Source organism: Streptomyces sp. NPDC046862 (assembly GCF_040704615.1).
Lineage (GTDB): Bacteria > Actinomycetota > Actinomycetes > Streptomycetales > Streptomycetaceae > Streptomyces.
On record NZ_JBEYXP010000019.1, the window covers coordinates 57,672 to 114,562 of the forward strand.

The window sequence follows — 56,891 nt, forward strand, 5'->3', positions numbered from 1 at the left end:
TGGCTGGCCGGACGCCCCTCGCCCGAACTGGACGACGCGGCCGCACACCTGCGCGCACTGGGCGCCGACGTGCACACCCTCGCCTTCGACGCGCTCGACCCCGCCTCCCACGACACGGCCCTCGGCAAGGTGTTCGCCGAGGGCGACGTGGACATGGTGCTGCTGGCCTTCGGGGTGCTGGGCGACCAGGCGAACGACGAGCGGGACCCGCTGGCCGCGGTGCGCGTCGCCCAGACCAACTACACGGGCGCGGTCTCCGCCGGGCTCGTGTGCGCACGGGCGCTCCAGGACCAGGGGCACGGCTCGCTCGTGGTGCTGTCGTCGGTCGCGGGCGAGCGGGCCCGCCGCTCCCACTTCATCTACGGCTCCAGCAAGGCCGGCCTCGACGCCTTCACCCAGGGCCTCGGCGACGCCCTGCACGGCACGGGTGTCCACGTCATGGTCGTCCGCCCCGGCTTCGTACGGTCCCGCATGACCGCCGGCCTCCCGGAGGCCCCCCTGGCGACGACCCCGGAGGCGGTCGCCACCGCGATCGAGCTGGGCCTGCGCCGCCGGTCGGAGACGGTGTGGGTGCCCGGGGCACTGCGCTGGGTGATGTCGGCGCTCCGGCACGTACCGCGGTCGCTGTTCAGGAGGCTGCCGCTGTAGCGCCCCAAAGGGGCGCGGGGCTGTGTTGGATATGCGGCTCCGCCGCGATGGGGGTCCCCCCGGGTTCGAGCGAAGCCGAGAACTTGGGGGAGCGACCAGCCACTACGGACCCGCAGCCGCGAAAAACGTCAGCCGCCCCACCCGAGGCGCTCCCCGCCCACCCCGCGGAGCGTCGGCGGCGCCGCCTGTGGCGGGACGACAACCCCGCCGAACACGAACTCCCTGAGCTTGCGCCACACCCCGTCCGCGCCCTGTTCGTACAGCGCGAACCCGGTGCAGGGCCACTCCGCCTCGTACTCCGACAGTTCCTCGTACGCCCGGTCCATCGCCTCGTCGGGGATGCCGTGCGCCACCGTGACGTGCGGGTGGTACGGGAAGGCCAGCTCGCGCGCCACCGGACCCGAGGCGTCCCGGACCTGCTTCTGCAGCCAAGTGCAGGCCTCGGCCCCCTCGGCGACCTGCACGAACACGACGGGCGACAGCGGCCGGAACGTCCCCGTGCCCGACAGCCTCATCAGGAAGGGGCGCCCGGCGGCCGCGACCTCCGTCAGATGGTCCTCGATCGCGGGCAGCGCGGAGTCGTCGACCTCGGTCGGCGGCAGCAGGGTGACGTGGGTGGGAATGCCGGAAGCCGCGGGGTCGCCGAAGCCCGCGCGCTGCTCCTGGAGCAGGCTGCCGTGAGGCTCCGGGACCGCGATCGAGACACCGATCGTTACGGTCCCCACGTCGTCTCCTGTCGTCTGGTGTCGTCTGATGTCGTGCGTGCGGTCGGTTGTGGTCTGTCTCCGTGCCCGTGCCGTGTCCCTGCCGTCAGCGGGCAGGGGTGACTGCCGCTCGTGTTATCGACTGTACGGTGGCGCGGCTCGGTGCGGGGAGGGCGGCCGGGCGGCTCAGTGCTTGGCGGGCAGGAAGCCGACCCTGTCGTACGTCTGCGCGAGTGTCTCCGCCGCGACACCGCGCGCCTTCTCTGCGCCCTTGGCCAGGATCGAGTCGAGCGTCTCGGGGTCGTCCAGGTACTGCTGGGTGCGCTCCCGGAACGGGGTCACGAACTCGGTCATGACCTCGGCGAGGTCCGTCTTGAGCGCACCGTAGCCCTTGCCGGCGTACTTCTCCTCCAGTTCCGGGATTCCGGCCCCGGTGAGGGTCGAGTAGATGGTCAGCAGGTTGCTGACACCCGGCTTGTTCTCGGCGTCGTAGCGGATGACCGTGTCGGTGTCGGTGACCGCGCTCTTCACCTTCTTGGCCGTCATCTTGGGCTCGTCGAGCAGGTTGATCAGCCCCTTCGGGGTCGATGCCGACTTGCTCATCTTGATCGACGGGTCCTGAAGGTCGTAGATCTTCGCCGTCTCCTTCAGGATGTACGGCTTCGGCAGGGTGAAGGTCTGCCCGAAGCGGCCGTTGAAGCGCTCGGCGAGGTCGCGGGTCAGCTCGATGTGCTGGCGCTGGTCCTCACCGACGGGGACCTCGTTGGCCTGGTAGAGCAGGATGTCCGCGACCTGGAGGATCGGGTACGTGAAGAGGCCGACGCTCGCCCGTTCGGCACCCTGCTTGGCGGACTTGTCCTTGAACTGGGTCATGCGGCTCGCCTCGCCGAAGCCGGTGAGGCAGTTCATGATCCAGGCGAGCTGCGCGTGCTCGGGGACGTGGCTCTGGACGAAGAGGGTGCACCGCTCGGGGTCGAGCCCCGCGGCGAGCAGCTGGGCGGCGGCGAGCCGGGTGTTGGCGCGCAGCTCCGCCGGGTCCTGCGGAATGGTGATGGCGTGCAGGTCGACGACCATGTAGAACGCGTCGTGGGACTCCTGCAGGGCCACCCACTGGCGCACGGCACCGAGGTAGTTGCCGAGGTGGAACGAGCCTGCGGTGGGCTGGATTCCGGAGAGGACCCGGGGTCGATCAGAGGCCATGCTCACCATTCTCTCAGGTGTGGGGGCCCGCTCCGGAACTGGTCTGAAACAGATGTGCCACAGGCGGGGACGGATACTCCTCGATCAGGCCGGTGCGAGCTGGTACGGGCTCACCGCCGTGAGACGAGGAACACACCGCACCGCCACCTCCTGAGGCGCGCCTCCGACACGCCGCGCGGCGGCCCCGGCCGGAGCCGGGACCGCCGCGGGAGTCACGCCAGGAGCCGAGGGGGCCGCTCGGGCTTGCCTCAGCCGAGGTCGATCTCCGGGTAGAGCGGGAAGCCGGCCACGAGGTCGGTGGCGCGGTGGGAGATCTCGTCCGCGACCTTGGCGTCGAGGATGTGCTGGGCCTTGGAGGGGGCGCCCGACTTGGTGGTGCCGGGCTCCGTGGTGGTCAGGACGCGGTCGATGAGACCGGCGACCTCGTCCATCTCGGCGGTGCCCAGGCCACGGGTGGTCAGCGCGGGGGTGCCGATGCGGATGCCGGAGGTGTACCAGGCGCCGTTCGGGTCGGCGGGGATGGCGTTGCGGTTGGTGACGATGCCCGAGTCGAGCAGCGCGGACTCGGCCTGGCGGCCGGTGAGGCCGTAGGACGTGGCGACGTCGATCAGGTTGAGGTGGTTGTCGGTGCCGCCGGTGACCAGGGTGGCGCCGCGGCGCGTCAGGCCCTCGGCGAGGGCGCGGGCGTTGTCGACGATGCGCTGGGCGTAGTCCTGGAAGGCGGGCTGCCGTGCCTCGGCCAGGGCGACGGCCTTCGCGGCCATGACGTGCGGGAGCGGGCCGCCGAGGACCATCGGGCAGCCGCGGTCGACCTGGTCCTTGAGGGAGTCGTCGCACAGGACCATGCCGCCGCGCGGGCCGCGCAGCGACTTGTGGGTGGTCGTGGTGACGATCTGGGCGTGCGGGACCGGGTCGAAGTCGCCCGTGAGGACCTTGCCCGCGACCAGGCCGGCGAAGTGCGCCATGTCCACCATCAGCGTGGCGCCGACCTCGTCGGCGATCTCGCGCATGATCCGGAAGTTCACCAGACGGGGGTACGCCGAGTAGCCGGCGACGATGATCAGCGGCTTGAACTCACGGGCGCTGGCGCGCAGGGCCTCGTAGTCGATCAGACCCGTGGCCGGGTCGGTGCCGTAGGAGCGCTGGTCGAACATCTTGCCGGAGATGTTCGGGCGGAAGCCGTGGGTGAGGTGGCCGCCGGCGTCCAGGGACATGCCGAGCATGCGCTGGTTGCCGAAGGCCTGGCGCAGCTCGGCCCAGTCGGCCTCGGAGAGGTCGTTGACCTGGCGGGCGCCGGTCTTCTCCAGGAAGGGGGCCTCGACGCGGTCGGCGAGGACGGCCCAGAAGGCGACGAGGTTGGCGTCGATGCCGGAGTGCGGCTGGACGTAGGCGTGGCGGGCGCCGAAGAGCTCGCGGGCGTGCTCGGCGGCGAGGCCCTCGACGGTGTCGACGTTGCGGCAGCCGGCGTAGAAGCGGCGGCCGATGGTGCCCTCGGCGTACTTGTCGCTGAACCAGTTGCCCATGGCCAGGAGGGTGGCCGGGGAGGCGTAGTTCTCGGAGGCGATCAGCTTGAGCATCTCGCGCTGGTCGGCGACCTCCTGCCCGATGGCGTCGGCGACGCGGGGCTCCACGGCCCTGATGACGTCGAGGGCGCTGCGGAAGGCGGTGGACTCGGTGGAGAGAGGCGCAGAGTTGTCGGACATTGAGGACCTCCGGACGTGGCGTTCGGCGTTCACGGTACGGCCCAGGCGCACGGCACTCGGTTCTCGGGCCGCTTCCCGATGGTCGGTCCCATCCTCGGACCCTGCGTAAGGGTCCAGCGCGCCAGTCACGGCCCGCCGCTCACCCTACCGGGCGCTCCGGATCAGCGGGTTCGCGCGTCCATCATGCGAGCGTCGCGGGGAGCGACGATAGGAAGGGGCAGGAAGGGGAGCGAAGGGAGGCGCCGTGGCTGCCTCGGAGAGCGCCACGGAGCGGTTGATCGCCGCGGCCGAGGCGCACAGCGCGCACACCTACCACCCGTTGCCGGTGGTGGTGGCGTCGGCGGACGGGGCGTGGATGACGGACGTGGAGGGGCGCCGGTACCTGGACCTGCTGGCGGGGTACTCGGCGCTGAACTTCGGCCACGGCAACCGGCGACTGGTTCAGGCGGCGCGGGCCCAGCTGGAGCGGGTGACGCTGACGTCGAGGGCGTTCCACCACGACCGGTTCGCGGAGTTCTGCGAGCGGCTCGCCCAGCTGTGCGGCATGGAGATGGTGCTGCCGATGAACACGGGCGTGGAGGCGGTGGAGACCGCCGTGAAGACGGCCCGGAAGTGGGGGTACCGGGTCAAGGGCGTGCCCGACGGGCGGGCGAGGATCGTGGTCGCGGACGGCAACTTCCACGGCCGTACGACGACGGTCGTCGGCTTCTCCACCGATCCTGAGGCCCGCGCGGACTTCGGCCCGTACACACCGGGCTTCGACGTCGTGCCGTACGGGGACTCGGCCGCGCTGCGCGCCGCGGTCACCGAGGACACGGTCGCCGTGCTGCTGGAGCCCGTCCAGGGCGAGGCGGGGGTGCGGGTGCCGCCGCCCGGCTATCTGGCGGACGTACGGGAGGTGACGCGGGAGCGGAACGTGCTGTTCGTCGCCGACGAGATCCAGTCGGGGCTCGGCCGGACCGGGCGGACCTTCGCCTGCGAGCACGAGGGCGTCGTACCGGACGTGTACGTGCTGGGGAAGGCGCTCGGCGGCGGGATCGTGCCCGTGTCGGCGGTGGTGTCGTCGCGGGCGGTGCTCGGGGTGTTCCGGCCCGGTGAGCACGGGTCGACGTTCGGCGGGAACCCACTGGCCTGTGCGGTGGCGCTGGAGGTGATCGCGATGCTGCGGTCGGGCGAGTTCCAGCGGCGGGCGGCCCGGCTGGGCGAGCATCTGCACCAGGAGCTCGGCCGGTTGGCGGACACGGGACAGCTGACCGAGGTGCGGGGACGCGGGCTGTGGGCGGGGGTCGACGTCGCCCCGGAGTACGGCACCGGCCGTGAGGTCTCCGAGAGGCTGATGGACCGGGGCGTCCTGGTGAAGGACACCCACGGTGCCACCCTGCGCATCGCCCCTCCCCTGGTCATCGGCGAGGAGGACCTGGACTGGGGGCTCGCCCAACTCCGTGCGGTGCTGGGCGGGTAGTTCCCGGCCCTCGGCGAGCCTTCCTCAGAGGATCACGTGCGGCAGGAACCGCGCGTACTCGTCCGTGACGAGCCCCGACGACTCGCGGATGCCGAGCCCCGCCGACTCGTTCTCCACGACCCACGCGCCCAGGACCACACGGTTGCCGTCGAAGGACGGCAGAGGCGCCAACTCCTGGTAGCAGCACGGTTCGTCGCGGACGACGGGGTCGGCGCCCGGCTCGTGCACCGTCACTCCCGCGCCCTCCCGGCCGAGCAGCGGCTTGGCCACGTACCCGTTGCCGGAGGCCAGCTCGCGGGGCCCGTCCAGGTGGGCGGGGAGCAGGTTCGGGTGGCCCGGGTACAGCTCCCACAGCACCGCCAGGAGGGCCTTGTTGCTGAGGAGCATCTTCCAGGCGGGCTCGATCCACAGCGTGGTGCCCGTGCCGCCGCCGTTGTCGAGGGTGGCGAGGACGTGCGGGGCGAAGCGGTCGGTGGTGAGCCACTCCCAGGGGTACAGCTTGAAGACGCTGCGGATGAAGCGGAGCTTCTTGTCGACGAAGCGGCCGGAGAGGCGGTCCCAGCCGATGTCCTCCACGGAGATCCAGTCGGTGTCGAGGCCGGCCTGTTCGGCGGTCTCCTTCAGGTAGGCGACCGTCATCAGGTCCTCGCCGAGCTCGTCGCCCGCCGAGTGGGCGAAGTAGAGCGGGCCGCCCGGCGGGAGCAGGGCGGACTGCTTCCTCCAGGCGTCGACGAGGCGTTCGTGGAGGGAGTTCCACTGGTCGGCGCCCGGGAAGCGTTCCTCCATCCAGAACCACTGGGGGCTCGCGGCCTCGACGAGCGAGGTCGGGGTGTCGGCGTTGTACTCCAGCAGCTTCGCCGGGCCGGTGCCGTCGTAGCGCAGGTCGAACCGGCCGTAGACGGAGGGGAGTTCGGCCCGGCGGTGCCAGGCCTCGGCGACCAGTTCCACCAGCCGGGGATCGGTGATGCCGAGGTCGGCGAACCGGTCGTGCTCGACGATGTGCGCGGCCGCCGCCAGGCACATGCCGTGCAGTTCCTCGACGACCTCCTCCAGTGCCTCCACCTCGGGCAGCGAGAAGACGTAGTGGGCGCTCTCGTCCCAGTAGGGGCGCAGGGAGTCATCGGGGTAGCGGGTCAGCGGGTAGATGAGCCCCTGTTCCTCGACGGTCTGCTGCCAGCCGGGGCGGGGTTCGATCGTGCGGCGTTCCATGGGCTTGTCGGGTCCGTCCGCGCGTCCGGTCAGCCGCCGCCCGAGCCGGAGCAGCCGAAGCCGTCGCGGTCGACGGCATCGCTGCGGCTGAAGGTGCCGTAGTCGGCGTAGCGGCCGCTGACGTCGGCGTCGTAGTACCAGGCGGCGTCGGTGGTGCTCGTCTTGCCGCCGCTGGTCTTACCGCCGGCTGTCTTGCGCTTCTTGGCGGACGACGTGGAACTCGACCCGGACGACTTGCAGTTCTTGTCGGAGACGACCTTGTAGCCGTTGGCGAAGTCGTAGCTGTCGCGGTCCACGCAGCGGCGGTCCGGTTCGGAGCCGCAGGACGTGAGGGCCGCGGCTATGACGCCCATGCCGCCGAGTACGACCGTGCTGGACCGCAGGCGCCTGCGCTGCTCTGCCATGTTCTCTCCCCCGTCGGGTGTACGTGTGCGGGCCGGAGCGCGGCACGTGACCGGCGTCCGACCGGCGCTCAGACTAGTGATCGAAACCAGCGATTGCCCAACCGGCTCCTCGTACCCGCGTACACGGATCTGGATGCCCGTCCTACGGCAGCACCCTGCACAGGGCGTCCAGCGCCCCCGCCCACGCGTGGTCCGGCGGGGTCCCGTAGCCGACGACCAGGGCGTCCAGCGGGTCGACGGTCGCCCGGTCGTGGCGGTAGCGGGCCAGGCCGTGCACCTCCAGGCCCTGCCAGGCCGCCGCCCGGACGACCGACGCCTCGGTACCGGGCGGGAGCCGGAGCACCGCGTGCAGTCCGGCCGCGATCCCGGTGACGCGGACGTCGGGGGCGTGCTCGCGCAGGGCGTCCACCAGGGCGTCCCGGCGGCGCCGGTAGCGCAGCCGTACGGAGCGCACGTGCCGGTCGTACGCCCCCGATGTGATGAACTCGGCGAGGGTCAGCTGGTCCAGCGCACCGCACGACCAGTCCGTCCCGCCCTTCGCGGTGAGGACCTCGGGGGTGAGGGACGGCGGCAGGACCATCCAGCCCAGGCGCAGTCCGGGCGCCAGGGACTTGCTGGCCGTGCCCAGGTAGACCACGTGGTCGGGGTCGAGGCCCTGCAGCGCGCCGACCGGCTGGCGGTCGTAGCGGAACTCGCCGTCGTAGTCGTCCTCGAAGACCAGGCCGCCGGTGCGGCGGGCCCAGTCGAGCACGGCGGCCCGCCGGTCGGGGTGGAGCGGAACGCCCATGGGGAACTGGTGGGCGGGAGTGAGCAGCACCGCCCGTACGCCGCTGAGGCCGCCCGTCAGGTCGCCGGTCAGTGCCTCGGTCCGGGTGCCGAGTTCGTCGCACGGCAGCGGGACCGTCCCGAGGCCGGCCCGTGCCAGCAGCTTCCAGTGGGCGTCGAGGCCGTACGACTCCACCGCCGGCGCCTGGGCGCCCCGGCGCCGCAGCACCGTGCCGAGCAGCATCAGGGCGTGGGAGATGCCCGAGGCGATCACGATGTGCTCGGGGTCGGCGCGGACCCCGCGGGCCCGGGCCAGGTAGACGGCGAGGGCGGTGCGCAGTTCCACGCGGCCGCGCGGGTCGCCGTAGCCGAGGGCCTCGTGCGGGGCGGAGGTCAGGGCGCGGCGGGCCGCCTTCAGCCACTCCGTGCGCGGGAAGGAGGCCAGGTCGGGGCTGCCGGGGATGAGGTCGTACACCGGGCGGCCCGGCTCCGGGTGGGGCGGGGGCCGGCGGCGCCGCGCGCTCTGCGGGACCGCGCCGTCCGCGACGCGGGTGCCCGAGCCCTGGCGGGCGGTGAGCCAGCCCTCGGCGACGAGGTCGCTGTACGCCTCGGCCACCGTGTTGCGGGCGATCCCGAGGTCGGTGGCGAGAGAACGGGAGGAGGGCAGCCGGGTGCCGGGAGCGAGGCGGCCACTGCGCACCGCCTCCCGGAGCGCGTCCGTCAGCCCCTTGCGCACACCGGATCCGGAGGGCTCGACATGCAGGTCGACGCCATAAGTGGCCCACGGTTTCACCATGGAAATGGACCATACCCCTGGGCTGCCTCGCTCCTAGGGTCGAGGGCATGACGACGACGACCGAGACGACCGACGAGACGAAGACGGAGTACGCCCCCGAGACCGCCCCACGTCTGCCGTGGGCCAAGCTCGCCCCCGACGTCTACAAGGCGATGGTCCGGCTCGACGCGGCCGCCCGGCAGGGCCTCGACGCGACGCTGTACGAGCTGGTGAAGATCCGCGCCTCCCAGATCAACCACTGCGCCTTGTGCCTCGACATGCACACCAAGGACGCGCTGGCAGCGGGCGAGAGGGTCGAACGGATCATCCAGCTCGGTGCCTGGGAGGAGTCACGGCACTTCTACACCGAGAAGGAGCTCGCGGCGCTGGAGCTGACGGAGGCCGTGACGGTCCTGACGGACGGGTTCGTGCCCGACGAGGTGTACGAGAAGGCCGCCCGGCACTTCGAGGAGGCCGAGCTGGCCCAGCTGATCTCCGCGATCGCGGTGATCAACGCGTGGAACCGCTTCGGCGTCACCGCCCGCATGACGCCGGGCCACTACCAGGCGGGACAGCACAAATGACGGTCACCGTCCGGACCCGGCTCCTCGACCCGGCGGTCGCCCAGGCCATGTCGGCGCTGAGCGCGACCGCGAAGAAGGGCCTCGGCGATCCCGCCCTGGCCGAGCTCGTCGTGATCCGGGCCTCGCAGATCAACCACTGCGCCTTCTGCCTCGACATGCACCTCGCCATCGCCCGCAAGCACGGCGTCAGCGAGAAGCAGCTCGACCTCCTGGCCGCCTGGGAGGAGGCCGAGGGCATCTTCGACGAGCGGGAGCGGGCCGCGCTCGCGCTGACGGAGGCCGTGACGGTCCTGACGGAAGGTTTCGTGCCGGACGAGGTGTACGACAGGGCGGCCAAGCACTTCGACGGCACCCAACTCACCCACCTCATCGGGCTGATCGTCGCCATCAACAACTGGAACCGGGTGATGGTCGGCCGCCGGATCCCGCCGGGGGGATACACGCCGTGAGTGCTGTGAACAACGGGAACGACATGAGCGGAGTCGATCTCTTCCGCGCCCTGCATCACGGCCGGACCCCGGAGGACCCGCTGGTCCTGCCGGGCCCGTGGGACGCGGCCAGCGCGCGTGTCCTCGTCGAGGCCGGGTTCCCGGCGCTCGCCACGCCCAGCGCCGGGGTCGCGGCCTCGCTCGGGTACGAGGACGAGGACGTGCCCGCCGACGAGATGTTCGCCGCGGTCGCGCGGATCGTACGGGCCGTGGACGTGCCGGTGTCCGCCGACGTCCGGGACGGGTTCGGGCTGCCGCCGAAGGAACTGGTGGAACGGCTCCTGGAGACCGGTGCCGTGGGCTGCAACCTGGAGGACTCCTGCGGGGACGAACTCAAGGACCCGCGGGAGCACGCCGACTGGCTCGCCGAGGTGCGGGCCGCCGCGGGCGGGGCGCTGTTCGTGAACGCGCGCGTCGACACGTTCGCCCTCGGTGTCTCCGATCCCGGGCGGGCCATCGAGCGGGCCGCGCTGTACGTCGCCGCGGGCGCCGACTGCGTGTACCCGATCGAGGCGCCGCCGGAGGTGCTGCCGCTGCTGCGGTCCGGGATCCAGGGGCCGGTCAACATGGTCGCCCGGCTGGACGGCAAGGGCCCCTCGCCCACCGAACTCGGTGAACTCGGGGCCACTCGCGTCACGTTCGGGCCGGGGCTGCAGCGCTGGGCGGCACTGGCGCTGCGGGGGATGGCCGACCATCTCAGGCGGTAGAGACGCGGGGGTGTTCAGCCCTCAGGGGTTCAGGGGCCCCGGGTTTCGCCGCTCCCCTACAGTCGCTTCGTGCTCTTTGGAATGGTGTGCGCTCTTGGTGCGGCGGTCTGCTTCGGCACGGCGACGGTGTGGCAGGCGATGGCCACGCGGGAGGTGAGCGCCGACGGGGGCTCGGACGCCACGCTGCTGCTGCGGGCGGTGCGGCAGTGGCGGTACGTGGCCGGGCTGGCGCTGGACGGGCTCGGCTTCCTGCTGCAGATCGCGGCGCTGCGGTCGATACCCATCTACGCGGTCGGCGCGGCGCTCGCGTCAAGCCTCGCGGTGACGGCGGTGGTCGCGGCGCGGTTGCTGCGGGTGCGGCTGAGCGGGGTGGAGTGGGGCGCGGTGGCGGTGGTGTGCGTCGGGCTGGCGATGCTCGGGCTGGCGTCCGGGACGGAGGGGAACCGGGGCGGGTCGACGGAGCTGAAGTACGCGATGCTGGGGACGGCCGTGGGGGTCTCGCTGCTGGGAGCGGTCGGCGGGCGGTTGGCGGGGCGCGGGCGGGCGTTGCTTCTCGGGCTGGGGGCGGGCTTCGGTTTCGGTGTGGTGGAGGTGGCGGTCCGGCTGATCGACGGCCTGACGCCGAAGGCCCTGCTCACCAATCCGGCGACCTACGCGCTGCTGATCGGCGCAGGCGCCGCCTTCGTGCTGCTGACCTCCGCCCTCCAACGCGGCTCGGTGACGACGGCCACCGCCGGGATGGTGATCGGCGAGACGATCGGCCCGGCGACGGTGGGCGTGGTGTGGCTGGGGGACCGTACGCGCGAGGGGCTGACGTGGCTGGCGGTGCTGGGGTTCGCCGTCGCGGTGGCGGGGACCTTGCTGCTGGCTCGGTTCGGGGAGACACCGGTCGCCGAGCCGGCCGGCTCCGAGAACACCCACGGCAACGAACCCGCCCGCTGACCGTCCGCCTGCCACGGTCATCACCTCGGCCCCGAAGAAGGCCGGGGCAGCGGCAGGTTGTTGAGGGTCTGCGGAATGCCACTCGCCCGCCCGCATGGTGATCCTCCGCGAGCCCTCAGTCGCGAACGCCGCTCCGCCACTCCTCGAAGTCCTCGAACCATTCGAGCGCGTCCCGCAGCCGGTGGTCAGGACCGACGGCGAACAGGGAGCGGATCTGGGCGGCCGGATCCACGTACGGCCGCGGATCCTCGCCGAGCTCCGCCTCGTCCTCCAGCGCCTCCAACTCCTCGTCCGTCATCGCCTCCAGGGGAATGATCAGGATCGGCTGTCCGCCCGCCGGGAGATCCGGGGGCGGCGTCGTGGGGACGCACCGCCACTGGGCACCAGAGCGGGCGATCAGTGTCTCCCCCAAGTACCAGGCCGCGACCGACAGGAGCGGTCCGTCGGCGGCGGCGTTCGCCTCCTCCCAGGTGGCGAACCGGTCGCGGAGCAGCGCTTCGAGCCGGTCGAGCGAATCGATCGCGAAGTCCCAGCCGCCGCCGTACTCCTCGGCCCACGCCGGAAACGCCTCCCGCTGTGTGGCGAGCCAGGTGTTCAGCCGGGGGTTGTCGGCCCACTCGGGTGTGTCGATCGGGTTCATGGGGGCGAGCGTAAGGGGTGCGTTGCAGAAGACAGTAAGGATTGCGTGTGTAAAGGGATTTGGCGTGCGATAAGCCAAGAAACGACGAGACGCAGTCCCTACTGTGTGGCACCTGGCTGCGCCACTCTTGTCACGGGGGCCCCACGGCGCCGCCAACCACCCACTGGCGGGGCTCCGTTGGAGAACCCACGTGACAACCAGAACCGAACCGGCACCGATACCGGAATCGATACCGATACCGATACCGCACCGCATACAGCGGTGGCGGAACACCGCCCTGGCGCTCGCCTGCACCGGCGCCCTGACCATCACGGGGCTCGCGTCCCTCCAGGGCACCGCGTACGCGGCGAAGGGCAAGACCTGCGCCGCCACGTACAAGCTGAAGGGTGATGCGTCCACCTCCCTGCCCTGGGACGAGGGCATCACCCAACGCGGCGCGGACGACTGGGACAGCTACGGCTACGACGCTCCCCGGCAGGCCCTGGACGGGCTCACCCTGCCTGACGACCCGGTCAAGCAGAAGGAGATCCTCGACACGATCACCAAGCCGTACGGGAGGTATCCCGCGAACAGCCGGGAGCGGGTCCTCGCCCAGTACCGGGACTACCTGAACAAGAACGCCGACAACCCGAAACCCCTGTTCCACACCTTCGCGGACTGGCTGCGCGGCGGCTGGATCCGGCCGAACAACAACAACAGGCGCGGCAACGCCTTCGAGAAGAAGGCGGTCGAGGATCTGGGACTGCTAGGGCCCGACTGGCTCTGCCAGGAGGACGTCCCCATCCTGGACGAGAACGGCAACCCGGTGATGGTGAAGGGAAAACCGCTGGTCCGCAGGTTCGACGCCGTCAACTACAAGACCAAGGAATTCGTCGAGTTCAAGGCGGGCCCCGACCGCGACTCCACCCAGGACTTCGCCAACGAGAAGTTCCTCGAAGACCCGCAGCGCAGCGACGCCCGCATGATCTACGTCAACGGGGAACAGAAGTCCCGCGCCACCACGAGATACCTCGACAGGCTCGCCGCCAAGCCGGGCAACGCCGACCGCGTCCTCAGCTACGAGCACATCTCCGAGGGCGAGCCGCTGTACGAGCCCGGCCCGTACACCGCGGCCGACCCGAACCTGAACACCGGTGAGGTGCCCGGGGGCGCGGCCTCTCAGGTCATCGAGGGGTCCGAGGAGACCCCGCAGGAGATGGCCCACCAGGAGCAGCTCATCAGCGAGGAGGACCCCGAGGGCATGGGCGTCCGCGGACCCGGCGGCGTCGACTTCTCCACCCTCCAACTCTCGTACGTGGGCAAGCCCGTTCGCGGCCGGGCCCTGAACTACGCGTACTCCGCGAACATGGTCGACGAGTCCGCCGGCCTGGGCTACGGCGGTAAGGAGAAGGCGCGGCTCATCTCCGACTCCTTCTTCACCTGGCTGGCGCTGACGCCGGACAAGTTCTGGGTGAACCTCAACCCCGACCAGCCCGACAAGGTCATGGACCACACGTTCGGGAAGACCGACGCGGGCCGCGTCCTGCTCCAGGCCGACCTGCAGATGAAGCACGACTTCGCCAAGGACCTGGACCCGCGCCAGGGCATCGGCCTGCAACTCGTGGACGCGATTCGGCGCGCCGGCCTGCCCTGCGGATCCGTCGAGCGGAACTGGATCGTGCCCAAGCCGGCGCAGGTCCGCGCCGACAGCAACGGCCTCTACATCCTGGCCGCCCCGCTGCAGGTCAACTCCGTCGCGGCCACGGTGAAGACCCCGACCCCGAACAGCTGCGCCCTGTCGGCCGCCCAGCGCCTCACGTACCAGACGCTGGTACGGACGCTCGTCGTCCCGGACATCGAGAAGAAGATCAACACCGCCCCCCAGTACGCGGATCTGCGCCGCGTCTACAGCGCCCGGGTAGCCGCCGAGTACGTCCGTGAGCAGGACCAGCAGCAGGCCACCCAGTACCGGTCGATCATCAACAGCGACAACGTGGCCAAGTGGCCCCTGCGGGGCGCCAACAGCACCTGGACCCCGCGCCAGACGTGGAAGGAGTACTACAAGTCGTTCACTCAGGGCGACTTCAGCTTCGCGTGCGGGCAGAAGGTCTGCGTGCTGGGCGGCGTCGACTTCTCCAAGGCCCCGAAGCGCAACGTCTCCAGCACCCAGTTCAAGGTGGAGCACAAGAACCTGCCGCGCTCCACGAAGACGTCCGCGAGGACGATGACCTCGAGCGCGGACAACCACCAGCTGCTTCTCCTGGGCGGCGGAGTCAAGCCGTCCGGCGGGGGCGGTAGCGGGGGCGGTGGCGGCGGAGGCAGCACGCCGACGCCCACGCCGACCTCCACCGGCAAACCGACCGCCCCGGCAAGCCACACGCCGAGCCCCGGGCACAGCAGCCCGGCACCCGGCAAGTCCGTGCCGTCCACCCCGCCCGAGAAGAGCGGTGGCGGGGGCGGTGGCCTGGCCTCCACCGGCACCGAGGCGCTCGCCCTCGCCGGTATCGCCGCCGCACTCCTCGCAGCCGGCGCCGCCCTCGTCCGGTGGCGACGCCGCAGGACGAGCGGCTGACCTCGGGCCGCCCGTGTCCTACCGCTCCGCCCCGCCGGCTCCCGACCGGCGGGGCGGAGCCCCGTGCGGGGCCTCGCAGCTCAACCACGGCGTGTTCCGCCTCGACCTACACCTCGCCTAGCGGGGCAGCCACGCCCTCCACGTGGACTCGTGGCTGTCCACCCACTTCTTCGCCGCCTCCTCCGGCGTGAGCTTCTGGTCGGCGATCATCAGGGAGACCTGGTCCTGGTCCTCGGTGGTCCACTTGAAGTTCTTCAGCAGGGCCGCCGCCTTGCCGCCGGACCGCGCGAAGTCGGCGTTCAGGTACTTCTGGAGGGGCGTGTGCGGGTAGGCGCACGCGACCTTGTCGGGGTCGGCGTCGCAGCCCTCCTTGTACGGCGGGAGCTTCACCTCGGTCATCGGCACCTTCTTGAAGAGCCACTGGGGTGAGTACCAGTAGGTCAGGAAGGGCTTCTTCTCCTTGGCGAACTGCCGCATCTGGGTGATCTGCGCGGCCTCCGAGCCGGCGAACACCACCTGGAAGTCCAGGTCGAGGTTCTTCACCAGCGCCTTGTCGTTGGTGACGTAGGACGGGGAGCCGTCCAAAAGCTGGCCCTTGCTGCCGCTCTCGGCGGTGCGGAAGTCCTCGGCGTACTTGTTGAGGTTCTTCCAGTTCGTGACGTCCGGGTGCTGCTTGGCGAAGTACGTCGGCACGAACCAGCCGATGTGCCCGGTCACCCCGAGCTCACCGCCAGGGGCGATCGTCTTCTTGTCCTTGACGTACAGCTGCTCCTGCTCGGGGTGGCCCCAGTCCTCCATGATCGCGTCGACGCGGCCCTGGCTGAGCGCGTCCCACGCGGGGACCTCGTCGACCTGGACGGTGTCCACGCGGTAGCCCAGCTTGTGTTCGAGCAGGTACTGGGCGACGGCCACGTTCGCCTGCGCGCCCACCCAGGACTGCACGGACAGGGTCACCGTCTTCGAGCCCTGGGCGTTCGCGAAGGGCGAGGCCTGCTTGGTCATGTCGGCGGCGCCGCAGCCGGTGAGCAGCAGAAGGGCCGCCACGCCGGCCACGGCAGATGTCGTACGCGTACGGCGGAAAGCAGAGGTCCGCATGTCAGGCTCCCTTCCCCACGCGGCGGCGTTCCGTCGGCTGCGTCACCCGGTCCAGCACGAGGCCGAGGCAGACGATCGCGACGCCGGCCACGAGACCGGTCGCCAGGTCGCCCTGGGCGAGGCCGAAGACGACGTCGTAGCCGAGCGCGCCGCCGCCGACCAGACCGCCGATGATGACGACGGCGAGGACGAGGACGACTCCCTGGTTGAGGGCGAGCAGCAGCGCCGGGCGGGCGAGCGGGAGCTGGACCTGGCGGAGCTGCTGTCCGCTGCTCGCGCCGAGCGAGCGCGCCGACTCCAGCGCGGCCGGGTCGACCTGACGCAGCCCCTGCGTGGTGATGCGGACGACGGCGGGCAGGGCGTAGACCACGGCGGCGGCGACGGCGGGCGCGCGGCCCACACCGAACAGGGCCACCACCGGGATCAGGTACACGAACTGCGGCATCGTCTGGAACACGTCCAGGACCGGGCGCAGCAGCCGCTCCACCCGGTCACTGCGGGCGGCCGCGATGCCGGTGGCGAAGCCCAGGACGAGGGTGACCGCGACGGCGGCCAGCACCTGCGCCAGCGTGTCCAGCGACGGCTCCCACACGCCGAGCACACCGATCGCGGCCATGGCGAGGACGGCGGTGAGCGCGGTCTGCCAGGTGCCGATCAGCCAGGCCAGGGTGGCCACGATGAGCAGCACGGACCACCAGGGCAGCCCCTGCAGGCCCGAGCGCAGCGGGTCGAGCACCCAGGTGGTGAAGTGGCCCGCCCAGTCGGCGGTGCCGCCGATGTAGGGGACGCCCGAGTAGAGGTGGGCGGTCATCCAGTCGACGGCCCGGTTCACGGGCTCGGCGATGTTCACCTCCCAGGCCTCGGGCCAGTCGAGACGCCCGGCGAGGCGCGCGGCGACCGCGACGGCCACGGCGACGACGGCCGCGCCGCCCCAGCGCAGGTAGCGCGACGACGTGGACTCCTCGGACTCCCCGTGTCCGTCGCCCGCCGCGGCGGTGACCCGGTCGAGGACGACCGCGAGCAGCACGATCGGGATGCCGGCGGCCAGTGCGGCGCCGACGTCGACCGACGCGAGCGCCTGGTAGACGCGGTCACCGAGGCCGCCCGCGCCGATGACGGACGCGATGACGGCCATGGACAGCGCCATCATGATCGTCTGGTTGAGGCCGAGGAGCAGTTCCTTGCGGGCCAGCGGCAGCCGGGCGGTCACCAGGCGCTGGCGCGCGGTGGTGCCCATGGACTCGACGGCCTCCAGCACGCCCTGGTCGGCGCCGCGCAGCCCGAGCGCGGTGAGCCGGGCCATGGGCGGCGCCGCGTAGACGACGGTGGCGAGCACGGCCGCGGGCACGCCGATGCCGAACACCAGCACGACCGGCAGCAGGTACGCGAACGCCGGGAGCACCTGCATGGTGTCCAGGACGGGCCGCAGGGCGCGGTACGTGCGGTCCGACAGCCCGGCCGCGAGACCCAGCAGCGCGCCGAGGAGGACCGACGCGAGGACGGCGACCACCATGAGCGCCAGTGTCTGCATGGTGGGCACCCACATGCCGAGCAGCCCGCAGGCGAGGAACGCCACGCCCGTGCCGAGCGCCAGCTTCAGGCCCGCCACGCGCCAGGCGATCAGCGCGGCCGCCGCGGTCACGCCCGCCCAGCCGGCCGCGAGCAGCACCAGGTAGACGGCGCGCACGGAGAGCACGACGGCGTTGCTGATGTGCCCGAAGAAGTAGAGGAACAGCGGGTGGCTGTCCCGGTTGTTGATGACCCAGTCGCTGGCCTTGCCGAGCGGTTCGGACAGGTCGACGGTCAGCGCGTGGGGCCAGCTGCCGCTGGCCCAGCGGGCGTTGACGACGGGCACGAGGACGGCCGCCGCCAGCGCGATCAGGATGAGCTTGGCCAGGGCGCGGTGCTTGAGGAGCCCGGGCAGGCCGGTGCGGACGGTGGGTGCGGTGACGGTGGCCATCACACCACCTCCTCGCCGGCGTCGGCCTTGGCATCGGCCTTGGCGTCGGCCTTGGCATCGGGTTCGGAGTCGGCCTTGCCGCGGGTGGCCTGGGCGGGGACGCCGGACGCCGGCTTCGGGGCGGTACCCCCGGTCGTGCCCGCGACCACCCCGAGGAGCGTGTCGGAGTCGACCACGCCGAGGCAGCGGCCGTCGTCCACGACCCGCGCGGGGGTGCCGGTGCGGGCCACCGCCTCGATGGCCTCCGAGACGGTCACGTCGGGTGAGACGGCCGGACCCCGCCCCGCCTCCTCGGCGGACGCGGGCGGCCGCATCGCGGTGCGTACGGTCATGACCTGCTGGCGGGGCACCTCGCGCACGAAGTCCCGGACGTAGTCGTCGGCGGGCGAGCCGACGATCTCCTCGGGGGTGCCGAGCTGCACGACCTGCCCGTCGCGCATGAGGGCGATGCGGTCGCCCAGCTTGAGCGCCTCGTTCAGGTCGTGGGTGATGAAGACCATCGTGCGGCCCTCCTCACGGTGCAGCCGCACGACCTCCTCCTGCATGTCGCGCCGGATCAGCGGGTCGAGCGCGCTGAACGGCTCGTCGAACAGCAGCACCTCGGGGTCGACGGCGAGCGCCCGGGCGAGCCCCACGCGCTGCTGCTGGCCGCCGGAGAGCTGGCTGGGCCTGCGCTGTTCCATGCCCTCCAGGCCGACCTTGGCGACGACCTCGCGGGCCCGGGAGCGGCGCTCGGACTTGCCGACGCCCTGGATCTCCAGGCCGTACGCCACGTTGTCGAGGACGGAGCGGTGCGGCAGCAGCCCGAAGTGCTGGAAGACCATCGACGCGCGGTGGCGCCGCAGCTCGCGCAGCCGTGTCTTGTCCATGCCGAGGACGTCCTCGCCGTCGATGGCGATGCTGCCGGAGGTCGGCTCGATCAGCCGGGTGAGGCAGCGCACCAGCGTGGACTTGCCCGAGCCCGACAGCCCCATGACGACGAAGACCTCGCCCTTGCGCACATCGAAGCTCACGTCCCGGACGGCGGCCGTGCAGCCGGTGCGGGAGCGCAGTTCGGCGGGCGGGAGCTCGGTGAGCTCGGGGTCGGCGGGCACGCGGTCGGCCTTCGGCCCGAAGACCTTCCACAGGTTCTCGACCGAGAAGACGGGGGTGTCGACGGCGGTGTCCGTGGCGGTGGGAGTGGTGAGCGTGCTCATCAGGCGGCACCTCCGGTCGTACCGGTGGCACCGACGAGGTCGGCGCACTTCTCCCCGACCATCAGCACCCCGATCATCGGGTTCACGGCGGTCATCGTCGGGAAGACGGACGCGTCGGCTATGCGGATGCCGTCGAGCCCGCGGATCCTGAGTTCCGGATCGACGACGGCGAGTGGATCGTCGGGTGCGCCCATCCGGCACGTGCCCGCCGGGTGGTACACGGTGTGTGCGACCTTCCGGGCGTACTCGCTGAGCTCCTCGTCACCGGTGACGTCCGGCCCCGGGCACACCTCGCGCCCGAGCCAGCCGGCCAGCGGCTCGGTCTTGGCTATCTCGCGGGCGATGCGGATGCCGTCGACGAGGGTGCGGCCGTCGTAGTCCTCCTCGTCGGTGAAGTACCGGAAGTCGAGGGCGGGCTTCTCGGCCGGGTCGGCGCTGGTCAGGTACAGCCGGCCGCGGCTCTTCGGCTTGGGGATGTTGGGGGTCATCGAGACGCCGTGCTCGGGCCGTTCGTAGCCGAGGCGCTCGGGGTTGTCCGTGAACGGGACCTGGTAGAAGTGGAACATCAGGTCGGGGCCCGCGTGTGAGGGGTCGCGGCGCACGAACAGGCCGGCGTCGCTGTCCATCGCGGAGTTCTCCGGGATCGGCCCGTTGGTCTCCCACACGATCACCGACTCCGGGTGGTCGAGCAGGTTCTCGCCGACGCCGGGCAGGTCGAGGGCGACGGGGATGCCGAGCGCCTCCAGGTCCGCGCGCGGTCCGACGCCCGAGTGGAGCAGCAGCCGGGGAGTGTCGACGGCACCCGCGCACAGCAGGACCTCGCGCCGGGCCCGTACGAGGATCTCCTCGCCGTCCTTGGTGCGCACGTGCACGCCCTCGGCGCGCGATCCGTCGAGCTCCAGCTTGTACGCCCAGGTCTCCAGGAAGATGCTCAGGTTGGCGCGCTCGTCCATGACCGGGTGCAGATACGCGACCGACGCGCTGGAACGCTTGTTGTTCTCGGGGTGGTAGGCGAGGTCGAAGAAGCCGGCGCCGTCGTTGAAGGGCTTCTTGTTGAAGCCCTCGACGTGGGGCACGCCCAGGGCTTTCTGGGAGGCGTCCACGAAGTCGCGGGCGATGGCGTTCCGGTCCTTCTCGTCGACCGGGACGATGTTGTTCTTCAGCCGCGCGTAGTACGCCTCCATCGGCACCGAGCCCCAGCCCTTGGCGCCCGACTCCTCCCACTCGTCCCAGTCGGAGGGCAGCGGCTTGAACGCGATCAGCGTGTTGTGGCTGGAACAGCCGCCGAGGACGCGGGCGCGGCTGTGCCGGATGTGGGAGTTGCCGCGTGGCTGCTCGGTCGTGGGGTAGTCGTAGTCGAGGTCGCCGCCGAGCAGGCCCATCCAGCGGCGCAGGGTGAGCACGTCGTCGCGGCCGACGTCGCTCGGGCCGCCCTCGATGACGGCGACCGTCACGTCGGGGTTCTCGGTGAGGCGGGCGGCGATGACGGAGCCCGCGGTGCCGCCGCCGATGACGACGTAGTCGTAGGTGTCCGGATGCGTGTCTTGGTGCATGGGGGTGCTCCAGGAAGGGGAGGTGATCGGACCGGGAGGGGCGGTCTGGTCGGTCAGGTCAGTCAGATCGGTCAGGTCGGTCTCGGGGAGGGCGGCGGGGCTGCCTCCGGCGAGCGCGTGGTCCGCCGAGCTGCGCCCCGCGGAGGTTCAGCCCGCGAACCACCGCACCGGCTTCGGCGCCAGGTTCTGGTAGACGTGCTTGGTCTCGCGGTACTCGGCGAGGCCGCTGGGCCCCAGTTCGCGCCCCACTCCGCTCTTGCCGAAACCGCCCCACTCGGCCTGCGGGAGGTAGGGGTGGAAGTCGTTGATCCAGACGGTGCCGTGCCGCAGCCGCCCGGCCACGCGCCGCGCCCGCCCGGCGTCGGCGGTCCAGACGGCGCCCGCGAGCCCGTACTCGGTGTCGTTCGCGAGTGCGACGGCCTCGTCCTCGGTGCGGAAGGTCTCGACCGTCAGCACCGGCCCGAAGACCTCCTCGCGCACGACCCGCATCTCGCGGTGGCAGCGGTCGAGGACGGTCGGCTCGTAGAAGTACCCGGTGGCGGGCAGCGTGTCGCTCGGCGTGGGCCGCTTGCCGCCCGTCCGCAGCACCGCGCCCTCGGCGAGCGCGGAGGCGACGTACGCCTCGGTCTTCTCCCGCTGCTGCTCGGACACCAGCGGCCCGCACTCGACGCCGTCCTCGGTGCCACGCCCGAGCCGGATGCGCTCCGCCCGGCGGGCCAGCTCGTTGACGAACCGCTCGCGCACGGACTCCTCGATGATCAGCCGTCCGCCGGCCGAGCAGACCTGGCCGCTGTGGATGAAGGCGGCGTTGAGGGCCTGGTCGACGGCGGTGTCGAAGCCCTCGTCCGTCGCGCAGGCGTCCGCGAAGACGACGTTCGGGTTCTTCCCGCCCAGCTCCAGGGCGACCTTCTTGACGGTGACGGCGGCGGCCTGCGCGACCTTCGTGCCGCTGACGAGTCCGCCGGTGAACGACACGAGGTCGACGTCCGGATGCTCGGCGAGCCTCGCCCCGACCGAGTGCCCCGGCCCGGTCACGATGTTGGCGACACCGGCCGGCAGCCCGGCCTCGGCGAGCAGTCCGACGAGTGCGACGGTGGTCAGCGGCGTGATCTCGCTCGGCTTGACGACGAAGGTGTTCCCGGCGGCGAGCGCGGGCGCGATCTTCCAGCTGGCCTGGAGGAGCGGGTAGTTCCAGGGCGTGATCAGCGCACACACGCCGACGGGCTCGTGCACGACGACGCTGTGGATGTCGGCGTCGCCCGCGTCGACGACACGACCGCCGCCCTCGCCGGCGACCAGGTCGGCGAAGTACCGGAAGGCGTCCGCGACACAGTCGATGTCGACGCGTCCCTCCTCCACGGTCTTACCGGCGTCACGGCTCTCCAGCCGCCCGAGGGATTCGCGGTCGCGCACGAGGAAATCGGCGACACGGCGGAGCAGGGCGGCCCGCTCGGCCACGGGCGTACGGGCCCACGTGCCCTCGTCGAAAGCACGCCGGGCGGCGGCGACGGCGGCGTCCGTGTCCCGCTCGTCACCCTCCGCGACCACAGTGAACGGCTTGGCGTCCGCCGGGTCGAGGATCTCGCGCGTGGCGCCGGAGGCCGCTTCCAGCCACTCGCCGCCGATATGGATGGTGCGCTGCGCCTGCTGTCCTGCCATGTTCGGTGTTGCCTTCCGTTCCAGGTCGATGCCCCTGTGTCACAGCGTTGTGACTCTCGGGGGCCGTGAGCGCCTGCCCCCGCCCCTGGAATGCATGCGCGATCCGTGGCCGAAAGTGCGCCGCGTCACTGAACATGCGGAAAAAGGTCGCGAATCGGAAGGGTGTGCGACGGCACGGTCACGCCACGGTGCGTGACCGTGAACCGTCGGGATCACGGAGTTACGGGGTCACGGGGTCAGCCGACGCCACGGGCTCAGCCGGCGCAGGTGCCGCCCGGCGGGCAGAACCAGCCCACCGCCGTGTCCGCCATCTCGACCTCGTCGCTGCGGCCGTCGTCGTCGCGGCCGTACACGGCCACCGCGTAGAGGGCGCCGTCCGAGGCCGCGAAGCGCGTGTCGACGACATGCCAGGTGCCGACGTCGGGCTCGCCCCGTATCGAGTCGACCGTGTACTCCAGCCGCTCCCCCACGAAGTCGCCGTCGCTCAGGTCCTCACGGCCGAGCTGCCGGAAGCTGTCGGCCTTCGGGGTGTCGGGCGACAGGAACAGGTCGAACGACTCCTGCGGGGTCGCCTCGGCCACCGCGAACACCTGGATCCGCTGCTCGCGGTCCGGGCTGCGGAAGTTGACGACGTCCATGCCGTACTTCGAGGGCACGCTGTCCCGATCCCAGCCGTCGGGCACGGCCGCCCGGAACCCCTCCGGATCGTCGAACGAGTCGTATCCCGAGGGGAGCCCGGCCGCGGTCAGGGACGGCGAGGAGCTCTCCTCCGTGGCTTCCCCGGTGGGCGACTCCGACGTGGACGTGGACGTGTCCGTGGGGTCCGTCGGGTCCGTGGGGGCCACGGACTCGGCCGCCTTGTTGTCCCGCCCGTCGTCGTCCCCGTCACCGCCCATCTGCGTCAGCACCAGCCCCACGGTGACCCCGACCACGGCGGCCCCGGCCACCACCGCGGCCCACACACGCCGCCGGTCGGGCCGGCCCGCCGCCGGAGCCGACGGCACGCCGGCGGGAGGCCAGGAAGGACCGGACGGCCAGGGCGCCGGAGGCGGGGAGGGCGGCAGGGGCCCGGAGGGCGGCTGGGAGGCCGAGGGATGCGGCGGGCTCCCCGACGGCTCGTAGGGCGACGGGGTCCCGGTCGGCTCGTAGGGCGACGGGGTCCCGGTCGGCCCGTAGGGCCAAGGGGTCCCGGCCGGCCCGGAGGACCAAGCGGCCCCTGCCGGACCGGAGGGCGACGGATCCCCCATGGGTTCGGAAGATCGCGGGTTTCCGGCCGACCCGGAGGCAGGCGAAGTCCCGGCCGAGCCGGAGAAAGGCGAGTTCCCGGCCGACCCGGAGGCGGGCGGGCTCCCGGCCGATCCGGAAGACGGCGGGGTCCCCATCGGCCCGGAGGCCGGCGGGGCCCCAGTCGGCCCGGAAGTGGACGCAGTCCCCGTCGGGCCGGAGGCGGGCGGGGTTCCCGCCGGCTCAGAGGCCCCCGGGGGCAGGACCCCTTCGTCGCCGTCCCGCGCGTCGACCACCGTCGGTTCGTGATCCGGGCGGCCCGGTGGTGGCGGGGTGGCGTGGGCCGTCTCCTGGGTGCCGTCCTCCCAGCGCTGGGTCTCCTCGTTCCAGTACCGCTGTCCCCCGCTCATCGTGTCCCCCTCACATGCCCAGCAGTCCGGCCACGGCCCCGGCCGAGGCGATCAGGCTCACCAGGGCCTCGGAGTCCGTGAGCAGCTGGCGCAGCCGCTGCAGTCTGCCCGTGCCGACGGTGCCGGTACGGGTGATCTCGTCCTCGGTGTCGGCCAGCTCGGCGTCCAGCTCGCCGGTCCGCTCGTCCGCCCTCACCCGGGTCAGGTCGGCGCGCAGTTCGCGTACCGCCTTCAGCAGTTCCTGGGCGGCGGCGTCGTGCGGGCCGCCGGTGCCGTGGTGGCTCTCGGCGTGCGCGTGGCTGCCGATGGCGAAGGTGCTGTGCGAGACGTCGCCGATGCTGACGGTCGGCTCATCCGTTGCCATCGCTGTCGGTTCCCTTCTGCTGCTGCGGCACGGAGCCGTCGGTTGTCGTGGAGGACGAGGCGCGGGCGTGGGAACCGACGGCGAACGTGCTGTCCGCGACGGAGTCGATGTGCACGCCACCGCCGCTGATGTTGACCACCTTCTGCACGAACTCGCCCGTCTGGTAGCCGTGTTCGGCCAGCGCCGTACGCACCCCGTTCGCGATGCGGTCCTGCACGCTCCGGAGGTAGCGGTCGACGTCCATCCGCTGGAAGAGCGACCCGGACCGCGCCGCGCCCAGCTCCCGGACCGACATCGCGGGGCCGTCGGGCAGCGCGTTGCCGTAACCGCCGGTGAGCAGCTGCCAGCCGTAGCCCGCGCCCTGGAACAGGGTGACCAGGGAGCGGATGGCCGAGCTGGGCACCTGGCCCACGGCCCAGGTGGCCTTGCCGAACGTGCTGTTGCTGCGGAACCGGTGGGCCGTGCGGTCGGCGTCCTTGAAGTCCGCGCGGATCGGCTGCAGGACGTGCGGGGCGATCTCCAGCATCAGCATGCGGCCCTGGGTGTGGATCCGGACGTAGACGGTGACGACCAGTTCCTCCTCCCAGCCGCCCACGCGGACGCGCAGGAAGTGCCGCCGCTTCTCGGCGCCCTCCTCCACCGCGCGGGACCGGTGCTCCTCGAACGCCTCCTGGTTGTACGGGGCGTCCTCGCGCCGGCCGAGCCCCTCGGCGGGCAGGAACACGCACTCGTCGATCTCCAGCCAGCGCAGCCGGTCGCGCACGGTGTGGCCGGCGTACTCCGAGGGCAGCCGCAGGCCTTCGAGCAGCGGGCGGACGGAGTCCAGGATCGTCCGGTTGCTCATCGGCCGGACCTTCTTCATGCCGTCGGGCCGCAGCTCGACGGCGAGCACCCAGGTGTCGTAGTCGGCACCGGACCCGCAGAACGGGCGTACCTCGTGGTACATGATCAGCGGTGCGCGCTGCTCCAGCCGGATGCGCTCCTTCAGCCGCTGGAACCGCCTGCTCTCCGTGTTCTCCGCCGGGTCGGAGGCCGCGTCCGGGAACCGCTCCGGGGACAGCTCGCCACCGAGGGCCCGCGCGAACTGGCTGCGCTGGGCGCCCGTACACAGGGCGACGCCCACGAAGAGCACCAGCGCGAGCCAGGCCTGGAGCGCCTTGACCTGGGCGTCGCCGCCGAACATCTGCGACAGGGCGGGCAGGAGTTCCTTGAGGAAGTCCCAGAAGCCCGAGCCGTCGTCGTAGGAGTACGACGTGCAGGAGCCGTAGGAGTCGTACGAGTCGCAGGAGGGGCTCGACGAGGAGTCGTCGGATCCGGAGAACGCGAAGACGACCGTGGCGACCAGGAACAGGCCGAACACGATCCGGCCCAGCCAGCGGACGACGAACGCGGCGACGCGCCGCGGGAGCGGCGGGCGGTCGTCGTCGCCGCGGATCGAGGTGCCCATCGCCAGCAGGACGCTGGGCACGAGGTAGCCCGCGAGCAGGAAGTCGGTCACGAGCAGGCCCACCACCCACAGGCCCACGATCGCTCCGGCCCAGGCCAGTTCCAGGCGCCGGGCCCGCAGGGCGTGCGCGAGGACGCGGGCGGCGTCGAAGCCGAGCGAGGGCGCCACGAGCCGCTGGTCGTTGAGGTCGAGCTCCTCGATGACCCGGTCCCGGTAGACGGGGTCGAGATAGGCGCCGGCGCACAGCAGACGGCTGGCCTCGCTGGCGTGGGGCGGGGTGGGCGGCGGGGCCGCCGGTGTCGATGGCGCCGCGGGTGTCATGGGCGCTGAGGGCGTCGCGGGTGTTGTCGTTGTTGCTGTGGTTGCTGTGGTTGCTGTGGTTGCCGTGGTTGGCGGCTGTGACTGCGGTGGCACGCTGGCGGTACTCACACCGTCTCCCCCGATGTGTGAACTGACGTGGGCTTCACGTCAAGTGAGAAACCATCAGCATAGAGCGACGAAAGGAACTGCGGAATCCATCGCGCACGGCTGCACGATCACCGCACAGATGCACCCTGCCCGCTCCCCTTGTCCAGGTACCGGCGAAGCGCCTCCCTTCCGTCACTGACGAACGTCCGGCGCCGTGCCATCACCTGGAGTTCGGGTTCGGTGAGCCAGCCGTACCAGGAGATCTCCGCCGGGTCCGGGGTGATCGGATCCCTGAGGACGGTCTCGTGCAGGCCGAGCCAGTACGGGCTGATCTCGCCGCGGCAGAGGTACTTGAACAGGAACCGGGGCACGTCGGGCACGACCCCCAGTTCCTCGGCGAGTTCACGGGCCGCCGCCCTCTCGTAGGTCTCACCGACGTCCACGGCGCCGCCGATGAGCCAGTTGTACTGGCCGGGGAAGCGGGACATGTCGTCCGCGCGGCGGTGGACGAGGATGCGGCCTTGCGGGTCGCGGCAGACCGTGGTCGCTACGCGGTGCGGCCAGTGGCGGGAGATCGCCTCGGCCCTGTCGACGACCCCCACCACGCGGTCCTGTTCGTCCACCCGCTCGATGAGTTCGGGGAGTTCGGGGAGTTCGGGGAGTTCGGGGAGTTCGGGGGATTCGCGCCGTCGAGTCGTCATGGCGCTAGTCCCGCGCGGAGGCAGCCGCCTTCGCCAGCTGGGTCGCGGCCAGCAGGCTGAGGCCCGGCTCCGCCTGCCGTAGCGCCTTGATGCCCGCCACGGAGTCGGGGGTGCCCTCGTATCCCGCCGCTGCCAGCCGCCCACGCACCCAGCGGGCGCGCAGGTCGTCGTCGTGCGCGGCAGCGGCCTGCTCGATGAGGGCGGCGGCCCGTTCCAGGCCGGGGCGTTCCTCCTCGCTCGCCTCGGCCAGGGCCTGGCGCAAGGCCGCGCCGATGGCGTCGGCGTCGCGCAGCACGAGGACGTTCAACTGGTCCTTCTTGCTTCCTAGTGATCCGAACATGCAGGTCATCCTGTTCGTCAGGCGCCCTGCGGCTCAAGCGACTTGAGGACGATCTGAGCCCGGAGCCGGCGTTCGCCGCGGTCGCGGACGCCGGCAGGCCCCGTCCGGGCCGAGCCGGGACGGGGCCTGCTGGTGTATGCCGTGGTGACCGGCGCCCTCCGTGGGGCGGATCAGCGGGGCGGGTCTCAGATGAGGCCGAGCGCGCGGACCGCCTCGCGCTCCTCCTCCAGCTCCTTGACGGAGGCGTCGATGCGGGCGCGGGAGAACTCGTTGATGTCCAGGCCCTGGACGATCTCGTACGTGCCGTCCTTCACGGTGACCGGGAAGGAGGAGATGAGGCCCTCGGCCACACCGTACGAACCGTCCGACGGGATGCCCATGGAGGCCCAGTCGCCCTCGGCGGTGCCGTTGACCCAGGTGTGGACGTGGTCGATCGCGGCGTTGGCGGCGGAGGCGGCCGAGGAGGCGCCGCGGGCCTCGATGATGGCGGCGCCGCGCTTGGCGACGGTCGGGATGAAGTCCTCGGCGAGCCACTTCTCGTCGTTCACGACCTCGGCGGCGTTCTTGCCGGCGACCGTGGCGTGGAAGATGTCCGGGTACTGGGTGGCGGAGTGGTTGCCCCAGATCGTCAGCTTCTTGATCTCGGAGACCGGGACGCCCGTCTTCTTCGACAGCTGCGTCAGCGCGCGGTTGTGGTCCAGGCGGGTCATCGCGGTGAAGCGCTCGGCCGGTACGTCCGGGGCGGCGGCCTGGGCGATCAGGGCGTTGGTGTTGGCCGGGTTGCCGACGACGAGGACCTTGATGTCGTCCGCGGCGTGGTCGTTGATGGCCTTGCCCTGGGGCTTGAAGATGCCGCCGTTGGCCTCCAGGAGGTCGCCGCGCTCCATGCCCTTGGTGCGGGGGCGGGCGCCGACGAGCAGGCCCACGTTCGCGCCGTCGAAGGCGACGTTCGGGTCGTCCGTGATGTCGATGCCCTGAAGGAGCGGGAAGGCGCAGTCGTCGAGCTCCATGGCGGTGCCCTCCGCGGCCTTCAGCGCCGGGGTGATCTCCAGCAGGCGCAGCTTGACCGGCACGTCCGCGCCGAGCAGCTGGCCGGAGGCGATGCGGAAGAGCAGGGCGTAACCGATCTGGCCGGCCGCGCCGGTGACGGTGACGTTCACGGGAGTGCGGGTCATGGCGTTCTCCGTATGACAGCTGGCGGTGGGGCGGTCCCTGCCCCTGGTGGGACGTACGAATGATCGATCTCTTGGCGTCAAGAGAGATCAGCCGTCAGGCTATCGCGCATCCGGGATCCCGGACGGGCGGGTCCGTGTGGCCCGTCCCACAGCGGTCGGGTTCCACATTAGAGCGCGCAGGCTGCAACGCGAAGGCCGGAACTCCAAGGCTGGAACGCCAAGGCTGGAAAAGGCGGCCGCCGTCCGGGAGAGGTGGACGAAGCGGCCGCCGTGTGGGGGTGCCGGGCCGGGAGCGGATGTCGATCTCCCGGGCGGCCGGACTCCCGTGGGGGTACTGTCCGCCTGCCCCGATGGGACGCGGACATTCCCCTTGTTCGGCAACTACTTTGGGTGGCGGGTGCGTCACGTTCGTCTCACACCCGTGGAGTGCGCCCCCGGCTGGTTTTCAGGGGCGCGGGAAACTGCGGGGTTTTCAGGGGCACGGGGAACTGCGGGGTTTTCAGGGGCGCGGGGAACTGCGCGACCAGCCACACCCGGCCCGCACCCGACCCGCAACCCCGCCCCTCACTGCGTACACCCCTCCCGCCCCGCGGCCAGCGTCACGCACGCCGTCGCGTCCCCCGCGTCCTTCACGGCGACCATCGGCGTGTACGCGGTGGCGTCACCGGCCGTGTCGATCGTCGCGGTCTGCTTCACCTTGCCCACGCTCACCCGCACCTCGTCCCCCTGCGCGGCGGCCGTGATACGCGCCCAGGCCGCGTCGCAGGTCTTGCTGTAGCGGACCTCGACCTGGGTCGTGCCCACGGTGGCGCTGTCGGTGGTCTTCACCAGTTCGCCGCTGCACCCCATGGCCTCCGCGTCCTTGCCGGTGCAACTGGCACCGCTGCACTTCACACCGGGCGGCAGATCGGCGTTGGCGCCGGCGGACGTCGTGGGCGTGGACGGCTTGGCGTCGGCCGCCGGGTCGTCACCGCCGTTCGTGAGGAAGAACGCCGCCGCGACCACGAGGCCCGCACCGACGACACCGGCGAGGAACATAGTCACCCGCCGCTTGCCCGCTCCCCCACCGGGCGAGCCGCTCCCGCCCGGACGGGCGTCCTGCGGGGTCACGGCCGGACCGAACCCACCGGGCGCACCAGGCCCACCGGGTCCACCAGATCCACCGGGCGCACCCGGCCCGCCGGACGCCCCGAGGCCACGCGACGGCCCGGACGGGTCCGACGGCGAGGGGGCAACTCCCCAGCCACCGCCCCGCGAAGCCGCGCTCCCGGAAGCACCGCCGCCGGCAGCCGCACCGCTCCCGCCGGCCGCACCGTTCCCGGAAGCCGCGCCGTACGAGGACGCCCCGTACGAGCCCGCGGACGGCTGCCCGTACGACCTCCGCTCCTCCGCCGGACCCGTCGGCTGGGACGGAACCGAGGGCGGGACCGTGGGCGCCACGCCCGCCGGGCCTGCCACTCCCGGCGTCGCGGTCGCACTGCGGCCGGCCTTGCCGCTCTTGCCCTTGGCGGGCGGCGAGGTCGCCCCGAGCTCCCCGAGCGCGGCGCGCGCCTGGGAGATGCGGATGGCCTCCATGGTCATGTCGTGGCGCATCTCCGAGCGGCTCCAGGCCCGCTCGGCCAGCTCCCACATGGTCGTCAGGTGCACGGGATTGGTCCCGGTCACCTCGGCCAGCGCGACGATCGCACCCTTGGGCGCGAGCAGCCGGCCGTTCAGATAGCGCTCCCAGGACGTCTTGCTGTAACCCGTACGGTCGGCCACCGCGGCGATGCTCAGCCCGCTGCGGTCCACGAGCCGCCGGAGCTGGCCGGCGAACTCCTTGACCTGCGGATCGAGTTCCTCGGGCAAGGCCCTCCAACGAGGCATTGCTCCCCCCTCTTTTCCCCCCGAACGTGCCTGATCTTTCCCCCCGTACTGCTTCTCCCGCGCATGGTGCCCTCGCCGAGTACGAGCGTCCGAGCGTCCGAGTCCGCGACCACATTCTCGACCGTGCCGAGAGGGTTCCGAAGGGTTCCGGACATCTCGTTACGTCTCGTTACGTTCGTTACGTCCGCTCCGGACCACCCTGTGGGATGCGCCTGGTCAGGATGCCAGTTCCCGGAGCGGGGGCGCGCACGGGAGCATTCGGGCCGGGGCGTGCACCGTCGCACACCCTCTGGTCTGCACTGGTCCGCCCTGGTCCGCCCTGGTACGCCCCGGCCTGCGGTCCAGTGTCCCACCGCCGTCCCGTACTGCCGGACAGAACCCCTGATGAGCACACGGGACGTCCCGAACCGTCCCAATTACCCACGTTATCCCTGGCGTTGAGCAATCGCGCGGGTCATTCTCCAACTTGTCAACACATCGACACAACAGGCACACATGCGGGGAAACAGGGATCAGGGGGATCACATGCAGCGCAGGAACAAGCGCAGGAACACCGGCCACGAAGGCACGCGCCGCACCGCCGGACACACCGGCGGCCGTCGTCGACTGCTGCTCGCCGCCGTCGCCGTGACGGCCGGGGCGGGGCTCGCGCTGGGCGCCGGAGCCCCACTCGTCACGGCCGCCGCGCCGCAGGTCGTCGACGGGCGCGGGGCCGCGTACAACGACTGGGGCGACGAGGGCACCCTCTCCGTCAACCGTCACGCGAACAGCAACGCGACCCGGCTGTGGCAGTCCGTGCTGTACGCGGACGGCGCCAAGTGGCGGGCGTCGAACGGAACCTGGCACACCTTCACCAAGGCCGACATCGACGGCTCGTTCGGCCCCAGGACCCGGTCGGCGACCAAGTGGTGGCAGGACCAGGAGGAGCTGGAGGACGTCGACGGGATCGTCGGCAAGGAGACGTTCGGGCACGCGGACGACGTCCTCGACGGCCCGAGCGGCAACGGCACGGTGACCTACGGCGGTTACCGGCACGACGTCACCTTCAAGCGCCTCGACGGCAAGTACTACGTCAGGATCGGCGCGAACTGGAAGGTCGCCGCGTACGACTGGAGGGGCTGATCCGGCCCCGCGGGGCAGCGGGAAACTTCACACGAAAGAAGGGGGCCGTCACGCCAGGGTGACGGCCCCGACCAGGACGGCGGCGAGCAGGACGAGGACGACGAGGGCCACGTACAGGGCGAGGCGGCCCGGCTGCCGGTGCCGCGGCTCCTCCTCCGGGGTGTCCCACCACGGCAGGGTGGGATCGTCTTCGTACGTCTCGCCGCCCTGCTGTGGCAGCACGTCCCCTGGGGCGGCGGTCGTGCCGGAGGCTGCGGCCGGGGCGGGCGCGGTGGTCGGGGCGGGCTCGGTGGTCGCCGCGGGGCGCGGCCAGACCCGTACGGCCAGCTCCCAGCGCACCCCGAAGCGTTCGGCGTCCTCGCCGGCGACCCGGCACAGCGCGACGACTGCCTGACGGGGCGGCGGCTGGGTTCCGTTGAGGTAGCGCTGCCAGGACGACTTGCTGTACGCCGTGCGGGCGCCGAGCGCGACCAGGCTCAGGCCCGTGCGGTCCTTGAGGAGCCGCAGCTGCTCCACGAAGTGCCGTACCTCCGGCGGGAGCCCGTCCGGCAGGGGCTGCCAGGCACTCATCGTTCACCTCCTCGGCGTCGCGGGGCGTCTGAGCGAGTGACGATGCGGGACGGCGGAGCGGTTCCCACCGGTCAGCGCGCCGCGGGCGCACGTACGCGGCTGCCGGTCGCATCGTGATGCGGTGCGTTGTGGTGCCGGGCGCGCCCCCTGCTTGTGCTTCTCAGCGGCGCGGGGCTGTGTCGACGTGCGGCTCCGCCGCGGGGCGCGACAAGCCACGACGGGCCCGCGGTCGCCCACCGACAGAAGCCGGCGGACGATGCCCCGTTCGTCCCGTGGGCCGGTGGCCCGTGAGCCGGTGGCCCACGGCCCACGGCCACGTCACTTGATCGTCAGGTGGAGCGTGTCGTCGAGGAACGGGATCTCCAGCCACGGATTCGGCTGGGCCATCATCGAGAGCAGGACGATCGCGGCGCCGAGAGCGCCGTACGTGACCATGTCGGTGAACCGGGAGCGCACGGCGAGCATGCCGACGTCGGGCAGGGCCCAGCGCAGGGCCGCGCCGACGATCAGGGCCGCGCCGATCAGGATCGTGCCGAACCGGAACACGTCCAGCGCGGTCAGCAGCAGTCCGAGCCCGACGGTGGAGAGCACCGCGAGGATCGGCCACTGACGGGCCGGCGCCGGGGCGTCCCGGGGCGCGGCACGGCCACCGCCCTCGGGGCGCGCGGTGTCACGGGTGAACAGCGGGAAGCGGCGGGTGGCCCGCTTCGGCTCCCCGGTGGCGTCGGGCGCGCTGATCGCGTCCCGTACGGTCTGCTCCGCGCTCTCCTCCGGGGAGTCGCCGCCCTGCTCCGGGGAGTCGCCGCTCTGCTCCGGGGAGGCGGCACCGGTATCCGAGGAGGCGGCGCCGGTCTCCGGCTCGTCCCCCAGAGGCTCGTCCTCGCGGGTCCTGTCCTTCACCGTGCGCTCCGGCTCGCCCGCCGCCTCAGCCGACACCGCGCTCCGCCGCCTCGACCACGTTCACCAGCAGCTGGGCACGGGTCATGGGGCCCACACCGCCGGGGTTCGGCGAGATCCATCCGGCGACCTCGGCGACGCCCGGGTGGACGTCGCCCACGATCTTGCCCTCGGCGGACCGGGAGACGCCGACGTCCAGGACGGCCGCGCCCGGCTTCACGTCCTCGGGCCGGACCAGGTGCGCCGAACCGGCGGCCGCGACGATGATGTCGGCCCGCTTCAGGTGCGCCGACAGATCGCGCGTGCCGGTGTGGCACTGCGTCACCGTGGCGTTCTCGCTGCGCCGCGTGAGCAGCAGCGGCATGGGGCGCCCGATGGTCACGCCACGGCCGACGACCACGACCTCGGCGCCCTTGATCTCGACGCCGTACCGGCGGAGCAGGGTGAGGACGCCGTTCGGGGTGCAGGGCAGCGGCGCGGGCTCGTTCAGCACCAGCCGGCCCAGGTTCATCGGGTGCAGGCCGTCCGCGTCCTTGTCCGGGTCCATCAGCTCCAGGATGCGGTTCTCGTCGATGCCCTTGGGAAGCGGCAGCTGCACGATGTAGCCGGTGCAGGCGGGGTCCTCGTTCAGCTCCCGCACGACCGCCTCGATCTCTGCCTGTGTGGCGGTCGCGGGCAGCTCGCGCTGGATGGAGGCGATCCCGACCTGCGCGCAGTCGCGGTGCTTGCCGGCGACGTACTTCTGGCTGCCGGGGTCGTCGCCTACGAGGACCGTGCCGAGCCCGGGCGTGACCCCCTTCTCCTTCAGGGCCGCCACGCGGGCGGTCAGGTCGGACTTGATCGCGGCTGCGGTGGCCTTGCCATCGAGAATCTGGGCGGTCATGGACCCCATCCTCGCGGATGACCTGCCCGTGGTTCCAATCAGGGGACCCCGGCGCCCCCGGGGATACCGGTCAGTTCGTATCCACCCATGATCAAAGATGTTGCACTTGCACAACACATAGTGAATGCCGCTGGACAAATAAGCCGAGCCTAAAGAACGATGAACTGCGCAGTGCCGCGGGCAGTGCCGGGGGGACGAACCGCATCAAATGAACCTTCCTCTCCTCCGAACGTGCCGCGCGTCGTCCCCACCAACGGAGGAAACACCGCCATGAGTTTCGGCGACCCCAACAACCCGTACGGTCCCCCGCAGGGACAGGGCCAGCAGCCCGGGTACCCCCAGGGCCAGCAGCCCGGCTACCCCCAGGCGCCGCAGGGCCAGCCCGGTTACGGCTACCCGCAGCAGGGCGCCCCTCAGGGCCAGCCCGGTTACGGCTACCCCCAGGCGCCGCAGGGCGTGCCGCCGCAGCAGGGCTACGGCTACCCGCAGCAGCCGGGCGGTTACCCGGGTGGGCCCGGCCCCGGCGCTCCCCGGGTGGCCTCGATGGGCCGCCGCCTGGGCGCCCGCCTGATCGACGGCGTGGCCTTCGGCATCATCTACTTCATCCTCGCCGCCATCGGTGTCGCCGGTTCCGTCGGCGCGGCCCAGGACTGTGACCCGTCCGCCGCCGACTACAACAGCTGCATCAACGACGCCAGCTCGAGCATCGTGGCCTCGTTCGGCGCCGTGATCGGTGTCCTCGCGATCGTCGGCCTGCTCTACGAGTGGCTGATGACCGGCCTGGTGGGCGCCACCCTGGGCAAGATGGCCCTCGGCATGCGCGTCGTGAAGGTGGACACCGGCCAGAAGCCCGGCCTGGGTTCCGCGTTCATCCGCTGGATCATCCCGATGGTCGGCAGCTTCGCCTGCGGCATCGGTCAGCTCCTGGTCTACCTGTCCCCGTTCTGGGACAAGTCGGGCCGCCAGCAGGGCTGGCACGACAAGGCCGCGAGCACGATGGTCATCCAGAACTGACAGTTCAGGACCGACAGTTCTTCAGGACTGACAGTTCTTCAGGACCGACAGTTCTTCAGGACTGATCGTCCTCGTGGCGTCGCGTTATCGCCACTCACACCTGGGGCCGTGCCTCTCCCCGTCCAGGGGGGACACGGCCCCGGCGCGTTCTCCGAGCTGATACGCGTAGCCACGAAAACCGGTGGAGCAGCGCCGCTGTGCGCCGCTACCGTGCCGCCCAACCAAGTCGTCTGAGCAAGGACGTGCCGTTGTACACCCTGTGAGACCTCCCGAGAGCTGATCTGTCGCGCGTCGCGCATGTGCGCCGCGCTGCTTTTTGCTGCGGACTTCTCACTGAAACCGGTGTACTTCTGTGCTCAATAGCTGGGTGGTCATGCCCACCTGCCTGCCGACCGTCCTCCGCCGTTGCCACACGTGCGCGTCCGAGCGCTTCGAGGCGAACGGTAAATTCCGCGTCAACGCGAACCACAAGCTCCTCGACGCCTGGCTCCTCGTGCTCTGTACCGCCTGCGGGGACACGGCGAAGCTCACGGTCCTGGAGCGGATGCACGTGCGCTCCGTACGACCCGAGCTGCTGGACCGGCTGCACGACAACGACCTCGGCCTGGCAGCGGAGTTGCTCCAGGATCCGGTCGTGCGGCGCCGCAACCGCATCGCCCTCGACTGGGCGGGCGCCTGGCGCCTCGACACGGGCGGATCGGATCACCTGGACCGCGAGGTGATCGACGTCTCGGTCCGCTTCGCGGCGCGGATCCCTGTCCGGCCGGTGCGACTGATAGCTGAAGGCTGCGGTCTCTCACGGGCCGAGGTCGAGAGGCTGGCCAGAGAAGGGAAACTCGTGTCGGCGGTCCGGCTGAGCGGCAGGCTCTCCGGCGACTTCACCTTCACGCTCAAGCGCTGAGCCCTCCTCGGGACCACGGACACCGCGGCTCAGGCGGCTTGTTCCCACTCGCCGCGGTGCTCCTCGTCCTCCGGCGGCTGACGCGCGGCCTTCTCCAGCGCGCGCAGGACGGCCCAGGCCAGGGCGGACACGCCGGTGAGGCACCAGGGCAGGATCCAGATCACGGCCCACGCGCGCGCCTGCGGGCTGAGGATCAGTTCGCAGGCTGCCGCGCCCATGCCGGTGGCCAGGCTCCAGCACAGGGAGCGTCCGGCGTACCGGACGGCGCGGGTGAGCCGCTGAGGTGCGTGGGGGTGGCGGGTGCCGGGGTGACGGGTGCGGGAACGGCGGGAGGGCATGGCTCTGCCCGGTTCGTTCATCAAGGGATCCTTCGCGGCAGGTGCGCGGGGCGCGGGGCGCTGGTGAGCCTGGACACGCGGAACGCCGCAAGTGTGCACCCCGTGAAGGAGTGCACACAGGACGGCCGCTTGACAGGAGCAACCTCTGAGACAACTTGCCAGCCGGCCATCTCCCGCCAAGGCCGAGGCAGCGGCGGTGGCAGGTGCGTGGAGCATGCCCTGCGCAGGTCTGAACCTGGCCGAAAAGTCGAGGTGGAAGCCTCGAAAGGCTCTGACGTGTCTGGGAAACGGCAGAATTCCGCCACATACGAACCGGAAGCTGATAACAGAACCGACAATTCCGCCCGCGCCGCACGACACCTCGCTCGCCGATGTCCATGTTTGTCCACTGAAAGCGGCGGGACCGATTCCAGCCTGTATGGGATGAGAGTTGCGGGGGACGTCCCGCCGGTTTGCGTGCTTCTCGTGACAGCTTGTGTGGCCCCGGTGACCGTCCGGGTCACCGGTTCTGACTGTCTGTCCGACTTCCTGTGGGGGGAAGCTGATGCTGCACAAGCGTGCCGCGCGCACGCCGTTACGGCGTGCCCGGAGAGGACACAGAACCACCTTCGTCGCTGCCCTCACCACGGCCACCGTGGTCATCGCGGCGGCGCCCGGTCCGGCGGCGGCCCCCAAGCCCGAGTTGCCGGAGCCGGAGAGCCCGTGGACCAAGCCGACCAAGGTAGAGGCCCCCGTCACCGAGGCCCCCGTCACCCCGGCCGGGGTGACCAAGCCACCGGCCGTTCGAGCTGTGCGTCAGCGAGTTGCTGACGAACGCCGTCGCTCATGTCGGCGAGGGCACTCCGGTGACGGTCCGCCGACGACGAGGGTGGCCGCGGCCTGCTGGTGGTGGACGCTGTCGCGCTGTGCTGGGGCGTGGAGCGACGCGCGTCCGGCAAGTCGGTGTGGTGCGAGGTGATGTGGGGCGTCTGACTTCGACGGTTTCGACGGTTTCGAAGGTGCCGAACCGGCGTACCCCTCCCCGCCCGCTCGGTACTCTCGTCAACCAGAGTCTCCACAGGGAGCGTTGGACCCTGTGAGCGCATGGAACACCTGAGAGAGCCTGAGAGAGAAAGCCGTACGGGGGATTCATGGCAGACCAGGGGCATGCCCCGCCCGACTCCCCGGAGGGCGGGCGCGCCGCGCTGGAGCAGGCGGGCGCCAAGCCGCTGAAGTCCGCCGACCCGGCGCGCATCGGACCGTACGTACCGCTCGGGCTGCTCGGCAGTGGCGGCATGGGCCGGGTCTATCTGGCCCGGCCCGCCGACGGCCGCCCGGGGCTCGCCGCGGTGAAGGTGATCCGGCCCGAGTACGCCGAGGACACCCGGTTCCGGCAGCGGTTCGAGCGGGAGGCCGCCGTGCACGGGCGGGTCCGTACGCCGTACGCGCCGCAGTTGCTCGGTACCGGGTTCGCGGACGACACCCTGCTGTGGATGGCGACCGAGTACCTGCCCGGCGTGGACCTCGCCGAGGCCGTCCGCGCGTGCGGCGGGCTGGAGGCGGCCGGGCTGTGGTGGCTGGTGGCGGAGCTCGGACAGGCGCTGTCGGCGCTGGCCGCCGCCGGGGTCGTACACCGGGACCTCAAGCCGTCCAACGTGCTCCTGACGCAGCAGGCCGCACGGGACACCGTGCACGTGATCGACTTCGGCATCTCACAGGCCGTGGACAGCAGTGCCATCACCACGACCGGGCACCGGGTCGGCAGCCCCGCCTACATGGCGCCCGAGTATCTGCGGGACGGCCGCTGCGACACCGCCTCCGACGTGTTCTCCCTCGGTTGCGCGCTCGTCTACGCCGCCACCGGGCACGCCCCGTTCGGCGACGGGACCGGCACGGATGTGATGCACCGCGTCGCGTTCGAGGAGCCCAAGGCGGAGATCATGGCCGAAGTCTCGGCGATGGACCCCGCGTTGGCGGCCCTGCTGTCCGGCTGCCTCGCCAAGGAGCCCGCCGACCGGCCCACGCCGGACCAGCTGACCGGCACGGCCGTGGCCGCGGGGCACGGCCGCCCACCCGCCTGGCCGGAGCCGCTGCACACCCGTCTGCTCGCCCGGCGGCAGGGCTGCGAGGTACTGGAGCGCGTCTCGACCGAGCAGACGATTCAGTTCCGTACGCCCACGAAGGCCGTGGCTTTCCCCGCGCCGGGCCCCGGATTCGGTCCGCCGACACCACCCGGCCCGTACGCCCCGTACGCCCCGTACGGGCCGCCGCCGTCCTCGCCGGGTGAGGCTCCGGCTCCGGCTTCCGGACAGGGCACGAAGCGCAGGAGGCGCCACCTCGCCGTCGTCGCGGGGCTCGCCGTGGTGGCCGTCGCGGTGAGCGCCTTCCTGTTCACGCGCCCGGACTCCGGCACCGCCGCCTCCTCACAGACGGCGGTCGAAGCCACCGCCTCCGACGAGGCGGCCACGTCACCGTCCGGCTCCCCCACCTCGCCCTCCCCCTCCTCCAGCAAGGAGAAGAGGGGGGACGACAAGAAGGACGGGGAGAACGGGACAGGGACGGAAGCTTCGCCCGGCTCCGCCGGCGGCGCGGGCGGTACGCGGCCCACGGCCACCGTCACCGCCACGCCCGGCGGCGGCAGCGGCGGCGACTCCGGCACCGCTCCGAGCGCCGCCCCCACCAAGTCCGCGACGAAACCCGCCACCCCGCCGTGGATCTCCCAGTGCACGTACTACTCCGGCACCGAAGTGACCCGCCTCGGCGACAAGAACCAGCGCGTCACGCAGGTCCAGTGCATGCTGCTCAAGCGCGGCTACGGCCTGGGCGCCGGAGGGGTCGACGGCCAGTTCGGCAACGACACCCTGTCGGCGGTCAAGCGGTTCCAGGGCGCCAAGGGGCTGGACGTCGACGGCGAGGTGGGTCCCAACACCTGGGGAGCACTGCGCAGTTCGACGTGACGACGTCGATGCCGTACCGAGCGCGTCTCGGTACGGCATCGACGTCCGGCATCTGCGTCAGTGGAAGAAGTGCCGCGTCCCCGTGAAGTACATCGTGACGCCCGCCTTCTGCGCGGCCTCGACCACCAGCTCGTCGCGGACGGAACCGCCGGGCTGGACCACGGCCTTCACGCCGGCCTCGGTCAGGATCTCCAGGCCGTCGGGGAAGGGGAAGAAGGCGTCGGAGGCGGCGTAGGAACCGGCGGCGCGTTCGGCGCCCGCCCGCTCGACCGCCAGCTTCGCCGAGTCGACCCGGTTGACCTGCCCCATGCCGACGCCCACCGAGGCGCCGTCCTTGGCCAGCAGGATCGCGTTGGACTTCACGGCGCGGCAGGCCTTCCAGGCGAAGGCCAGCTCGGCCAGTTCGTCACTGGTGAGCGCCTCACCGGTCGCCAGGGTCCAGTTCGCGGGGTCGTCGCCCTCGGCCTGCAGCCGGTCGGTGACCTGGAGGAGCGCGCCGCCGTCGACGGGCTTGAGCTCGACGGGGTTGGAGGGGCCGTTCGGGGCCTTCAGCACGCGGATGTTCTTCTTCTTCGTGAGGGCCTCCAGCGCGCCGTCCTCGTAGTCGGGCGCCACGATGACCTCGGTGAAGATCTCCGCGACCTGCTCGGCCATCTCCTTGCTGACCGGACGGTTGACGGCGATGACCCCGCCGAACGCCGACAGCGGGTCGCAGGCGTGCGCCTTGCGGTGCGCCTCGGCGACGTCCGCGCCGACCGCGATGCCGCAGGGGTTGGCGTGCTTGATGATCGCGACGGCCGGCTCGTCGTGGTCGTACGCGGCACGGCGGGCGGCGTCCGTGTCCGTGTAGTTGTTGTACGACATCTCCTTGCCGTGCAGCTGCTCGGCCTCGGCGAGACCGCCGGTGCCCGAGACGTAGAGCGCGGCCGGCTGGTGCGGGTTCTCGCCGTAGCGCAGGGTGTGCGCGCGCTCCCAGGTGGCGCCGAGGAAGTCGGGGAACTGGCTGTCGTCGACGGGGGCGTAGGAGGAGGCGAACCAGGAGGCGACCGCGACGTCGTACGCGGCCGTGTGCTGGAAGGCCTCGGCGGCGAGCCGCTTGCGGGCCGCGAGGTCGAAGCCGCCGTCCTTGAGGGCGGACAGGACGTCGCCGTACCGGGCCGGGCTGGTGACGACGGCGACGGACGGGTGGTTCTTGGCGGCGGCGCGCACCATGGACGGCCCGCCGATGTCGATCTGCTCCACGCACTCGTCGGGGGTGGCGCCCGAGGCGACGGTCTCACGGAACGGGTAGAGGTTGACCACGACGAGGTCGAACGGCTCGACGCCGAGCTCGGCGAGCTGCCGCTGGTGGTCCTCCAGGCGCAGGTCGGCGAGGATGCCCGCGTGGACCCTGGGGTGGAGGGTCTTGACCCGGCCGTCCAGGCACTCGGGGAAGCCGGTGAGCTCCTCGACCTTGGTGACAGGGACGCCCGCGGCGGCGATACGGCCCGCGGTGGACCCGGTGGAGACAAGCTCGACACCGGCCTCGTGCAGCCCGCGCGCGAGCTCCTCGAGCCCGGTCTTGTCGTAAACGCTGACGAGCGCCCGGCGAATCGGCCTCTTGTTGCTCTCGGCGGTCACTGGATAACTACCTTTCGTCCCTCAATGCGATAGCCGCTACGGGCGATCCGCCCCACGACATCGACGAGCAGCCTTCGCTCGACTTCCTTGATGCGCTCGTGCAGAGCGCTCTCGTCGTCCTCGTTCCGGACCTCCACCACGCCCTGAGCGATGATCGGTCCGGTGTCGACGCCGTCGTCGACGAAGTGGACGGTGCATCCGGTGACCTTGGCGCCGTACGCGAGCGCGTCACGGACGCCGTGGGCGCCGGGAAAACTGGGGAGGAGGGCGGGGTGGGTGTTCACGAACCGCCCGCCGAACCGCGCCAGGAACTCCTTGCCCACGATCTTCATGAACCCCGCGGACACGACGAGATCGGGCTGGTGGGCTGCCACGGCCTCGGCGAGGGCGGCGTCCCACTCCTCACGGGTGGCGTAGTCCTTCACCCGCAGCACGAAGGTCGGCACCCCGGCGCGCTCGGCGCGGGCCAGCCCCTCGATGCCACCGCGGTCGGCGCCGACGGCCACGATCTCGGCACCGTAGGCCTCGGTGCCGACCTCGTCGATGGCATCCAGCAGCGCCTGCAGATTGGTCCCGGATCCGGAAACCAGGACGACAAGGCGCCTGGCCGCGGACTTGACCACGGGCTCGGCCACGGCGGGGCCCTTTCTCGGGGAGTCTCTCGGGAAGTCTTTTGTACGGTCGCGTTTGTACGGTCGTACGAATGCTTCGCGCCCCCTGATACGGGGAAGTCTACGAAGCGGTCGACCGTCAGCAACGATACCGGCACACCGGACGGCCCCCACGGGACGGGGGCGTGGCCGGAAGGTACCGTCTGGGAAGCATCCGCCCGGGGAACGCAGCTCAGCGAGGGGAGCGAGGGGAACGCCTGGCTCGCCTGGCACGTTGACTCAAAGACGGATGCGAACGTTCCAGCAGCGCCAGCAGCGCCGAGGAACCGACGCTCCAGCAGCACCTCAGTACCGACGGACTGGTCCCAACCGGCTCCGGACGTACTGGTCCCAGCACTGATCCCAAGGGGAAGACGCACACCTGATGCCGGACCGCAGCCTCCGACTTCCACCGCTCCTGCTGCGTGAGCGGCGTTCTTCGCCCACCCCGCCGCGGGAGAGCGAGGGCGCGCCCGAAACCGGTCAGGAGGACAAAGGTGGGCGTGGGGCGCAGGCCCCGGCCGACGACAACCCCTTCGCGCCGCCGCCGGAGGGCACCCCCGACCGTCCGTGGCAGCCGCGCCGCCCCACGAAGGGGCAGGGCCAGGGAGAAGGACAGGGACAAGGACAGGGCCAGGGAGGGGACGACGGCGAGGGGCACTCCCCCTGGGGCAGCCAGTGGAGCGACCGCCAGCCCGGCCGCTCGAACGGCGGCGGCTTCGGCGACCGCCCCCGTCCCTCCGGTGGCGGACAGGGCGGCCCCGAGGGCGGCCCGGGTGGTCAGGGTGGTCCCAACCTGCGCTGGGACCCGACGGACCCGGCCCAGCGCCGCGCGCGCTACGCCCTGCTCGCCGGCATGTGGGCGTTCTTCTTCTCCCTCTTCAGCTGGCCTTACGTGGCGCTGCTGCTCGGCGCGCTGGCCCTCTACTGGGGCATCAGCGCGCTCCGCGTCAAGCCCCGCCGTCCCGACCCCAACACTCCGGGCTCCGACCCGAACGCCCGCCCCCAGACCACGGCCGCGATCAGCGGTCTGGTGACCGCCTCACTGGCCCTGGTCATGGTGGCCGCCACCTTCACCGCCCAACTGGTCTACCGCGACTACTACACCTGCACCAACGACGCCCTCACCACCGCCTCGAAGAAGTCCTGCGAGAAGCTCCTGCCGGAGGAGCTCCGCGGCGTACTGGGCACCCGCTGACGCCTCGGGTGGCGTGACTGCCGTGACTGCCACGGCTGCCGTGGGCGCTACGGGTGGGTGCGGTCCGGTGGGTCCGCGGGTGACGTGGCCCTGCGGAGCGCCTCCCAGCGGGTTTCGCGGGAGGCGTCGTCGTGCCAGGGAGAACCAGTCTTGGCGGCCTTGGATGTCTTGGGCGTCTTGGGTGTCTTGGGTGTCTTGGCGGCCTTAGGTGTCTTGGTTGTCATGGAGACCTTGGGCATCTTGGGTGCCTTCGAGGCCTTGGACACCTTGGAGGTCCTGGAGGTCCTAGGCGTCCTGGGCGTTCTAGGCGTTCTAGGCGTTTTGGGTGGCCTACGTGTCTTGGGAACTCCGGTCACCTCCGCCGCCGCCGAAGTGCCCTCTCCCCCCGGCCGCCGAGCCCCACCCGCACGGCTCTCCCGACGCCCCTTCTCCTGCGGCTCCAGCCCCCCGCGCGCCCCCAACGCCACCGGCACTCCCACCACCGCCGTCCACGCCACCACGGCGGCCCCCACCTGCCACCACACCGGTCCGACATGGGCCAGTGCGGCGGTGCCGAGGCGGCCGGTCGACAGGGCGGTCAGGGCGGCGAGGAGCAGACCGCACACGACGGACGCCGACATCGTCGTGGTGCAGGTCCGGCCACGGGACCAGCAGGCGCGCCGGTCGGCACGGGCAGCCGCCCCCACACACCAGCCGAGGATCACCCCCGCGGCCAGCGGCACCGTAGCGGCCGCCGCCCACTCCGCCGCCGACGCACCACCACCCGGCACCGCCGCCAAGAGGGGGAGGGACGGCAGACGAGGGTCGGGCGGAGTCGTCGACAGCGGCGCCGCCACATGCGCCGCGCCCATTGAGAACCCGGGCCCAAGGGCGTAGGCCGCGCCCCACACCGCCGCGTTCGGCAGCAGCGCCAGGCACAGCAGCAGTACGGCGCAACGCCCCGACCACACCTCCGTCGACTGGAGCAGCGAGTCCCGCGCCGCGCCTCCGTGCCGCCCCAGCGACGCCACGACCAGGATCGCGCCCCCTGCGACCAGCACCGCCGCCCCTGCCCCCGCCGCCCGCCCGACGACCAGGAGGCGCCCGCGCGTAGCCGAGTTCGGGCCCCTACCCCTACCCCGGCCCCGGCCCCGACTTCGACCGAGCCACGTGGGCAGCGAGAGGGCAGGACGCCCGTACGCCGCCCCCACGCCCATGGCCGCCGCGACCCCCGCGAGCAGCGGTACGCACACGATGGCCCACACCCAGGAGGAGGGTCGCAGCGCGCCGCTGAAGGCGTACACCACGACCGCCCCACCGACGGTCACATAGCCGGCCACGACGCCCACCCACGCCGCACAGCCCGGCCCGGCGGTACGGGGCGCGGCCTCCGCCTCGTCCACCGCGTCCCGCGCCGCCCGCTGCACGAGTCCCATCGGGAGCGCGAGCAGCAGCAGCGGAGTGACGCCGACCGGCGCGGGCACGCCGGACAGCGTCTCGGTGCGGACGAGTTCGACGCCGTGGGCCAGCAGCCACAGAGCCGCTGCCACGTGCAGCGCCCCACTCGGTCCGCTGTCGGGGTACGGCGAACTGATCCACAGCACCATCACGAGCACGGCGAACGCACCGAGCCCGAGCCCGGCCGCGACGGCTCCTCCCAGCAGTCCCGTGCCCAGTCCGGACGGCATCCTCCGCGGCGGGCGGTCGGCACGGTGCGGCGGAACGGCGGAGTGAGAGGGAAAGCCGGGGTGAGAGGAGCCCGTCGAGCCGGGCGGATCGGCGGGGTGGGGGGAGTCGCTCACGTGCGTCACGGCCCCATGCTGCCAACGACACGCGCCTAAGCCGCGTAACGGCAGAATCACGGATGTGTCGCTCAAAATACGTTTATGTGCTTTTCGGTACAAGGGGCCCATCCATGACCCAGAGCTCCGGAGTGTCGTCCACCCAGGCAGTCGAGCCGTCGACCGAGGATCAGCCCTCGCTCGGCGCGCCCGATCCGGCGGCCCGGGTCGTCGAGTGGTACGAGCTGACACCCATCGAGGCCGCGGAACCCGTGCCCCCGTCAGGCCCCCTGACGCCCGCTCAGGCCTTCGACGCCCTCTACGCGTTCTGCGCCCCCACCCTCGTACGGCAGACCTACATGCTGACGGGCCGGCGTGCGCTGGCCCGTGAATCGGTGGAGCACGCCTTCCAGCTCGCCTGGCAGCGCTGGCCGGAGGTGGCCGTGGACCGGGACCCCATGGGATGGGTGCGGGCCGCCGCCCACGAGTACGCGCTCGCCCCCTGGCACCGGCTCCGCCCCGGCCTGTGGCGCACCGACACCTGGCGCACGCCCGTGCTCTCCGCCTCACACGACGAGACCGCACACGACGAGACGAGCACCGCCCGCACGGACCGCGCCCTCATCCACGTACTCCTGAAGCTGCCACCCCCGTACCGGCGCGCGGTGCTGCTGTACGACGGCCTCGGCCTCGACCTGCCCGACACCGCCGCCGAGATCGAGGCCAGCACCCCCGCGACGGCGGGCCGTCTGCAGTACGCGCGCGAGGCGGTCGCCGCGCGTCTGCCGGAGCTGGCGGACACCGAGGAGTTGCGGCGGCGGCTCGCCGACGCCGCGAACGGGGAGGGGCCGTGGGTCGTCAGGCCGTGCTCCCCGGCCGCCACGCGTCTTCGTGGCGAACGCCGCGCCCGCCGCTGGGTCCACGCGGCCGCCGCCTTCACGGCGCTCCTCTTCACGACGAGCGCCCTCGCCGTCGGTACCACCCCCGACCACTACGAAGCCCCCGTGGCCCCCGGCGCTCCGGTCCGCGGAGTCCCGCCGCGAGGCGCCATGGGCCCGCTCTCCCAGGCGCAGCTGGAACTCCGGGCCAGACTGAGATCGACAGCGGCGGGCGGCCCCGAGAGACTGGTTCCGGAGAACCGGTGAGGCCGTGCCGCGCAGCCCACGGGACCGCTTTGGGAACCACGGGACCGCTTTGGGAACCACGGCACCGCTTTGGGAACCACGGAGCCGGTCCGGGCCCACGGGGCCGGGCCGCGAAGACGCCGGTGGGCCCGCACCCCCAAGGGGTACGGGCCCACCTGATCAAGTGATCAAGCCGCGGACCGAGTGAGTCAGCCGGCCAGGATGGCGCGGGCGAGCTTCGCCGTCTCGGTCGGGGTCTTGCCGACCTTGACGCCCGCGGCCTCCAGGGCCTCCTTCTTCGCCTGGGCGGTGCCCGACGAACCGGAGACGATGGCGCCCGCGTGACCCATGGTCTTGCCCTCGGGAGCGGTGAAGCCGGCGACGTAGCCGACGACCGGCTTGGTCACGTTGGCCTTGATGAAGTCGGCCGCGCGCTCCTCGGCGTCGCCACCGATCTCACCGATCATCACGATCAGGTCGGTGTCCGGGTCGGCCTGGAACGCGGCCAGCGCGTCGATGTGCGTGGTGCCGATGATCGGGTCACCGCCGATGCCGACGCAGGAGCTGAAGCCGATGTCGCGCAGCTCGTACATCATCTGGTACGTCAGCGTGCCCGACTTCGAGACCAGGCCGATACGGCCCGGCTTCGTGATGTCGGCCGGGATGATGCCGGCGTTCGACTGACCCGGGGTGATCAGACCGGGGCAGTTCGGGCCGATGACACGGGTCTTGTTGCCCTTGGCCTGGGCGTGCGCCCAGAAGGAGGCCGTGTCGTGGACGGCGATGCCCTCGGTGATGACGACCGCGAGCGGGATCTCGGCGTCGATGGCCTCGACGACGGCGTCCTTGGTGAACTTCTCCGGGACGAAGATGACCGTGACGTCGGCGCCGGTCTTCTCGATCGCGTCGGCGACCGAACCGAATACCGGGATCTCGGTGCCGTCGAAGTCGACGACCTGGCCCGCCTTGCGCGGGTTCACGCCACCGACGATGTTCGTGCCGGAGGCCAGCATGCGCTTGGTGTGCTTCTGGCCCTCGGAGCCGGTCATGCCCTGGACGATGACCTTGGATTCCTTGGTGAGGAAGATAGCCATGGTGTTCTGTGACCTCGTCCCTTACTTCGCGGCCGCAGCCAGCTCGGCGGCCTTGTCGGCCGCTCCGTCCATGGTGTCCACCTGCTGCACGAGCGGGTGGTTGGCGTCCGTCAGGATCTTGCGGCCCAGCTCGGCGTTGTTGCCGTCGAGGCGCACGACCAGCGGCTTGTTGACCTCTTCGCCCTTGCTCTTGAGGAGCTCCAGGGCCTGCACGATGCCGTTGGCGACGGCGTCGCACGCGGTGATGCCACCGAAGACGTTCACGAAGACGGACTTGACGTCCGGGTCGCCCAGGATGATCTCCAGGCCGTTCGCCATGACCTCGGCGGAGGCGCCGCCACCGATGTCGAGGAAGTTGGCCGGCTTGACGCCCTTGTGGGCCTCACCGGCGTACGCGACCACGTCGAGGGTGGACATGACCAGACCGGCACCGTTGCCGATGATGCCGACCTCGCCCTCGAGCTTCACGTAGTTGAGGCCCTTGGCCTTGGCCGCGGCCTCGAGGGGGTTGGCCGCCGCCTTGTCCTCGAACTCCTCGAACTCCGGGTGACGGAACTCGGCGTTCGCGTCCAGGGAGACCTTGCCGTCGAGGGCGAGGACGTCACCGGAGGCGACCTTGGCGAGCGGGTTCACCTCGACGAGGAGGGCGTCCTCCTTGACGAAGACGTCCCACAGGGTGACCAGGACGTCGGCGACCTTGTCGGCGACCTCGGCCGGGAACTGGCCCGCGGCCACGATCTCCCGCGCCTTCTCCTTGGTGACGCCCGCGTTGGAGTCGACCGGGATCTTGGCGAGCTTCTCGGGGGTCGTCGCGGCGACCTCCTCGATGTCCATGCCACCGGCGACGGAGGCCATGGCCAGGAAGGTGCGGTTCGTGCGGTCGAGGAGGTAGGAGACGTAGTACTCCTCGACGATCTCCGGAGCCGTCTCGGCGATCATCACCTTGTGGACCGTGTGGCCCTTGATGTCCATGCCGAGGATGTCCGTCGCGCGGGCGACAGCCTCGTCCGGGGTGGCGGCCAGCTTGACGCCGCCGGCCTTGCCGCGACCACCGACCTTCACCTGGGCCTTGACGACCGACTTGCCGCCCAGCCGCTCGGTGATCTCGCGCGCCCCCTCAGGCGTGTCGATGACTTCACCGGCCAGCACCGGTACACCGTGCTTGGCGAAGAGGTCCCTCGCCTGGTATTCGAACAGGTCCACGCGCTTCCGTCCCTATCAGTGATCTAGCGGTTCGTTGGATGCGTGGGCGTGCCGCGAAGGGCAACGTGACGTCCGCTGTATGTCACAAGGGAGGCGCACACGGTGTCCGAGCGCGCGGCATGTCCGTCTCGCAGGTTATCGCCGGTTGCAGATGGTCTCTAAATCAGGGGTCACACCTGAGCGGTGATACCTGTCACATGATGCCGGGCTCACTGGCACGGCGTGCCACAAGTGCGGGGCCTCACCGGGCTGGGGTTGACCCGGTGAGACCCCTCAAGGCCCTCCAATGGCTCTGAAAGGCCCAGGACGGGTGGTCCCCACCCCAATGGGGACCACTCACCGCCCACCGCCGGGATGGGGTCGGACACGGCCGACGGCTTCGGCCGTCCGCGGTACGGCCGATGGATTCGGCCGCCCGGATGCCTCCCGGTGGAGCTGGTTCTGGAGCACGGGCTCACGCCCTGTCCTCACGGGCTGACGCCCGCGCACGCCTGTGTCAGGCGCGGTACCGGTCTCTGTCAGGCGCCGTACGGGGCGTTCGGGAGGTAGCTCGGCGTGACCGAGTCGGCGACGCCGCCGGCACCGCTGACGGCGTGGCCGACGAGCGGGCCACCGGTCGCCTGGACCGTGCCGGTGAGGTCCTGCGCGAAGGGCGCGACCTGGCCGGCCACGGGGGCGAACTCGCCGGCGACGTTCTGGGCGAACGGCCGCACGTCGCCCGTCACCCCGTACGCGAGGTGCGTCGCGCCCCCGCCCACGCCCGCCACGACGGGCTGCGCGTGGCCGACGGCGGTGTCGACGTAGCCGGCGACCGTGCCGACGTACCCGGTAGCGGTGCCGACGTACCCGGTGGCGGTGTCGACGTACCCGGTGGCGGTGTCGACGACCGGCTGCACGGACGCGACCGTTCCGTACGCGAACGGCGTGACGTCGTCCGCGACGAGCCCCTCCGCGAACGGTCCGGCCTGCTCCTGGACGAGGCCGGTGGCCAGCGGCGGAACCTCGCCGACCACGTTCTGCCCGAACGGCCGCACATCGCCCGTCACCCCGTACGCGAGGTGCGTCGCGTCGCCGACCGCCTGCCCCGCGACGGGCACCACGCCGTCGACGGCGGTGTGAGCCATCGGCGGGAGCAGGGAGCCGGTGGCGTCGCCGACGACCTGGCCCGCGACACCGGTCGCGTACGGCTGGAGGTCCCCGACGGCCTGCCCGGCGAGGGCGGAGGCATCGCCCGAGACGGCGTAGGTGAGGTGGTCGGCGTTGGCCGTGGCCTGGCCTACCAGGGTGTGCGCCTGGGCGACGGCCTGCCCGGCGCGGATCTGGGCCTGGTCGGCGGTCTGCTGGGCAAGGATCTGTGCCTGGTAGGCGGTCTGCCCGGCGAGGATCTGTGCCTGGTAGGCGGTCTGCCCGGCGAGGATCTGTGCCTGGTGGGCGGTCTGCCCGGCGAGCGTCGTCGCGTCGGCCCCGGCCTGGTGCGCGAGCGTTCCCGTGTGGGCCGTGGCCCGGCCGGTGAGGGTGGTGGCGTTGGCGGCGGCATGGCCGGCGACCGGGGTGACGCCGTCGACCGCGAGGCCGACGACCGGCGGCACGACGGCGGCGGTGGTCCCGCCGACCACGGGGGTGACCGTGGCCGGGATGCCCGCGACCGCGCCCGTGACGTGGCTCGGGACGGCGGCGACCGTGCCCTGGGCGGCGGTCGTGACGGTGGTGGCCTGGGCCCGCAGCTGCCCCTGGGCCCCGGTGGCCGTGGTGTCGAGGCGGGCCTCGGCGCCGGTGACGGTGGCCTGGAGAGCGGTCCGCGCGGCCCCCGCCGTGCGGTCGGCGCCCGCGGTGGTGGCCTGGACCTTGCGCCGCACCACTCCCTCCGCGGTCGGCTTCGTGCTCTGCAGGCGGGTCTGCGCGCCGGCGAGGGCCTCCTCCAGCTCCGGGGCGAACGCGCCGAGGGGACCGAAGAGGTAGTCGATCTCGCCCGCGGGCCTGCCGGCGTCGGCGACCGTGGCCCCGGCGTGCTGCTGCGCGTGGGCCGCGGCGCCGGTCGCCTTCTGGGACGCCTTCGCGGACATGTGGGTGGCCCCGGCGATGTCGGCGTCCACGTAGCGGCGCGCCTGATCCGTGGCCCGGGTCGGCGTGGCGGTCGTCCGCGCGGTGGCATTGATGGCGGTCTGCTTGACGGCCTTCTTGGCAGTGCCGGTGGTGGTGTTGGCGGTGTTGGTGGTGTCGGTCACCGTGGCGCCGGCCTTGGACCCGGCCTCGGCCGCGGTGCCCGTGGCGGTGTCCGTCCCGCCGGCGAGGGTGTCCGTCACCTCGGTGACGACCCCGCCCACGGTGTCGGTGACCGCGCCGAGCGCGTCCCCGGTGTCTCCGGTGTCCCCGGTGTCGACGGTCACGTCGGGCGCGGTCACGGCCGACGAGGGCAACTCGTCCGCGCTGGCCATGCTCGAACCGAGCGCCCACGCGCCGGTGACCCCGGCGGCTATCACGATCGAACGGCGGATGTTCTTGTTCATGCGTGCGTCAAATCCTTCGGAATTCCCTGATTCCCTGCATCGCGTTCTCACGGATTCGCGGATTCGCGCGGGCTCAGGGTTACGGGATTGTGGTGTACGGGACTTGGGGAACCGGTAGGCCGCCGCGCGCTCCGCGGGCTCGGGAGGGGCCGGGACTCCGATGCGGGGTTCGGCTGCTACTCCGTCTCGCCGCGGTGTCGGCGCTGTCCTTGCGACGCGTTCCGGCTCCGGTGGCGTCCGTCCGGGGATCTCAGGGGTGTCCGGACGGCGGGCAGACCTGTTCCGCCCCCGCGCGACAGGTCTGGCGGGGGAACGGGCTGCGCTAGCCGGGGAATACGGGGATGTCCCGGTGCCTGTCCCGGGTCCCGTCCGCGGCGACGGCCGCGGTGACGCCGGACACGAGGCTCATCGGTGCCCGGTGGTCGAGGGTGACGGCGTGCGGCTCACCATGGCGCGACCCGCTGTTGTCGACGGCCGAGTGGCGGCCGAGCGCACCGGTCGGGTCGTCCGGCGCCTGGTGCGCGGGGGTCCGTGCCCTGTCCGCGCCGTGCGCGCGGGACGATCCGGACACGGCGAGTTCGATGCCGTGGGCGAACCGCGGTCCGTACGCCACCCCCGGCCGCGCGTCCGACCGCGCCTCGGCACCGTCACCGTGCTTGGTGGCGTCCTGCCGCTCGGGCGCCGTGCCACCGGGCTGCTGCGGTGCCGTGCCGATCGGCAACGTGTCCGCCGGGGTCCCCGGCAGCCCGGGCAGTCCCGGCACCTCGGGGAAACCGGGCGACTCGGGGAGACCGGGCGACTCGGGGAGACCGGGCAGTGACGGCATGCCCGGCAGCGACGGGAACTGCGAGGACCCGCCGGACAGTCCGTCTGCCAGACCGTCGGCCAGCCCGCCGGTCACCGTCTCGACGAGATCACCGACGGGCTTCACGACCTGCTCGGTGACCGGCCGCACCACATGCGCCCCGACCGGCGCCCCGACCGGCCGTACGACATCACCGACGGTGCCGGTGACAGCGGTGACTGCGTCGGAGGTGACCGTGCCGGACGTGACCGTGTCGGAGGTGACCGTGTGGACGGCGGCCTTGCCGGAGCTGACCGTGTCGGCGGGGGCCGTCGCGCCGCCGGTCGCCGGGGCGGCCGGGTGAGCGGGAGCGGCGATTCCCTCGGTCCGCTCGGCGCGGTCCTCCGCGTTCCGTGCGAGGCTCTGCGCAGGGCTCTTCGCAGTGCTCTGCGCGGCGCTCGTTATGGCGCTCTCCGCGGCAGTGGCCTGCGTCGCGAACCGAACGGCATCGGACGAGGTGGTCGCCGCGACCGTCACCGACCCCGGCGATGCCCCGTCCGCCGCGTGTGCCTGCTCCCCGCAGAGGAACCCCAGCGCGAACAGCCCGCCCACCAACAGCACGACCTGCAGCACACGCCGCCCGGCCGCCCCGCGCATCACGCGCAGAACGGCACTGGCACCGGGCAGTGCGGCTGACGGAGTCACAACGGGGAGAGCCCTCCCAGGGAGCGGAACGACGGCGTACGACACAGTGGGCGCGGCACGCGACGATGTGTGCCGACTATCCCGGCGAACTGTTCGAGGACTGTGAAGACGTGTCGCCGATCCTCGCACGGAGCTCCCGAGGTTGCGCAAGCCCCCCGCTACCGATGGGTAGTCATGTCCGCTTTCTCAACCGTCATTACGCCTTCTCCCACCTCCTCACGCGCTGTCCGGTATCGGCAGCGGCCGCTTCTCGATGGCCGCCGCCATGACCTCGGGGAAGAGGTCGGGCGTGCACGCGAACGCCGGTGCCCCGAGGGCCGCGAGGGCTGCCGCGTGCTCCCGGTCGTAGGCGGGCGCCCCTTCGTCGGAGAGCGCGAGCAGCGTCACGAACTGCACGCCCGACGCCTTCATCGCCGCCACCCGCTTGAGCATCTCGTTGCGTATCCCGCCCTCGTACAGGTCACTGATCAGCACGACCACGGTCTCGGCCGGCCGGGTGATCTGCGACTGGCAGTACGCCAGCGCCCTGTTGATGTCCGTGCCGCCGCCGAGCTGTGTGCCGAACAGGACGTCGACCGGGTCGTCCAGCTGGTCCGTGAGGTCGACGACGGCCGTGTCGAAGACGACGAGGCGGGTGTTGATGGACCGCATGGACGCAAGGACGGCCCCGAACACCGAGGCGTAGACGACGGATGCGGCCATCGAGCCCGACTGGTCGATGCAGAGGACGACCTCCTTCTTCACCGACTGCGACGCCCGTCCGTACCCGATGAGCCGCTCGGGCACCACCGTGCGGTACTCCGGCAGGTAGTTCTTCAGGTTGGCCGCGATCGTGCGGTTCCAGTCGATGTCGTGGTGGCGTGGGCGGCTGACGCGGGCGCTGCGGTCGAGGGCGCCCGTGAGGGTGGCCCGCGTGCGGGTGGCGAGCCGCTTCTCCAGGTCCTCGACGACCTTGCGCACCACGGCCCGCGCGGTCTCCTTCGTCGTCTCGGGCATCGCCTTGTTGAGGGAGAGCAACGTGCCGACGAGATGCACGTCGGCCTCCACCGCTTCCAGCATCTCCGGCTCCAGCAGCAGCGTGGACAGCCCCAGCCGGTCGATGGCGTCCCGCTGCATGACCTGCACGACGGACGAGGGGAAGTACGTCCGGATGTCCCCCAGCCAGCGCGCCACCGACGGCGCCGACGCCCCCAGCCCGGCGGAACGGTCGCGTCCCGACGGCGGCTTGTCCCCTTTCCCGTAAAGCGCGGTGAGCGCCCCGTCCATGGCCGCGTCCCGCCCGGAGAGCGGGCACCCGGTTCCGTCGGCCGCGTCACCGCCGAGCACCAGCCGCCATCGCCGCAGCCGCTCGTCACCGACGGCCTGCTGATCCGCCACCACGGCCCGGCTCGCCGTACGCACGCCCGTATTCGTATCCGTATCCGTATCCGTGTCTGTGCCCGTACTCATCGGCCCACCCCCGCAAGGTCGTTGACGCCCGTCGTTCTGCCGGCTTCCTCGCTCGTGTCCACCTCGACCTCGGCCTCGACCGCGTCCTTGTCCTCGTCCTCGTCCAAGCCCAGGAGCAGACGCAGTACCGGCAACACGGCGTCCGCCCGCCCGGTGTCGAGCTCGGGCGCGAACCCGGGTATCCCGGAACCGGCGGTCCCCGCGCCCGTCCGGGCTCCCGGTCCGCGCCGCACCAGCTCGCCGAGGGTCCTGCGCACTCCTGGCTCGTACGCCGAGAACGTCCGCCGCAGCAGGGGCAGTACGTCGGTGAACGCCTCCTGCGGCACCCCGGTCAGCCATGCGTCCACCAGCCCCAGCAGCCGCTCGTCGTGCACCAGCAGCATGCCGCCGCCGGCCCCGCCCCCGACGAACCCCTCGATCCACGCGGCCGCGTGGGCCGGCTCCGTCCCCGGTGACAGCACCAGCGACATCAGCCGGGCGGCGTCGTCCTGCGCCAACTCCCCGTCCTCCAGGAGGAGCCGCACGGCCCGTCCCCGGATGACGCCGGGGACGGTGTCGCGTCCGGAGAGGACGTGCAGCACGGAGTGCCAGCGGGCCCGCAGGTCGCCGTGCGTATCCGAGGCGGCCTCGCCCAGCAGCCCGACCGCGCCGTGCACCGCGTCCACATGACGGCGCATCTCCTCCGCCGCCTCGGCGTCGAGCGCGGCGCACGCGGGCGGGAGGCCGACGAAGACACGCTCGGCGAGACCGGCCGCGACCTCGGCGAGGGCGTGCGTGTCCGTGGCGCGGACATCGCCGTAGCGCAGGGAACGAACCAGCGCGGGAAGCGCCTGGGCGAGGTGGCCGACATCCGCGTCGAGCGCGGCGCGGTCGGCGAGGACGCGCATCACCACGGGCAGGGCGTCCGGGAGTTCGGCGAGGAGGCAGCGCTCGGCGAGCCCGGTGACGTCGGCGAGCGACCGCGCGGCCACGGCGTCCGCCTCGGCCTTGGCGGTCGCTGCCGAGAGCACCGTCGTGCCCCACACGCCGGCCTCGGCGACCCGCACCGACAGCTCCGGCTCCCAGCGCAGCCGCCAGGTCTCCCGGAACGTACCCGTGCCGCCGCGCGAGGCCGCGGGCTCGCCCCACTCGACGCGGAGCAGCCGCAGCCGGTGGAGGAGGAGGCTGCGCCCGGCGTCGTTCTCCTTGCGCAGGTCGAGTTCCAGCTCCCGCTCCAGCGGCTCCGGCTTCAGCCTCAGCTTCCGCTGGATCCGCGCGAGATCCCGCTGCAACGGCACCGCCGGCGCCTCGGCGGGCACCTCCCCCAGTACGTCCCCGACGACGAGCCGGTCGCGCACGAGGTCGAGCGGCACGTCCGAGCCCTCGCACATCACGGCCCGTACGGCGTCGGTGGTCTCGGTGAGGCCCGGCAGCGGGCGCCCGCGCATCGCCGCCAGCGTCTCGGCGAGCCGCACCGCCTCGATGACGTGGGCCGAGGAGACGATCCGGTCCTCCTCTCGCAGCAGCCGGGCCACCTTGGTCATCCACCGCTCGACGGGACGGTCGGGCGCGCCGAACAGATGCCCGTACCAGCCCGGCGAGTCGATGCCCGCGCCGTATCCGCTGACCCGGGACAGCCGCCGGTGCGTCCACGGCACCCAGGTCATGTCGGCCCTGACCTTGGGCAGCCCCTTCAGCAGCGCCCGGTCGGCGGCGACGGTGTGCTTCTCCCCCAGCGCGGGCACATGCCACGCACCGCACACCACGGCGACCCCCTCCCCGAACTCCTTCTGCGCCGCCCGTATCTGGAGCCGCATGTACGCCTCGCGCACCAGGTCGCGGTCATGGCCACCGGTCCCGTACGCCTCCCGCAGCGCCCCCATGGCCTCCCCTAGCGCCGCGAACGGCGCGAACACGTCCCCGCCCGTGCCCCTGTGCTCGACGACGTCCTCCCACCACCGCTCGGGGTCGTCGTATCCGGCGGCTTCGGCGAGCGCGGCGAGGGGGTCGACGCGGACGGCTTCCTCAGGCTCGTCCGCCCCGGTGCGCCCCTCGGGTCCGGTCGTCGTCTCCTCCTCCTTGCGCCACACCAGCGTGTGGGTCGCCGGGAGGTCGATGAAGCGGGCCGGGACCTGGTGCTCCAACGCCCAGCGGATGGCCGCCCACTCCGGCGAGAACTCCGCCAGCGGCCAGAAGGCCGAGCGGCCGGGCTCGTCCACCGCGTGGGCGAGGAGGGCGACCGGCGGCCGCATGTCCTCGTCGGCGGCGAGCGGGATCAGGGCGTCCGCCTCGGGCGGCCCCTCGATGAGGACGGCCTGTGGGCGCGCCGCCTCCAGCGCGGCCCGTACCGCCCGCGCCGACCCCGGACCGTGGTGCCGTACACCGAGCAGCAGCGGCCCGTCAGCGTATGGCCGCTCTCGCGGCGCCACCTCCTCGACACCGGTCACCTGATCCTCCGGAATCCCCAGCCCGAGTCGTCGGAAGTGAGTCCCCAGCCGCTGTCCTCCGGATCGAACCCCCAGCCGGAGTCGTCCGGGCCGGCCCCGTCGCCGCCCGAACCGGGGCCGGGCCGCGCGCTCTTTCCCTGGTACTGCTGTGCCCTCACGCGCTCACCTCCCGGCAGGCCCGGTAGAAGTCCGACCAGCCGTCGCGCTCGCGCACGACCGCCTCCAGGTACTCCTGCCAGATGACGCGGTCGGCCGCCGGGTCGCGGACGACGGCGCCGAGGATGCCCGCGGCGACGTCCGAGGCGCGCAGGACACCGTCGCCGAAGTGGGCCGCCAGGGCGAGCCCGTTGGTGACGACCGAGATGGCCTCGGCCGTCGACAGCGTGCCGCTGGGCGACTTCAGCTTCGTACGGCCGTCGGCCGTCATGCCGTCGCGCAGTTCGCGGAAGACCGTGACGACCCGCCGGATCTCGTCGATGCCGTCCGGTGCGGCCGGCAGGTCGAGGGAGCGGCCGATCTGGTCGACGCGTCGCGAGACGATGTCGACCTCGGCGTCGGCGCTCTCCGGCAGCGGCAGCACGACCGTGTTGAAACGGCGGCGCAGGGCGCTCGACAGGTCGTTGACCCCGCGGTCGCGGTCGTTGGCCGTGGCGATCAGGTTGAAGCCGCGGACGGCCTGCACCTCCTGCCCCAACTCCGGTATGGGCAACGTCTTCTCGGACAGGATGGTGATCAGCGTGTCCTGGACGTCGGCGGGGATACGGGTCAGTTCCTCGACGCGGGCGGTCATGCCCTCGGCCATGGCCCGCATGACCGGGCTCGGCACGAGCGCGTCGCGGCTGGGGCCGTGGGCGAGCAGCCGCGCGTAGTTCCAGCCGTAGCGGATCGCCTCCTCCGGTGTGCCCGCGGTGCCCTGCACCAGCAGTGTGGAGTCGCCGCTGACGGCCGCGGCGAGGTGCTCGGACACCCAGGTCTTCGCCGTGCCGGGCACGCCGAGGAGGAGCAGGGCGCGGTCGGTGGCGAGTGTGGTGACGGCGACCTCGACGATGCGGCGCGGGCCCACGTACTTCGGCGTGATCACCGTGCCGTCGGGCAGCGCGCCGCCGAGCAGGTAGGTCGCCACGGCCCACGGCGACAGCTTCCAGCGGGTGGGGCGCGGCCGGTCGTCCTGCTCGGCCAGCGCGGCGAGTTCCGCGGCGAAGGCGTCCTCGGCATGCGGGCGCAGCGCCTCGGCCCCGGTCTGTTCCCCGGTCTGTTCCGCGGGCGTGTACCCGCTCGTGCTGTCGCTCGCGTCCGTGCGCGCGTCCGTGTGCGCGTTCGCGGGCGCGGACTGGTTCCGGCTCTCGTCGACGGACGTCGGGTCTACGGAAACAGGCATGACTGAGTCCCCCTCCAGCTCGGCCGTCTCCGGCCGTTTCGGATCTGGTGTCCACCGTGCACCACGCCACTGACAATGCGTTCTGACCTGCACTGATGCCCTCGCTGAGGTCGATTGTCAGTGGTGGGTCCTACCTTCGATGACATGACTCA

At 71.9% G+C, this 56,891-nt stretch carries 49 protein-coding genes, 1 pseudogene and 1 riboswitch (2 of these 51 cut by a window edge); of the genes and pseudogenes, 16 read left to right on the plus strand and 34 right to left on the minus strand.

Translation table 11 applies throughout. The features are described from left to right. On the plus strand, positions 1–648 hold the 3' portion of the coding sequence (locus tag AB0959_RS22065; RefSeq protein WP_366828137.1) for a decaprenylphospho-beta-D-erythro-pentofuranosid-2-ulose 2-reductase. Its footprint begins 108 nt before the window's first position; 648 of the gene's 756 nt are visible here — the last part of the coding sequence; its start codon lies off the left edge, out of view; it ends in the stop codon at positions 646–648. 128 nt (positions 649–776) lie between these two features. Here the strand turns inward: AB0959_RS22065 and AB0959_RS22070 are convergent, their stop codons facing one another. From AB0959_RS22070 to AB0959_RS22080, 3 genes are all read right to left on the minus strand, one after another. Further along, the gene (locus tag AB0959_RS22070; RefSeq protein WP_366828138.1) at positions 777–1,373 is read right to left on the minus strand and encodes a 2'-5' RNA ligase family protein; all 597 of its coding nucleotides are present in this window, start codon (positions 1,371–1,373) and stop codon (positions 777–779) included. A gap of 165 nt (positions 1,374–1,538) precedes the next feature. Continuing rightward, positions 1,539–2,552 (minus strand): tryptophan--tRNA ligase, encoded by a 1,014-nt coding sequence (gene trpS / locus AB0959_RS22075; RefSeq protein WP_366828139.1) that lies wholly within the window; start codon positions 2,550–2,552, stop codon positions 1,539–1,541. Positions 2,553–2,800: 248 nt separating this feature from the next. After that, complete coding sequence (locus AB0959_RS22080) at positions 2,801–4,255, minus strand: glycine hydroxymethyltransferase (RefSeq protein WP_366828140.1); 1,455 nt, start codon at positions 4,253–4,255, stop codon at positions 2,801–2,803. 32 nt (positions 4,256–4,287) lie between these two features. Beyond that, positions 4,288–4,394, minus strand: a riboswitch (ZMP/ZTP riboswitch). A 105-nt stretch (positions 4,395–4,499) separates the two neighbouring features. Here AB0959_RS22080 and rocD point away from each other — a divergent pair. Beyond that, complete coding sequence (gene rocD, locus AB0959_RS22085) at positions 4,500–5,717, plus strand: ornithine--oxo-acid transaminase (protein WP_366828141.1); 1,218 nt, start codon at positions 4,500–4,502, stop codon at positions 5,715–5,717. A 24-nt stretch (positions 5,718–5,741) separates the two neighbouring features. On the opposite strand, the gene AB0959_RS22090 is transcribed toward rocD, so the two are convergent. The 3 genes from AB0959_RS22090 to AB0959_RS22100 all read right to left on the minus strand — a co-directional run bounded on the left by AB0959_RS22090 (position 5,742) and on the right by AB0959_RS22100 (position 8,891). Beyond that, positions 5,742–6,926: a glutathionylspermidine synthase family protein gene (locus AB0959_RS22090; RefSeq protein ID WP_366828142.1), complete on the minus strand. Its 1,185-nt coding sequence runs from the start codon at positions 6,924–6,926 to the stop codon at positions 5,742–5,744. Positions 6,927–6,955: 29 nt separating this feature from the next. Continuing rightward, positions 6,956–7,330: a hypothetical protein gene (locus AB0959_RS22095; protein ID WP_366828143.1), complete on the minus strand. Its 375-nt coding sequence runs from the start codon at positions 7,328–7,330 to the stop codon at positions 6,956–6,958. 142 nt (positions 7,331–7,472) lie between these two features. Next, on the minus strand, positions 7,473–8,891 hold the full coding sequence (locus tag AB0959_RS22100) for a PLP-dependent aminotransferase family protein (RefSeq protein WP_366828144.1): 1,419 nt from the start codon (positions 8,889–8,891) through the stop codon (positions 7,473–7,475). 47 nt (positions 8,892–8,938) lie between these two features. On the opposite strand from AB0959_RS22100, the gene AB0959_RS22105 reads away from it, so the two are divergent. The 4 genes from AB0959_RS22105 (at position 8,939) to AB0959_RS22120 (ending at position 11,591) form a co-directional block, all read left to right on the plus strand. Continuing rightward, a complete protein-coding gene (locus AB0959_RS22105; protein WP_366828145.1) occupies positions 8,939–9,454 on the plus strand; it encodes a carboxymuconolactone decarboxylase family protein in 516 nt (171 codons plus the stop codon). Further along, positions 9,451–9,903 carry a carboxymuconolactone decarboxylase family protein gene (locus AB0959_RS22110; RefSeq protein ID WP_366828146.1) on the plus strand — a complete coding sequence of 151 codons (453 nt, stop codon included), beginning with the start codon at positions 9,451–9,453 and terminating at the stop codon, positions 9,901–9,903. The genes AB0959_RS22105 and AB0959_RS22110 overlap by 4 nt, the downstream gene beginning before the upstream one ends. 23 nt (positions 9,904–9,926) lie before the next feature. Further along, positions 9,927–10,649, plus strand: a complete 723-nt coding sequence (locus tag AB0959_RS22115) for an isocitrate lyase/phosphoenolpyruvate mutase family protein (protein ID WP_366828241.1) — start codon at positions 9,927–9,929, stop codon at positions 10,647–10,649. Between the two features lie 81 nt (positions 10,650–10,730). Next, a complete protein-coding gene (locus AB0959_RS22120; protein WP_366828242.1) occupies positions 10,731–11,591 on the plus strand; it encodes a DMT family transporter in 861 nt (286 codons plus the stop codon). A 115-nt stretch (positions 11,592–11,706) separates the two neighbouring features. On the opposite strand, the gene AB0959_RS22125 is transcribed toward AB0959_RS22120, so the two are convergent. Beyond that, the gene (locus tag AB0959_RS22125) at positions 11,707–12,231 is read right to left on the minus strand and encodes a hypothetical protein (RefSeq protein ID WP_366828147.1); all 525 of its coding nucleotides are present in this window, start codon (positions 12,229–12,231) and stop codon (positions 11,707–11,709) included. 190 nt (positions 12,232–12,421) lie between these two features. On the opposite strand from AB0959_RS22125, the gene AB0959_RS22130 reads away from it, so the two are divergent. Continuing rightward, positions 12,422–14,782, plus strand: a complete 2,361-nt coding sequence (locus tag AB0959_RS22130; protein WP_366828148.1) for an LPXTG cell wall anchor domain-containing protein — start codon at positions 12,422–12,424, stop codon at positions 14,780–14,782. 117 nt (positions 14,783–14,899) lie between these two features. Here the strand turns inward: AB0959_RS22130 and AB0959_RS22135 are convergent, their stop codons facing one another. The 6 genes from AB0959_RS22135 to AB0959_RS22160 all read right to left on the minus strand — a co-directional run bounded on the left by AB0959_RS22135 (position 14,900) and on the right by AB0959_RS22160 (position 23,153). Then, positions 14,900–15,877, minus strand: a complete 978-nt coding sequence (locus AB0959_RS22135) for an ABC transporter substrate-binding protein (RefSeq protein WP_366828150.1) — start codon at positions 15,875–15,877, stop codon at positions 14,900–14,902. 1 nt (position 15,878) lies between these two features. Next, positions 15,879–17,837: an ABC transporter permease subunit gene (locus AB0959_RS22140; RefSeq protein ID WP_366828151.1), complete on the minus strand. Its 1,959-nt coding sequence runs from the start codon at positions 17,835–17,837 to the stop codon at positions 15,879–15,881. Further along, the gene (locus AB0959_RS22145) at positions 17,837–19,033 is read right to left on the minus strand and encodes a glycine betaine/L-proline ABC transporter ATP-binding protein (protein ID WP_366828153.1); all 1,197 of its coding nucleotides are present in this window, start codon (positions 19,031–19,033) and stop codon (positions 17,837–17,839) included. Before AB0959_RS22145 ends, AB0959_RS22140 begins: the two co-directional genes overlap by 1 nt. Continuing rightward, the gene (locus tag AB0959_RS22150) at positions 19,033–20,586 is read right to left on the minus strand and encodes a GMC oxidoreductase (RefSeq protein WP_366828154.1); all 1,554 of its coding nucleotides are present in this window, start codon (positions 20,584–20,586) and stop codon (positions 19,033–19,035) included. The genes AB0959_RS22145 and AB0959_RS22150 overlap by 1 nt, the downstream gene beginning before the upstream one ends. Before the next feature lie 147 nt (positions 20,587–20,733). After that, positions 20,734–22,245 carry an aldehyde dehydrogenase family protein gene (locus AB0959_RS22155; RefSeq protein WP_366828155.1) on the minus strand — a complete coding sequence of 504 codons (1,512 nt, stop codon included), beginning with the start codon at positions 22,243–22,245 and terminating at the stop codon, positions 20,734–20,736. Between the two features lie 254 nt (positions 22,246–22,499). Then, the gene (locus AB0959_RS22160; RefSeq protein WP_366828156.1) at positions 22,500–23,153 is read right to left on the minus strand and encodes a hypothetical protein; all 654 of its coding nucleotides are present in this window, start codon (positions 23,151–23,153) and stop codon (positions 22,500–22,502) included. Positions 23,154–23,163: 10 nt separating this feature from the next. On the opposite strand from AB0959_RS22160, the gene AB0959_RS22165 reads away from it, so the two are divergent. After that, entirely contained in the window at positions 23,164–23,367 is a 204-nt protein-coding gene (locus AB0959_RS22165; RefSeq protein ID WP_366828157.1) for a hypothetical protein, read from the plus strand. Positions 23,368–23,889: 522 nt separating this feature from the next. Here AB0959_RS22165 and AB0959_RS22170 read toward each other — a convergent pair. The 6 genes from AB0959_RS22170 to AB0959_RS22195 all read right to left on the minus strand — a co-directional run bounded on the left by AB0959_RS22170 (position 23,890) and on the right by AB0959_RS22195 (position 30,162). Beyond that, positions 23,890–24,243 (minus strand): hypothetical protein, encoded by a 354-nt coding sequence (locus AB0959_RS22170; protein WP_366828158.1) that lies wholly within the window; start codon positions 24,241–24,243, stop codon positions 23,890–23,892. Continuing rightward, entirely contained in the window at positions 24,230–26,011 is a 1,782-nt protein-coding gene (locus tag AB0959_RS22175) for a hypothetical protein (RefSeq protein WP_366828159.1), read from the minus strand. Before AB0959_RS22175 ends, AB0959_RS22170 begins: the two co-directional genes overlap by 14 nt. Positions 26,012–26,226: 215 nt before the next feature. After that, positions 26,227–26,799, minus strand: coding sequence for an NUDIX domain-containing protein (locus tag AB0959_RS22180; protein ID WP_366828160.1), 573 nt, complete (start codon positions 26,797–26,799; stop codon positions 26,227–26,229). Between the two features lie 4 nt (positions 26,800–26,803). Continuing rightward, positions 26,804–27,139 carry a hypothetical protein gene (locus tag AB0959_RS22185; protein ID WP_366828161.1) on the minus strand — a complete coding sequence of 112 codons (336 nt, stop codon included), beginning with the start codon at positions 27,137–27,139 and terminating at the stop codon, positions 26,804–26,806. A gap of 185 nt (positions 27,140–27,324) precedes the next feature. Further along, complete coding sequence (locus tag AB0959_RS22190; RefSeq protein ID WP_366828162.1) at positions 27,325–28,314, minus strand: malate dehydrogenase; 990 nt, start codon at positions 28,312–28,314, stop codon at positions 27,325–27,327. A 564-nt stretch (positions 28,315–28,878) separates the two neighbouring features. Next, entirely contained in the window at positions 28,879–30,162 is a 1,284-nt protein-coding gene (locus tag AB0959_RS22195) for a DUF2690 domain-containing protein (RefSeq protein ID WP_366828163.1), read from the minus strand. Between the two features lie 543 nt (positions 30,163–30,705). On the opposite strand from AB0959_RS22195, the gene AB0959_RS22200 reads away from it, so the two are divergent. After that, a complete protein-coding gene (locus AB0959_RS22200) occupies positions 30,706–31,302 on the plus strand; it encodes a peptidoglycan-binding protein (protein WP_366828165.1) in 597 nt (198 codons plus the stop codon). Between the two features lie 48 nt (positions 31,303–31,350). Here AB0959_RS22200 and AB0959_RS22205 read toward each other — a convergent pair whose 3' ends face one another. The 3 genes from AB0959_RS22205 to AB0959_RS22215 all read right to left on the minus strand — a co-directional run bounded on the left by AB0959_RS22205 (position 31,351) and on the right by AB0959_RS22215 (position 33,652). Next, complete coding sequence (locus AB0959_RS22205; protein WP_366828166.1) at positions 31,351–31,872, minus strand: helix-turn-helix transcriptional regulator; 522 nt, start codon at positions 31,870–31,872, stop codon at positions 31,351–31,353. A 318-nt stretch (positions 31,873–32,190) separates the two neighbouring features. Beyond that, positions 32,191–32,808 (minus strand): DUF3017 domain-containing protein, encoded by a 618-nt coding sequence (locus tag AB0959_RS22210; protein ID WP_366828167.1) that lies wholly within the window; start codon positions 32,806–32,808, stop codon positions 32,191–32,193. Continuing rightward, entirely contained in the window at positions 32,798–33,652 is an 855-nt protein-coding gene (locus AB0959_RS22215; RefSeq protein ID WP_366828168.1) for a bifunctional methylenetetrahydrofolate dehydrogenase/methenyltetrahydrofolate cyclohydrolase, read from the minus strand. Before AB0959_RS22215 ends, AB0959_RS22210 begins: the two co-directional genes overlap by 11 nt. A 270-nt stretch (positions 33,653–33,922) precedes the next feature. Between AB0959_RS22215 and AB0959_RS22220 the strand changes: the two genes are divergently transcribed. Together AB0959_RS22220 and AB0959_RS22225 are read left to right on the plus strand one after the other, a co-directional pair. After that, on the plus strand, positions 33,923–34,666 hold the full coding sequence (locus AB0959_RS22220; protein WP_366828169.1) for an RDD family protein: 744 nt from the start codon (positions 33,923–33,925) through the stop codon (positions 34,664–34,666). Positions 34,667–35,039: 373 nt separating this feature from the next. Continuing rightward, on the plus strand, positions 35,040–35,567 hold the full coding sequence (locus AB0959_RS22225) for a DUF1062 domain-containing protein (RefSeq protein ID WP_366828170.1): 528 nt from the start codon (positions 35,040–35,042) through the stop codon (positions 35,565–35,567). Positions 35,568–35,596: 29 nt separating this feature from the next. On the opposite strand, the gene AB0959_RS22230 is transcribed toward AB0959_RS22225, so the two are convergent. Then, entirely contained in the window at positions 35,597–35,926 is a 330-nt protein-coding gene (locus AB0959_RS22230) for a hypothetical protein (RefSeq protein ID WP_366828171.1), read from the minus strand. Positions 35,927–36,690: 764 nt separating this feature from the next. Here AB0959_RS22230 and AB0959_RS22235 point away from each other — a divergent pair. Together AB0959_RS22235 and AB0959_RS22240 are read left to right on the plus strand one after the other, a co-directional pair. Continuing rightward, positions 36,691–36,877: pseudogene (locus AB0959_RS22235) on the plus strand (ATP-binding protein); the annotation flags it as partial. 158 nt (positions 36,878–37,035) lie between these two features. Further along, entirely contained in the window at positions 37,036–38,841 is a 1,806-nt protein-coding gene (locus AB0959_RS22240; protein WP_366828172.1) for a serine/threonine-protein kinase, read from the plus strand. A gap of 57 nt (positions 38,842–38,898) precedes the next feature. On the opposite strand, the gene purH is transcribed toward AB0959_RS22240, so the two are convergent. Both purH and purN read right to left on the minus strand, forming a co-directional pair. Next, positions 38,899–40,461, minus strand: a complete 1,563-nt coding sequence (purH, locus tag AB0959_RS22245) for a bifunctional phosphoribosylaminoimidazolecarboxamide formyltransferase/IMP cyclohydrolase (protein ID WP_366828173.1) — start codon at positions 40,459–40,461, stop codon at positions 38,899–38,901. After that, on the minus strand, positions 40,458–41,096 hold the full coding sequence (gene purN, locus AB0959_RS22250) for a phosphoribosylglycinamide formyltransferase (RefSeq protein ID WP_366828174.1): 639 nt from the start codon (positions 41,094–41,096) through the stop codon (positions 40,458–40,460). The genes purH and purN overlap by 4 nt, the downstream gene beginning before the upstream one ends. A 400-nt stretch (positions 41,097–41,496) precedes the next feature. Between purN and AB0959_RS22255 the strand changes: the two genes are divergently transcribed. Next, positions 41,497–42,309 carry a hypothetical protein gene (locus tag AB0959_RS22255; RefSeq protein ID WP_366828175.1) on the plus strand — a complete coding sequence of 271 codons (813 nt, stop codon included), beginning with the start codon at positions 41,497–41,499 and terminating at the stop codon, positions 42,307–42,309. A 47-nt stretch (positions 42,310–42,356) separates the two neighbouring features. On the opposite strand, the gene AB0959_RS22260 is transcribed toward AB0959_RS22255, so the two are convergent. After that, a complete protein-coding gene (locus tag AB0959_RS22260) occupies positions 42,357–43,976 on the minus strand; it encodes a DUF6350 family protein (RefSeq protein ID WP_366828176.1) in 1,620 nt (539 codons plus the stop codon). Between the two features lie 227 nt (positions 43,977–44,203). On the opposite strand from AB0959_RS22260, the gene AB0959_RS22265 reads away from it, so the two are divergent. Next, the gene (locus tag AB0959_RS22265) at positions 44,204–45,214 is read left to right on the plus strand and encodes an RNA polymerase subunit sigma-70 (protein ID WP_366828177.1); all 1,011 of its coding nucleotides are present in this window, start codon (positions 44,204–44,206) and stop codon (positions 45,212–45,214) included. A gap of 188 nt (positions 45,215–45,402) precedes the next feature. On the opposite strand, the gene sucD is transcribed toward AB0959_RS22265, so the two are convergent. The 8 genes from sucD to AB0959_RS22305 form a co-directional block, all read right to left on the minus strand. Continuing rightward, complete coding sequence (gene sucD, locus AB0959_RS22270) at positions 45,403–46,287, minus strand: succinate--CoA ligase subunit alpha (RefSeq protein ID WP_366828178.1); 885 nt, start codon at positions 46,285–46,287, stop codon at positions 45,403–45,405. A 21-nt stretch (positions 46,288–46,308) separates the two neighbouring features. Next, positions 46,309–47,490 carry an ADP-forming succinate--CoA ligase subunit beta gene (sucC, locus tag AB0959_RS22275; protein WP_366828179.1) on the minus strand — a complete coding sequence of 394 codons (1,182 nt, stop codon included), beginning with the start codon at positions 47,488–47,490 and terminating at the stop codon, positions 46,309–46,311. 518 nt (positions 47,491–48,008) lie between these two features. Beyond that, positions 48,009–49,997, minus strand: coding sequence for a hypothetical protein (locus AB0959_RS22280; RefSeq protein ID WP_366828181.1), 1,989 nt, complete (start codon positions 49,995–49,997; stop codon positions 48,009–48,011). A gap of 322 nt (positions 49,998–50,319) precedes the next feature. Then, complete coding sequence (locus AB0959_RS22285) at positions 50,320–51,486, minus strand: hypothetical protein (protein WP_366828182.1); 1,167 nt, start codon at positions 51,484–51,486, stop codon at positions 50,320–50,322. Positions 51,487–51,702: 216 nt separating this feature from the next. Next, positions 51,703–52,887, minus strand: a complete 1,185-nt coding sequence (locus AB0959_RS22290) for a VWA domain-containing protein (RefSeq protein WP_366828183.1) — start codon at positions 52,885–52,887, stop codon at positions 51,703–51,705. Positions 52,888–52,931: 44 nt separating this feature from the next. Beyond that, positions 52,932–55,361 (minus strand): DUF5682 family protein, encoded by a 2,430-nt coding sequence (locus tag AB0959_RS22295; protein WP_366828184.1) that lies wholly within the window; start codon positions 55,359–55,361, stop codon positions 52,932–52,934. After that, positions 55,358–55,519: a hypothetical protein gene (locus AB0959_RS22300; RefSeq protein WP_366828185.1), complete on the minus strand. Its 162-nt coding sequence runs from the start codon at positions 55,517–55,519 to the stop codon at positions 55,358–55,360. The genes AB0959_RS22295 and AB0959_RS22300 overlap by 4 nt, the downstream gene beginning before the upstream one ends. After that, complete coding sequence (locus AB0959_RS22305; RefSeq protein ID WP_366828187.1) at positions 55,516–56,739, minus strand: AAA family ATPase; 1,224 nt, start codon at positions 56,737–56,739, stop codon at positions 55,516–55,518. Before AB0959_RS22305 ends, AB0959_RS22300 begins: the two co-directional genes overlap by 4 nt. A gap of 144 nt (positions 56,740–56,883) precedes the next feature. On the opposite strand from AB0959_RS22305, the gene AB0959_RS22310 reads away from it, so the two are divergent. After that, positions 56,884–56,891, plus strand: the start of a protein-coding gene (locus AB0959_RS22310; protein WP_366828188.1) for an SWIM zinc finger family protein. 1,351 nt of this gene lie beyond the right edge of the window; only the first 8 of its 1,359 coding nucleotides appear in the window; it begins with the start codon at positions 56,884–56,886; its stop codon lies off the right edge, out of view.

Excerpts from the sequence above, each read along its gene's own strand:
- trpS (WP_366828139.1), bottom strand. The coding sequence starts at position 2,552 with ATGGCCTCTGATCGACCCCGGGTCCTCTCCGGAATCCAGCCCACCGCA.
- AB0959_RS22080 (WP_366828140.1), bottom strand. The coding sequence starts at position 4,255 with ATGTCCGACAACTCTGCGCCTCTCTCCACCGAGTCCACCGCCTTCCGC.
- AB0959_RS22090 (WP_366828142.1), bottom strand. The coding sequence starts at position 6,926 with ATGGAACGCCGCACGATCGAACCCCGCCCCGGCTGGCAGCAGACCGTC.
- AB0959_RS22095 (WP_366828143.1), bottom strand. The coding sequence starts at position 7,330 with ATGGCAGAGCAGCGCAGGCGCCTGCGGTCCAGCACGGTCGTACTCGGC.
- AB0959_RS22100 (WP_366828144.1), bottom strand. The coding sequence starts at position 8,891 with ATGGTGAAACCGTGGGCCACTTATGGCGTCGACCTGCATGTCGAGCCC.
- AB0959_RS22105 (WP_366828145.1), top strand. The coding sequence starts at position 8,939 with ATGACGACGACGACCGAGACGACCGACGAGACGAAGACGGAGTACGCC.
- AB0959_RS22110 (WP_366828146.1), top strand. The coding sequence starts at position 9,451 with ATGACGGTCACCGTCCGGACCCGGCTCCTCGACCCGGCGGTCGCCCAG.
- AB0959_RS22115 (WP_366828241.1), top strand. The coding sequence starts at position 9,927 with ATGAGCGGAGTCGATCTCTTCCGCGCCCTGCATCACGGCCGGACCCCG.
- AB0959_RS22120 (WP_366828242.1), top strand. The coding sequence starts at position 10,731 with ATGGTGTGCGCTCTTGGTGCGGCGGTCTGCTTCGGCACGGCGACGGTG.
- AB0959_RS22125 (WP_366828147.1), bottom strand. The coding sequence starts at position 12,231 with ATGAACCCGATCGACACACCCGAGTGGGCCGACAACCCCCGGCTGAAC.
- AB0959_RS22135 (WP_366828150.1), bottom strand. The coding sequence starts at position 15,877 with ATGCGGACCTCTGCTTTCCGCCGTACGCGTACGACATCTGCCGTGGCC.
- AB0959_RS22140 (WP_366828151.1), bottom strand. The coding sequence starts at position 17,837 with ATGGCCACCGTCACCGCACCCACCGTCCGCACCGGCCTGCCCGGGCTC.
- AB0959_RS22145 (WP_366828153.1), bottom strand. The coding sequence starts at position 19,033 with ATGAGCACGCTCACCACTCCCACCGCCACGGACACCGCCGTCGACACC.
- AB0959_RS22150 (WP_366828154.1), bottom strand. The coding sequence starts at position 20,586 with ATGCACCAAGACACGCATCCGGACACCTACGACTACGTCGTCATCGGC.
- AB0959_RS22155 (WP_366828155.1), bottom strand. The coding sequence starts at position 22,245 with ATGGCAGGACAGCAGGCGCAGCGCACCATCCATATCGGCGGCGAGTGG.
- AB0959_RS22170 (WP_366828158.1), bottom strand. The coding sequence starts at position 24,243 with ATGGCAACGGATGAGCCGACCGTCAGCATCGGCGACGTCTCGCACAGC.
- AB0959_RS22175 (WP_366828159.1), bottom strand. The coding sequence starts at position 26,011 with ATGACACCCGCGGCGCCATCGACACCGGCGGCCCCGCCGCCCACCCCG.
- AB0959_RS22180 (WP_366828160.1), bottom strand. The coding sequence starts at position 26,799 with ATGACGACTCGACGGCGCGAATCCCCCGAACTCCCCGAACTCCCCGAA.
- AB0959_RS22185 (WP_366828161.1), bottom strand. The coding sequence starts at position 27,139 with ATGTTCGGATCACTAGGAAGCAAGAAGGACCAGTTGAACGTCCTCGTG.
- AB0959_RS22190 (WP_366828162.1), bottom strand. The coding sequence starts at position 28,314 with ATGACCCGCACTCCCGTGAACGTCACCGTCACCGGCGCGGCCGGCCAG.
- AB0959_RS22200 (WP_366828165.1), top strand. The coding sequence starts at position 30,706 with ATGCAGCGCAGGAACAAGCGCAGGAACACCGGCCACGAAGGCACGCGC.
- AB0959_RS22205 (WP_366828166.1), bottom strand. The coding sequence starts at position 31,872 with ATGAGTGCCTGGCAGCCCCTGCCGGACGGGCTCCCGCCGGAGGTACGG.
- AB0959_RS22215 (WP_366828168.1), bottom strand. The coding sequence starts at position 33,652 with ATGACCGCCCAGATTCTCGATGGCAAGGCCACCGCAGCCGCGATCAAG.
- AB0959_RS22220 (WP_366828169.1), top strand. The coding sequence starts at position 33,923 with ATGAGTTTCGGCGACCCCAACAACCCGTACGGTCCCCCGCAGGGACAG.
- AB0959_RS22225 (WP_366828170.1), top strand. The coding sequence starts at position 35,040 with ATGCCCACCTGCCTGCCGACCGTCCTCCGCCGTTGCCACACGTGCGCG.
- AB0959_RS22230 (WP_366828171.1), bottom strand. The coding sequence starts at position 35,926 with ATGAACGAACCGGGCAGAGCCATGCCCTCCCGCCGTTCCCGCACCCGT.
- AB0959_RS22240 (WP_366828172.1), top strand. The coding sequence starts at position 37,036 with ATGGCAGACCAGGGGCATGCCCCGCCCGACTCCCCGGAGGGCGGGCGC.
- AB0959_RS22255 (WP_366828175.1), top strand. The coding sequence starts at position 41,497 with ATGCCGGACCGCAGCCTCCGACTTCCACCGCTCCTGCTGCGTGAGCGG.
- AB0959_RS22260 (WP_366828176.1), bottom strand. The coding sequence starts at position 43,976 with ATGCCGTCCGGACTGGGCACGGGACTGCTGGGAGGAGCCGTCGCGGCC.
- AB0959_RS22265 (WP_366828177.1), top strand. The coding sequence starts at position 44,204 with ATGACCCAGAGCTCCGGAGTGTCGTCCACCCAGGCAGTCGAGCCGTCG.
- sucD (WP_366828178.1), bottom strand. The coding sequence starts at position 46,287 with ATGGCTATCTTCCTCACCAAGGAATCCAAGGTCATCGTCCAGGGCATG.
- AB0959_RS22280 (WP_366828181.1), bottom strand. The coding sequence starts at position 49,997 with ATGAACAAGAACATCCGCCGTTCGATCGTGATAGCCGCCGGGGTCACC.
- AB0959_RS22305 (WP_366828187.1), bottom strand. The coding sequence starts at position 56,739 with ATGCCTGTTTCCGTAGACCCGACGTCCGTCGACGAGAGCCGGAACCAG.